The following is a 43,791-nucleotide window of genomic DNA, read 5'->3' as shown; positions in this document are numbered from 1 at the left end:
TTACTACTTCTAAGCCGTTCGGCTTGTGAGCTACAAGCCACCGAATTTATTCGGTGCGTAGTTGACGATTAGGTGGGTGACCTGGGTAATAGTCGTATGCGGGTTGTGAAGCCAGCCCAGGGCAATGGCAAAGAGGGCGCCGAGCCCCAGGGATGGGATGGCCGGAACCCGGGTGATTGCTAGGATGATCATGAACAAAACGGGCAGGAGGGTCACCGGGGAGATCCAAAAGCCGGTCGCTAGTCCCGCCATCATGACGTGGATGGAATGGAGGCTAGCGGTCTTAGCGCTCATCCCAACCGCGGTGAAGATGATGAGCGAGATAAGCCAGGCGGGCAGGTCTGTCCAAACCAAGGAGTGGAGGTGCCGGTAAAGGTCCACCTCCCCGGTTGTGGCGGCTAGGTTGGTCGTCCCGGACAGGGGCGAGACGTTGGAGCCGCAGAAGGCTCCCTTCAGCGAGGCCAAAGGTTGGTTCAACGCGTTCGTCAAATTTTCTCATGATAAAGTCCCCTTAACTGTTATTAATTCGCAAGCGACGGGCTGCAGTCGTTACGAAATAATAGCTTTTACCGCCGTTCGTTGTTGGCATCCTTGCCACCTCCTTAAAAAATAAAACGCCCCCTGCCTGAAAAATCAGACAAGGGACGACTTGCACCGTGGTACCACCCAGCTTTGTGTATTACACCTCGTTTGGCCTATCGCACCGCGCGTGAGTCACCATTGTAAGGGAGTGTAATTCGCGATCACGGTGTGGGTTAACTTTCAGCGCCGTTAACTCTCTGGGCCAGGGAGGGGATCACTACTGGGGCTCCGGTGAATCATTAGAATATTCTAATGTTAAAGGCATTAAAACATGGGCGCCCTTCCTTTGTCAATGAAAAAAGCTGAGAATTTGATTAGTGAAAGGCGCGTTGGAAAAGGGCATTGCAAAACCGCCTGTTCGAATTATAATCAAAGTAATCTTATTATCGTTTTCTCATGAGCGCGCTTCCACTAGGAGGGGGGTTCGATGAACCAAGAACAAGTGTATCAATACCTGGATGACCACGGGATCAACTACGAAGTTATCAACCACCCGGCGGTCTTTGACATGGCAGCCGTGGCCGACTTTCCGATGCCCCACCCCGAGGCCAACGCCAAGAACCTCTTTGTCCGCGACGACAAGCACCGCCACTACTACCTGATCACCGTTAAGGGACAAAAACAAGTCGATCTAAAGGCCCTCCGGGATCAGGAGAAGTTGCGCCGGTTAAGCTTTGCTTCGCCCGCCGACCTGCAGGAATACCTGGGCTTGACGCCGGGCGCGGTGACACCGCTGGGGGCCTTAAACGACCCGGCGGCCCGGGTGGAGGTCTTGATCGATCAGGAACTGGCGGATGGCCTGGTGGCCGCCCACCCCAACGTGAACACGGCGACGGTTTGGCTGCGGACCAGCGACTTAGTGAAGCTGTTAGAAGACCACGGCAACGCCGTCCGGCTGATTAAGATTCCGGAACGTTAATCTATAAAAGGAGAAGGACGATGCAAATCATCATTAACGTTTTTGCCACCCTGGTGGCGTTAGAATTTTTGTACATCATGTACCTCGAAACCTTTCAAACCACATCCAAGCAGACCGCGCGGGTCTTTGACATGACACAGGCGGAGCTGGCCCGGCCGAGTGTCAACACGCTCTTCAAGAACCAGGGCGTCTACAACGGGTTGATCGGGGTCCTATTGCTGGTGGGGCTGTACCTGGTTCCCAGCCGGATAATGGTGGTCAGCCTCTTGATCTTCATTGTCTTGGTGGCCGCTTACGGCAGTTTAACCAGCAACAAAACCATCATTTGGCGTCAGGGGGGCCTGGCGATCATTACCCTGGGATTAATTGGCGGCGCCCTGTTGTTCTAGCAGAAACGGCGCCGATCATGTTACCTAAAAAGTCGCACCTTTAAGAGGCAAGTGGTATGATGAACCTAAGCTAAGAGAGAGGAGTAGGACAGTAAGAAAGGAGGGAACACTATCGCCAACACCCGCGTCAGTGACTTGTTACAGATCCTTGTTTACCTAAAGGTTCACCAGGGGGAGCGGATCTCAAGTCAGCGCTTGGCAGCCAGTTTGAAGACCAACCCGAGCAGGATCCGCAAGATGATTACCCAGCTCCGGGCGGCCAACATCCTGGCTGATCGCAAAAACGGCAGTTACGATAATTTTACCAGGGACTTCAGCGCCGTCACGGTACGGGACGTTTACCGGGCCACCACACCGAAGAACCCCTTCCTCGTTCCAGATCGGGAGACGTCGGTAAGCTGTAGTGTGGGGGTAGCCTTCCCAACAGTTATCACCAAGTACTTTGAGGAGGTTCAAAAGGGGATCGAAAACCGGTTGGCCGAGATCACGGTTCAGCAACTGGTTGATGAAACGATCGCCAGCATTGAAGAACGCGAACGGCCGCAGGGTCACGAGTGACGCTTAGTATTTCCCGGGAAATGGAGCCAATAACTAAAGGGATCAGCAGTCGTTTGGACCGCTGATCCCTTTAGTTTCCGCCGAAGATGTATAGTGCCGCGCCAACCAGGACAGCGCCGGTCACGATTAGGGCCGGGCGCATCGAGGCCTTGATTTTCAAGCGTGAAAGGCGGCGGGTGAGCCGGTTGCCACCGGTGGACTGTTCAATCACCTTGGCGAAGATACCGAGGTAGACCACGATGATGCCGGCGATCAAGAGGAGCGTGGCGATCAGTAGGTTAGCGGTTTGCAAAGTAATTCCTCCTCGTTAAGTAAATAGGGTAATAAAGGATGAGGCAATATTTAAAAGGGCGTGGATTCCCCAGCTGGCGTAAATAGAACCCCCGGAACGGCGTTCATTGATCCAGCCCAGGCAGTAGCCGATTACAACCACCGCCAGGGTAATAATGATCGCCACCAGCCAATTGCCAATCCGGAAAAATAAGAGACCATGAATCGCCCCGAAGCCGATCGCCTGAATTGTGTTGGCGACCACGAAGCCGAAGTGTCTTTGCAGGCGCTTGAGTAAGAAGCCCCGGAAGAAGATTTCTTCGGGAAGCGAGGTCCCGAGCACCGCATAGACCAGGGCGGCCGGGATGCCAGCCGCTCCTCGCTGGGCGAAAACGGATGTTGCTAGGTCCCCGTGGTTAATGATCAGGGGAAGGGGAATCGCCAGCAGAAGGGTGATGAGGACAACGATTACGGTCGTCAACCAGCTGCGCTGAGCCGGGGGCCGGTAGAAGCCCAGCCAGTGGGCGAAGTGTTCCTGGCGTCGGACCGAACAAAGCCACCACAAAAATGGGAGCACCAGCGCAATGGCGAGCTCGATAAGACCGTTAACTAATTGTTGGGTGAATAATAACACGTGGGGAAGCCCTCCTATCATTGCTTTGATTATAAGGTGGATAAAGGAGGGGCGCCCCTCCTTTATTTAGGAAAATTAAGCCGATCCGGCGTAGCCATGTGATGCCCCTCAAGCCTGAGCAGGGCGGCCTTGCGATCAAGTCCGCCCCCGTAGCCGGTTAAGCTGCCGTGGGTGCCGACCACCCGGTGGCAGGGGATAAACAGGGAGAGGTGGTTCTTGCCGACCGCATTGCCGACGGCTTGGGCGGCCATCTTCGCCTGGTGCCGCTGATCGGCAACTTGCTTGGCCAGCTGACCATAGGTGATCACCTGGCCATAGGGGATCTTCAAGAGCTGGTCCCACACGACCCGTTGAAAGGCGGTTCCCTGGATGTGGAGGGGTGGGCGCCAGGTGGGCGCCTGGCCGGCAAAGTATTCGTCAAGCCACTGCCGGGCAAGTGCTAGGGTAGCACGATCTCCCGGCTTGGCGTCTGGCCCGACGGTATCGGCGTAGTAACGACCCCCGTCAAACCAGAGGCCGCAAAGCCCCCCTTCGTCGGCGACCAGCAGGATTTGCCCCAGCGGGGACTGGTAATAACAGGTTGTTTGCATGGGTGCACCTCCGTTACCATCATTATACCCGAAAGCGCTTCATGAATCATAACGGATTTAGTATCATAAGGGCGCACGGGGTCAATTGGTGATTAATAGTAAGCCAGGAACTTACGGATTTATTAAAATCTAGGGGGTAAATTGACCTCCCCCCTTAGCTCTGATAAAGTAAAAAACGTTAGAAAATTGTTATATCACTGTTGAGGTAATGTGAAGTATGAACGAAGAAAATGAAACACGTGCTGGGTACCGGCAGCGAGTGGCAGGTAGCGCCGGGACGGGTGGCAACAATAAGAATCCGCACCCGCCGTATTACCGGGGCGGCAAAAGGTGGTTCAAGTGGGTGAAGCGAACGATCCTCTTGATCCTTTTGCTAATTATTGGGGGCGGTGCTTACGAGTACCACCAAGTCAATAATACCGCTAAGAACGTCTTCTCAAATGGGAACGGGAAGATTTCGGCTAAGTTACGGGCCGGCAAGCCGATTTCCATCTTGGCCATGGGGACCGACGTTGGGGCCCTGGACCGGGGGAACACCGGTGGGAACACCGATACCCTGGAACTGATCACGATTAACCCTAAGAAGAAGACGATTTCCATGACGTCAATCCCGCGGGACACCCTGGTGAAGATTAACACCAGCGAGGGGGCGGATTACGTTAAGATTAACGCCGCCTACCAGATCGGGGGCGCTAAGCAAACCGTCAAGCAGGTTAAGGAATTGCTGGGCATACCAGTTGATTACTATGCGGTGATCAACATGGGTGTTTTGGAAAAGGTGGTTAACGCCGTTGGCGGGGTCACCGTTGATAACCCGTTCTCCTTCACTTATGAAGGTCACCACTTCAAGAAGGGGAAGCAGCACTTAAATGGGGCCAACGCCCTCAAGTACTCCCGGATGCGTTACGAAGATCCAAACGGGGATTACGGGCGTCAAAAGCGTCAGCAACAGGTGATGGAATCCGTAATCAAGACCTTTAAGGAATCCGGTAGCATCACGGCGGCCAACGACATCCTGAAGGCCGTAGGGGATGGGGTAAAGACCAACGTGCCAATTGACAACGTGGCGGCCCTTTACACCAACTACCACGTGGCAATGAAGAACGTTAAGACCTACCACATGCAAGGCATGGACGCCACGATCGAAGGGGTTTCCTTCCAAATTGCGTCGCCAAAGGAAATTAACCGGATTTCCAAGCTGATTCGCAACCAATTGGGCTTATCGGCCAAGAAAGTTACCAACGCTGAAACCGCCATGTACAATCAACAAACGACTTACGATGGCTACAACAACGTTAACTTCGTCTTGCCAAATGGGGCTTCTTACAACAGTCCAGGCAGCGGCACGAGCTCATCCACGTCTACTTCGACGACGCTGGACTCGACCACGACGGGGGCCTTTGGTAACACCAGTTCAGCGTACGGATATTAGAATAATTAAACCAGGAGCGCCCTTACGTTCCTGGTTTTTTTGTACTAGGCAAAGTAGTTCATAAATTTACTGTTTGGTCTAACCGTCGTAAAGCTTGCCCGGAGTCGTTGCTTTATGCTAAATTGGTGAGAGCAAAAATTTAGAAAACACGAGGAAATTGCACGTGATTACCATTACTGACCTGAGCCTGAACCTGTCAGGCCGGACCTTGTACCGCGACGTTAACCTTAAGTTCACTCCCGGCAACTGTTACGGTGTGATTGGGGCCAACGGGGCCGGCAAGTCCACCTTCTTGAAGCTGCTGGAGGGGAAGATGACCCCAACGACCGGGACGATTTCGATTGGCCCGAACGAACGGATGACCTCCTTGAATCAGGATCACTTCGCCTTTGACGAATGCACGGTTATGGATACGGTGATCCAAGGACACGCCAAGCTATACCAGATTATGCAGGAAAAGGACGCCCTTTACGCCAAGCCGGACTTCTCCGATGAAGACGGGGTTAAGGTGGCGGAATTAGAGGCTGAATTTGCCGAAATGGACGGCTGGAACGCCGAAGCCAACGCCTCCCAACTCCTTCAGTCGCTGGGGATTCCGGAAAGCATGCACGGCACCCTGATGGGGGAACTGGCCGAAAGCGACAAGGTGAAGGTGCTCTTGGCCCAGGCTCTCTTTGATTCCCCGGACATCCTCTTATTGGACGAACCGACCAACGGGCTGGACATTCAAACCATTGCCTGGCTGGAAGAATTCCTGGCTAGCTATGACAAGATCGTGATCGTCGTTTCCCACGACCGGCACTTTTTAAACCAAGTCTGCACCCAGATGTGCGACGTTGACTTCCAAAAGATTAAGCTCTACGTTGGGAATTACGATTTCTGGTATGAATCCAGTCAGCTGGCTGCCCAGTTGGCCGCTAACCAAAACGCCAAGAAGGAAGAAAAGATTAAGGAACTCCAGGAGTTCATTGCACGTTTCTCGGCCAACGCCTCCAAGCATAAGCAGGCCACTTCCCGTAAGAAGCAGTTGGAAAAAATCACCTTGGAAGACATCCAGCCGTCGATGCGAAAGTATCCCTACATTAAGTTCGAACAGGATCGCCCGCTGGGAAATGACCTTCTGAAGGTGGAACACATTTCCCACACCATTGACGGGGAAAAGATCTTAAACGACGTCTCCTTCTTGATTCGGCCGGGTGAAAAGGTTGCCTTCCTGTCCCGCAACGACATGGCGACCACCGTTTTAATGCAAATTATTGCCGGGGAAATAACACCGGACGAAGGGACCGTTACCTGGGGCCAAACGACCTCTAGAAACTACATGTCCCGGGACCTGAACGCCGCCTTTGATAACGACGAGCTGACGATCATTGACTGGTTACGCCAGTTCGCAACCAAGGAAGAAAATGACAACACCTTCTTGCGGGGCTTCTTAGGTAAGATGCTCTTCACCGGGGAAGAAATTGAAAAACAAATTAAGGTTCTTTCCGGGGGAGAAAAGGTTCGGTGCCTTTTATCCAAGATGATGCTTCAGCACGCTAACGTCCTGCTGATGGATGACCCGACCAACCACTTGGATCTGGAATCAATCACGGCCTTAAACGACGCCATGGAAAGCTTTCCGGGTTCGATCCTCTTCACCAGTCACGACCACGAATTCATTCAAACGATTGCTGACCACTTGATCGAAGTTGGGCCAAACGGCTTTGTTAGCCGGGCGGACACCACTTACGACGACTTCTTGGCCCACCCAACGGTCCAAGAACAAGTGGCCGCTCTGTACAAATAGAAAAAACGGCCCCCGGAAACATGGTGTTTTCGGGGGTCGTTGGTTGGTTAGTAGAATTTTTGATCAAACAACGAACGCCCTTACGGTTCCTTCTTGGAGGAGTGGGCGTGGGTGTCTAGCTTGGAGCCATCGTTAGGGGCGTAGTGGTAAACCGGGCCGTCAATTGACTTGTCGTAGCCAACCTGAACGTCGAGGCCCTCGAAGAACCAGTCTTCAGCCTCTTCAATGTAGTAGTGAATCCCGTCAACGACCTGGTCGACAATGGGGCGGGTGGGGTGATCGTGCCGGCTCATCCCGGTTGAAAAGCCATCGTGGGCGTTGGTTTCACCGTAAACCCGGCCAAAGAAATGTACGCCCCCGCCTTCGGGGATGCCCATGCTTTCACGGAACCACTTGCTTGCTTCCGGGGAGACGCTAATTTTGGTAACTGCCATATCGAAAACTCCTTTGGATGTATTCGGTTTCAAATTAACCATAGAATAGCATATTTGCTACCGAGCGCCAACTCTGAAGAACTCAATTTATGGCGACCACGTTTGATCAAGAAGCGTTGGCAGATAAAGGCTGGCGTTAGTGATGATAACGTCAGATCCATGAAAACGGTGTCGGGTGTGAAAAACAAGTGCTATAATAAATTCCTTGAGAAAATATTAATTGAGAAGGGCTCCTGGCTGGGCCTTGTGAGGTGACAATGATGGATAGATGTGCAGCAATGCGACAAGCAATGCATGAGCCAAAACTAAGGGCGAGGTTATTTGCGGGGAGCTTTGGACTGCGAATGCAAACCCACCGGGTATTAACTGATGGAAGGGCAAGCCGTTATGCTTATCCAAGCCAGTTGGGATCACGGGTGAAGAACCCCTACCTGACCAGTGGAATTTCCGATAACATGATGGAATTCAACGCCGTGATTGTTAAAAGCAGCGAGGCCGCCGTTCGTCAGTTGCAGATCCTTCAGCAGATCGTTGACCGCCAACTGGAACCCCAGGAACGCCTGTGGCCGCTAACGATGCCCCCTGCCCTGGCCTACAAAAAGGACCTCGACTTCTTGGGGACCAACTGCTCCCGTCCCGACCAAAAGGACTTTAACCGCTACCTGATTAACAAGTACGGCCTAAAGCCGCTGTTGATGGGGGGCGTTCATGTCGGATACGGCCTGGATAAGCAGCTACTTGAGGAAATCTACCAGCGCTTTTACAAGGATAAGTACCAGCGCCAGGCTGACTTCCAAAACCACCTGTACTTCAAGTTAGCCCAGGGCTTTTACCGCTGGCAGTGGCTGTTTACCTACTTGTTTGGGGCCAGTCCAATTGCCACCGGGGTCAAGGAGATCGTTGCCCCGGATTTAACACACCAAGTGCGCTCACTACGCAACTCCAAGTACGGCTACACCAACCTGCCGGGTGAACAGGTTGATTACAGCTCGCTGGAAAGTTACATCAATAGTCTAGCTGACTACCTGGAAAAGGGGACCTACCAGAATTTCCACGAGTACTTTGGCCCGGTTTGTTTGCACGGGCGAACCAACAACCTGGAGAAGACGATCAACGACGGGGTCCAATACATCTCAATGCGCGGCTTTGACATTGACCCATTCTCCAAGGCTGGTATTTCAGAAGATACCCTCAACTTCCTGGAACTGGTCATGATTTACAACCTGCTAACCGCAACTCCGGATGACACCGCCGAAAAAGTCCAGCTGGCGGCCGAGCGCAACGAACAAGTTGCCCTGCAGGAGCCAACGGACCAAGAAGACTGGATGAAGGAAGAGGGGCTGGCCTTTGTCGACCAGTTACTGGCCTTTTGTGAGGAATACGATGCCCCCCGGAAGTACAGCCTGGCCATCAAATTCGTGCAGCGGCGCCTAGAGGATCCAACCTTGACGATCGCCGAGCAGATAACGGAGAAGATGGAAAACGGCACCATGCTCTCCTTTGGCCTTAAGGTGGCCAACGACCGTTACTTAGAGCTGATGCAGTCCGGCCAGCCGCTAACCGTGATTGCCAAGGGGTACTCGGTTACCGTTCAGGAGCTGATCCGTGCCGCCATTGTCTTGGGAATCCAAGTCTGGCTTGACCGCGGGGTGCGCTTCAACGTTGGCAGCCACGAGGAGGTTATCGAACCCACCGCCGACTTACCGCTTGAAGAAGGGGCGCAACAATATTTAATCAACCTCTTCCCAGAAATAAAGGAATAACCAAAGAAGGGCCTGGTATCTTGCCAGGCCCTTTGCAATAAGGAGGACATAATGCGAACGATTGGAATCATTGGTTTACAACAGCTCGGGACGACCCTGGCGCATCTATTGGTGGCGACTAACCGTGTCGACCGCCTGATCCTCTTGGATGAAGATGATCAACTGGCGCTGGGCTTGGCTGATGATCTGACCGCCAGTCCGGGATTCAGTGGTCAGGTGGTGGTTCAGGATTCGGCCGCCTTAAAAGCCGCCGATGTGTTAGTGGTGGCCTTTGATCACCGCTGCCCAAGTCAAGGCGCTGGTTTTAAGCAGGTGGATGAAATCGTTGGCGCCGTTACCAAGTGGGCCCAAGCGGTCAAGGAGAGCGGCTTTGGCGGGGTAGTATTAAACCTGGCGGCCCCGAATGAGGCGCTGACCGGCTTCTTGCAACAGGAGTGGCAGTTGCCAGTCCAACGGGTGCTGGGAACCGGGACGATTACCGATACGGCGTACCTAAAGCAGGCGGTGGCCGCCACCGTCGAGCAGCCGGCCAGCGCGGTGAGCGGCTACGTGCTTGGCCAGCACGGTGGCAACCTGGTGCCAATCTGGTCGAGTATCCGGGTCAATGGCCGCTCGATTGAAGAGCCGATTAACGGTCACCATGTCGACACCGCTAAGCTCTTGGTTAACGCTCAAAAGCAGGCATACCTGGTGACGACAACGGTGGGTCAGGGGAGCTACACCCTTTGTTCATGGGCGCTGGCGATCATTGACGTTCTGTTAAAAGACGGGGGCGCCGTTATACCGGTGGCTGTCTTTCAACCGCAGTACCAGTGTTACATGTCCTTTCCGGTCCAGCTGACCCGGCAGGGAGTGGGGAACTTCTGGCTTCCCAAGTTCTACGCGCTAGAAGAGGCCCAACTAAAAGTGGCCGCCGCCGCGATTAAGACGCAGCTGACGGCCATGCAGGGCTGATTAATTTATCGATAGGTTCGAATGTGAGGAGCCTGATAGTGGTTCATGAAGTGGTAGACCTCATCGAAGTTGGTAGCAAACTTGATCGCATTGATGAAGGAGTGTTCGGTAAAGCCAGTCGTTTCCATCTGGTGTAAGAGGTCTTTTAGGGGCTGGTAGAAGCCATGGTAGTTATACAAGGCCACGGGCTTGGCGTTGTCGCCCAACACCGTCCAGGAAAAGGCTTCGCTGACCTCTTCTAAAGTTCCCAGGCCCCCGGGAAGGGCCAGGAGTCCGTCAGCTAGTTCCATCATCCGGTTCTTACGGATGTCCATGTTATCAACGATTTCCAGGCTGGTAAGGCCCGGGTGACCGGCACCGCGGTCGGCCAATTCTTCGGTAATGACCCCGCAAACTTCCCCGCCGGCCTCTAAAACGGCGTTGGCGACGGTTCCCATCAGGCCAAAGCGGCCCCCGCCATAGACCAGGCTGACCCCGTGTTCAGCCATTTGGTGACCGAAGTCGGTGGCCATACTAGTGTAAGAAGGGTCCAGGTCGGCGCGGGCACCGCAATAAACTGCCAATCGTTGTAACATCGTAGTCGTTCCTTTCTTCAAATGAGATGCCCTCATTATAACAGCCAGTGTCAATAAACGAACACAACGACGGCCCAGCCGAGCCGTCGTTGTTAGTTAAGGGGTTCAATTTTGTATTCTTGGTCGTCAGCTTCATCGATCAGTTGAATGGGTTGTTGCTCGTTAGCCTTGATCGTGATGTGGTAACCAAATTTATCGAGGTAGACAAGTTGATCAGTGCTAACGTGTTGAACGTTGGCCGGGATTGCCTGATTATCGATCCCCAATTTGAGTTCAGGTGAGATGGTAATGACGTGGGTCCGATCCCGTTCCTGATCGTAGTAACGCCAGGTGCCAGCGTAGAAGATGGGTAAGGAGGATGAGTGTTCATTTTTCTTTTTAGAATGGCTGAAACCAAGTGAGCTTGTGATTCCAGCCATTAGTCCCGCGCCGAATAGTAGCATTCCCTTTTTTTGCATAATTATACTCCTCACATTAGTAAACTTGCCTTATCATTCGATAGCATTTGCTTTGGTCGATACATATTATATATATTATACACAGAATATTTGAGGCGAAAGATTTCATTTCTGTTAAAAACAGGTAGATATTGTTAAAATGGAAGTAATATAAGAATAAAGGAGCGTTCATTGATGCTAAAGCTTGGAATTATTGGAACGAATATTATTACCGATCAGATGCTAGACGCCGCTAAAACGACTGGTCAATACCAATTGACGGCCGTTTACTCCCGGACTATGGCCCGTGCCGAGGAATTTGGTAAGCCTTACGGGGCCACTCAATTCTTCGATTCCTTGGAAGACTTCTTTGACGAAGGGGACTTCGAAGTTGTTTACATCGCTTCGCCTAACAGCAAGCACTACGAACAGGCTCGCCTAGCGATTGAAAACGACAAGTTTGTCATCGTAGAAAAGCCGGCCTTCGTTAACCCGGAGGAATTCAGCCGCATTGAATCACTGCTAGCTGCCCACCCGAAGGCTCGCCTGGTTGAAGCCGCTCGTCACATTCACACCGGCCTTTTCCACGCCGGGGAAGAACAGCTTAAGAAGATGGACACCATTCAAGGGGCCAACATCACGGTCATGAAGTACTCTTCACGCTACGACAAGGTCTTAGCGGGTCAAAAGCCGTACCCGAATATCTTCACGCCGGAATTTGCCGGTGGTGCCTTGATGGACCTCGGGGTTTACGCCGTTTATGGGGCCGTAACCTTATTTGGGGTTCCGGGTAGCGTGGTTTACTTCCCAACCATGACCAAGTCGGGCGTTGATGGTAAGGGGACCGCTATTTTGACTTACGACAACTTCGCCGTTACGCTCAATTTTGGTAAGACCGCTAACTCCCACCTGGTTTCCGAAGTTTATGGCCTCAAGGACACCCTGGTCTTTGATTCCATCTTTGACACGACCAAGGTTACTTACTTCAACGAGAAGCAGGAAGCAACGAACCTAACGGCGCCGTACTTTAAAAACTCAATGGTTGATGAATTAAATGACTTCGCCGCTTTGTTTAAGGCGGTGGATGACCCGAAGCAAGTTGAAAACTACAAGCGTTGGCAAACGCTGAGCCGTGAAGTGAACGCCGTGATGTTCAACCTACGTCAATCCGCGGACTTCTATTTCCCGGCCGACAATAACCGCTAAAGGATGATGGCATTGATTGAACAGTTTCAAAAACACTTTGAAGAGCGCGGTTTCAAGCAACTAACCGCCATTCAAGAGGCGGTGCAGGCGCCACTGGCGGCGGATAAGACCGTCTTTGGGATTGCCCCTACTGGCTCGGGCAAGACGCTGGCCTTTACCTGGCCGCTGTTGCCGAAGGTTATGAAGGGGGAGGGGGCTCAGATTTTGGTGTTAGAACCCTCCCAGGAGCTGGCCTTACAGACCACCCGGGTAATGCGAGAATGGGCGGCCTTGCTGGGCTTAAAGGTTCACTCCGCCACCGGGGGTGCCAACCTTCGCCGGCAAACGGAACGGTTGAAAAAGGAGCGCCCTGAAGTGGTTGTCGGTACGCCGGGGCGGGTACTTCACTTACTGGAAACCCGGAGCCTAAAGCTCAACCACCTTGTCACCCTGGTGATCGATGAAGCTGATGACCTCTTGCGTGATGATACCCAAGCGGTGGTTGAAGATATTGAACGGGCAACGCCCTTAGAAACTCAGCTGGCTTTCTTTTCGGCTACTCAATCCGACACCCTTGACCAGCTGGACGTCCTGTTTGGCCGCGACCTAGTGAAGATCGATGTCCGCGCCGAAGACAAGTCCCGGGGACCGGTCAAGCACGGTCTGGTGGCTGCTCGGACGATGAGCGACAAGGCCGTTATGTTAAAGCGGCTCAGCCAAACCAAGAACTTCAGGGCGCTGGTCTTTTTCACCAGTATTAAGACCCTTCACTACACGGCTAGCCGCCTACGCCACGATGGCATCTCGTCGGCTACATTGGGCGGACGCCAGCGTCAGACCGAGCGAGAAACTGTGATGCGGAAGTTCCGTAAGCACCAGATTAAGCTTTTGTTAACTACCGACGTGGCCGCCCGGGGGCTGGACATTCCCAAACTTCCGGCCGTGGTCAACTTTGAACTACCCACGACTGCCGATGGCTATGTTCACCGGACGGGCCGAACTGGCCGGCAGGGAGAACCAGGGTTGGTGATTAACCTCGGGGATGATCACGACTTCCGGGACCTCAAGAAGCTTCTGGCCGCCACCGACTACAAGCTGGAGCCGATGACGATCGATAAGCGCCAGCTGGTGACTAACGATGCCGACAAGCCGGGCCGCTCGGTAGCAAAGGCAAACGTTAAGGCGATTCAAAAGCGCCAGCGCGATTCTAACCGTGGCCCCAGAAAAGAGGTCGTCCGGACGCTGGATGATTCGCTTAGTCAATCTAGGCCGAAGCGCAAGAAGAAAAACCGTAAGAACAAGGGGATTCGCCTGAAGCACCGGCGGAAGAACGAAGAAAAACAGCAGTAATTATGCATAAGCAAATGATCACACCTTTACAAGTGCCGTAAAGAATGCGATAATTTTGCTTGTGCTGGTCCCATAGTATAATTGGATAGTACGTCCGCCTCCTAAGCGATTGATCCCGGTTCGATTCCGGGTGGGACCATTAAAAAAGAGCAGTACCAGAAAGCTGGTGCTGCTCTTTTTTAGCGTTTGGCAATTTTCTCGTTGTCTTTGAAAATCAGCCAGCGTGAGAAAATGTAGTTGGCGATCACAACAAAGACGTTATCCACGGTCTTAACAATCAATTGTTGGATGGGAGTGTTCAGCTTCATCAGAGTGACCCCGACAAACATGAAGGCAACGTCGATTAAGAGGGTTAATCCCCGGTAGAAGAAGAACTGGGTAATCTCAATCCAAAAAGCTTTCCAGGTGGTGTAATGGGAGTTAAAAACCCAGACCTTATTGGTAAGGTAAGCAACCAGAACGGATAGGAACCAAGCCGTGACGTTGGCGACCTGGTAGTTCCAGTGAACGCCCGAGGAAAGGAACTGGAAGGAAACAATATTAACTAACGTGGTGACGACGCCCCAGAAAAGGTAGGCGATAATCTGACCGTACTTATTCCAAAGTTCTTTCATCAGAACCTCCTAGTCAACCTTTTCAACCAGGTCCTTAGCGAAGGCGGTTAAACGCTCCTCGTCTTCAGCATCTGGGGTTAAGTTAACGTGGACGTTAGCACTACCCTTTGTAGCCCCAGCCTGGTCGAAAGCTTCGCCAAATTCGTCCACGGCCTTGCAGTAATCATCGCCGTAGAAGGTATCGCCTGAACCGGCAACTCCGTATACCTTACCAGTCAAATCGGCTTCCTTGAGGTCATCGAAGAAGTCCAGCCCTTCGTCGGGTAAAGCTCCTTCATCGTAAGTGTACGGGCAGACAACGCAGATGTCGACGTCATCAAAGTCAGCCACGTCGGCCATCGTCATCTCGGTCATTTCAACGTCAACCCCGAGGTCCTCTAGGGCCCCGGTGACCATGTCGGCGACGTCTTCGTTATTTCCGGTAATCGTGGCGTAAACCACCAGTGCTTTTGCCATTCTTATCCCTCCAAAATATTGTGAACGATTATTAATTTTTAAACCTTGGATAGTATAGCACATTCAAAGAGTGCTATACTGGTAAGAGTTTATAAAGTGTAAGGAGAAGTGCAAATGATTAGCTTAAAATCACCACGAGAAATTCGGGCCATGGAAAAGTCGGGCGCTGTTTTAGCCGGGATGCACCTTGGCATTCAAAAGATTATCCGGCCCGGGATTTCTAGTTGGGTCATTGAAGAATTTGCGCGCGATTACTTCAAGCAGGCTAAGGCAATTGCGGCCCAAATTGGTTTTGAAGGATACGAATACGCTACCTGTGTAAGCGTTAATGATGAAATTTGCCACGGTTTTCCCCGTAAGAAGCTGATCTTAAAGGATGGCGACCTGGTTAAGGTTGACACGGTGGTTAACCTGGATGGAGCCTATTCAGACTCGTGCTGGTCGTATGCAGTGGGCACACCGTCACCGGAAATCGCCAAACTGATGGAAGTAACCAAGAAGTCATTGTACATGGGAATTGACCAGTGTATCCCGGGTAACCGGATCGGAGACATTGGGGCGGTAATTCAACACTACACCGAAGATGAAAACGGCTATGGTGATGTGAAGGAATTTGTTGGCCACGGAATTGGCCCAACAATGCACGAAGACCCAATGGTGCCGCACTACGGGGAAGCCGGTCACGGCCTACGCCTGCGTAAGGGGATGACGATTACCGTTGAACCGATGATTAACACGGGGACTTGGCAGGCCGATACCTCAGATCCATCCGGGTGGCTGGCCAAGACGGCCGATGGTGGCTGGTCGTGCCAATACGAACACACCCTAGTGATCACCGATGAAGGGCCAAAGATTTTGACCTCTCAGGATCCGGAAGCGGATGCTAAGTACCTTTACGATGATGATTACGCAAAGGAACTGGCTCACTACGGTGAAATAGCCCGTAAAGTGGCCAAGAAGTATGAGGAATAGGATGCGGGGCTGTGACAAAACTGTCATGGCCTCACTTTTTATAAATGGGGTACTCTATGAAAAAAACGATATCAAAAACTAGTTGGTACTTGGCCCTTTTTCTGACAATAATGAACCTTTGGATGTGGGATAGCCAACTGCCATTTAGTGCCTATTCAGAAAATAACTTCAAGATGGCCATTCTCCAACTATTTCACGTGATTTTAATCGTGGCTGAGTTATGGCTCTTGATGCAGGTGGGACGAACCTTTAAACGCCACCAGCTAGGGCGGACCCGGGTGATCACTAGCTGGCTAGTCGTAGTTGCCTATGCATTAGGGGCGCTTCTTTTACGACTACTTTGGAAGAATGAATTTTCCTTTAGCGAATTGCTTAATGCTGTTTTCCCGTTGATGCGAAACCTCATCCCCTTGGCGACGGCCTACCTGATCGCCATGCTTACCTTCCCACGGGTTAACGAGTATTCGGAAGCTCACCGCCGTTTTATCGGCAAGGTCCTGGTGGGGATGTTTCTGGTTGCGACCGTTTTTTACGATGATCTGTGGGGGATTAAAGACAGTCAAAATGCGCTCTTTTACCTGATGGTAATGTTAATTGGGGCGACTTTTGATGGAATTGATTTGCCCAGTCATTGGCGTAAGCAGATTAAGCGTGGCGGCGTAGGTCTGTTCATCGTCACCGCTATTTTAGCGATGCTAATGCCGACGATTTCAGTGACGATTCACTTTGATATGTCAACGGCCAGTCGGTTCGCTAGCCTGTCTGATGGCCTGTTAGTTCTAGTCGCACTGGCAATCTTTTTGTTAAAGGGTAAGACGACAACTGGCGAACGAGAGCTCCTAAACGGTAATGCATATAGTGCCTTACTTTTGGCGGGGCTCCCCTTCTTAGTTAGTCGGTACGTCTCCTTTACCGCGGCTCACGTTAGTAACCTTAGCCTAAAGATCATCCTAGTTGGGGCTCTTTCGGCGGTAATCATTTTTGTGGGGACTGTGATTAATTTGAGCTTGCAAAAGCTCTTTAGTCACTTACCAATTACTAAGCGCTATGAAGCTTGGGTGGCGACCTTACCCCATCATCTAATGGAGTGGCCAGCCTGGGTGAAACAATTTTGTCGCCGCCATTGGCCAGCGATTACCGCCTTATTAGTGGCCTATGGGTTAGCCGTAATTTCCAACCTTTTAATGTTTACCAGTTGGAAGGTAAGCCCAGCCTATTCAATGACTTTTGACAACTACATCTATCTATTGACTGCCAGGCAAGGGAACCTCTTATTTACTGCCTTCCTAATCTGGCTGATCTTTAAAATGATTCAGTCGATCGTTGGGCGCTACTGGCTTTCAATGGGGATTGTGGCCCCTCTGGCTATTATTTGGGCAATTGCCAACCGGATTAAACTGGGGATGCGAGAAGAGCCGATCTTGCCATCGGATATGATGATGTACCAGGCTTACGGGAACATATTAAAAAACTTAGTAAGTGCCTGGATCCCAATTACGGCTGTGATTGTCTTTCTGCTTGTCATTAGTCTAGGAATCTATTTAGATCACCGCTTTCCCGTTCCAAGTCCTAGCTTGAAGCGACGGGGAATTTGGTTGGTCTTAACGGTCTTTTTCTTTGGGAGTAGTAGCGTTTGGAACCATACCGACTCAAGGATTAGCACTTTTATAAGCGGGATGGGAAATTCACCATTCTTCTTTAACCAAGTCACTGGAGTTCGAAATAACGGGCCGATTATTCAATTCATGAATAATATCGATGTTACTGTAATGAAGCAGCCGACGGGCTATTCCGAGGCTCGGATGGCTAAGATTGCCAAAGAATATAAGGAAATGGCTAAGCAGATTAATCGACATCGGGAAAATTCTCTATCCGATCAATCAATCATTTTTAACCTGAGTGAAAGTTTTTCTAATCCTAAGCGGGTTCCGGGGTTGCAACTCAAGGGAAACCCCATTCCGACCATTCTCTCATTAAAGAAGCACAATACCAGCGGCTTAATGATCTCTTCCGGTTACGGTGGAGGGACGGCAAATATTGAGTACATGACTTTAACGGGATTAGCAACCGCGAACTTCTCCTCAACGATGCAAACGCCGTACACTCAGCTGGTTCCACGGTTAACTAAAAATTGGACTTTTAATCAACTCTTTAAATATGCAGTGGGGATTCACCCATATCAGGGGGTCTTTTACAGTCGGGTTATAGATTACGCAAAGTTTGGCTTCAATCGCTTCTATTACCTAGGCAGCAAGTATAAGATTGTTGACAAAAAGAAGATTGGCAAGAATCCGTTCTTATCGGATACAACCGCTTATGCGAATACTCTCAAGCAGTTGAAGGCTGACCCGAATGGAACGTTCATTAACTTGGTCACGATCCAAAACCATATGCCTTACGATACTAAGTACTACTCGGGTTATACTAAGTGGTTACCATCAAAGGTTAGTGAGGGGACGGATAAAAATACCGTGGCTGCTTACACAACGGGACTTACCTACACGGATAAAGCAGTCAAGAAATTCATTAAAGAGATCAATAAGATTCAAAAACCGATCACGGTGGTCTTTTATGGTGACCACTTACCGGGAATCTACAATAACAGCATGGCCAAGGATGGGACAAAGCTCCACCAAACGGATTACTTTATCTACTCCAATACCTATGCGCAAAAGCACGGCGCCCGGACTTTAACGGATCATACCAAGGTAGTTAGTCCAAACGATTTTATTGCAATGGTGGCTGAACAAACCAATTCTAAGGTTACACCATACCTGGCTCTGTTAACGGCGGTCTATCAGGACCTGCCGGCAGTTTCCGTTAACACCGGACAGGGAAATACCAACGCAACGGTGCAATTTACCAATGATAAGGGTCAAATTGTTAAGGAAAATCAGTTAACCAAGAAGCAAAAACAATTATGGCAAGACTACAAGCTGGTTCAATACGATTTGACGGCCGGCAAGCAGTACCTTTATAAATTCAAGATGATGAAATAAGCAAGGGGGCGCGGGATTAACCGGGCCCCTTTGTTTTCGAAGTCAGAAACTGATAAAATGGGCGTATTGACGTGTTGAGGAGGCCCAGATGAAACGAGTTGGGGAAAGGTTAAAGCGCTTTGTGACGGTTTTTTTCCGGCACTTTCAAATGGCACAGGTCACCACGGCGGCAGCCGTTTTGGCGTACTACACCCTTTTGTCGATCTTTCCGGCAGTTTTAGTGGTCGGAAACCTCTTACCGATGCTGGGGCTGGACGCGAAAACGGTGCTTCCTTATCTCCAGTCAGCGATCCCTAGTTCGGTGTATCAGTCTATCCAACCGATCATCTACGATTTTTTACGTCACGGTAATGGGGGGATCTTGACCACTGGGGCCTTAGTCGCCTTGTGGTCAACCAGTCAGGGAATCGCGGCCTTTCAGCGGTCGGTAAATGGTGCCTACGGGGTGGCTAAGAATCAAAATCCGATCATTAACCGGGTGGTATCCTTTGTTTGGATGATCATTGTTATCATTATTATCTTTACCCTCATGATTATGTATGGGCTAGGGGAACAAGTCTTAGAGTGGCTTCAGCCAATTTTCCATTTCTCCATGGATTATGTGATGATCTTTAGCTCCCTGCGCTGGCCGGTGACTTTTCTGGGATTGTTTATCCTCTTAACCTTACTCTACTACTTTGTGCCTAGCGCCCGGGTACGCTGGCGTTATGTGGTGATTGGTGCGCTTGTGGTGGCCTTGCTTTGGATGGGGTTATCACGGATTTTTTCCTACTACACCGTATTCTTTTTCCGGCGGGTGGACTCCTACAAGACGATCGGGGCCTTCATTTTAATGATGGTCTGGCTTGATTTCTCGGGGATTATAGTTATGATCGGAGCCATCATCAATGCCACTTGTCAGGTACTGGTAGAAGGATCAGTTAGCCAACGCCAATACATTTGGCAACTTATGCACTGGCATATAACGGACTGGCTAAAGAAAAAGGAGCCTAAGTAGGCTCCTTAGTGGTTAGAAATTAAGAAAAGAGGACGTCTTCGTTCGTGTTAACGACCTTGGCAGAGACAGGCGTGACGTAGAGGTCTTCATCGTCCTTCTTAAACAGTTTGAGGTCGGCGATTTGCGTCATTGCTTGGCGGACGGATACTTCGTCGAGTTGGCCGTTGGCGTAGTTGATCTTCAAAATGTGGGTCTTACCAAGGCTGCCCTTGTAGGTGAGGTTTAAGGTCTTCATATATAGTATCCTTTCTTTTAAAAACTACGGGAAAGATTATTCGTTGGCTAGGGTCGTGGCGGTTGTTAACGTTGCTTCTTTAACTTGTCCGCCAGTTAAGCTTCCCAGGATGGTTTGAAAGCTGGTGATCTGTTCGTCGCTTGGTTGGGCAACCAGATTATTAAAGGTCCGGCTTAAACCTTTGGGGTGATCACCATCGATCGAGGTAACTTGAAGCTTAGTTGACTTAACATTGCGAATCATATTAAAACACTCCTTTAAAATTAGTTGGGTTAGTAAGTTGTGATCACTGCTTACACCCTATACATAGAAATTACGCGTGAATTTGTCAGGGTGGATGATGAAAAAAGAAAAGCAACAACAAGAAATAACCGCCATTGTGGCGCAAAAACGTCCCGGGCGCTTTAACGTCTTTTTAAACGGTAGGTACGCCTTTCCGGTGGCAGAAAGCGTCTTAATTAAGTACCGACTGTACAAGGGGATGGAAGTTGATAAGGAACTCCTTGAGCAGATTTCAAATGATGATCAGGTTGCCCAAGCATATTCCAAGATGCTGGACTACCTGTCGCACCAACTACGAACGGAGCACGAGGTGAAGCAAAAGCTTACCGAGTTAGCGGTTCCGCCGGAAATTGTACCCGTGGTGATGGCCAAGCTAAGGGAAAACCGGCTGCTAGATGACCAAGAGTACGCGGCTGCCTTTGTTCGAACTGAAATGAATACAACCTTGAAGGGACCCGGCGTAATTCGTCAAAAACTCCGCCAAAAACGGGTGGGAGAACTTTTGATTGACCGTGCCCTTGAGCAGTTCAACATCGAACAGCAACAGGTAAACGCCACAAAGCTGGTTAAGAAGTTGGCTAAACGTTATGCTAACCAACCAGTGCGCCGCCAAGAAGAGAAGGTCCGTCAAGGTGTAATCACGCAGGGATATAGTGGTGACGTGTACCAATTGGTTAAGGAGACGGGTTTCCCCACGTCAGACCAGGAGGGCCAAGAAGAACTCCTAACTCGTGAGGCCCAAAAAGCATGGCGCCGGTACCAACGGTATCAGGGGTATGAACGGGAGCTCAAGGTCAAGCAAGCCCTTTACCGTAAGGGGTTTGAGCTGGATGAAATTGATCACTGGTTAGCCGATCAAGAAAATCTTAATAATTGATGAAAGGGATTCCAGACGAAAAATCCTTTTTTACACCCCGATTTATTGGTATGATAGGGGAAGTATTGATAAGTTCAGTGGCTATCAATTAGCTACAATTATCAATTGTGAAGTGAAAAATAATGGGCATAAAGAGAGCCTAAGTTAATTTTGAAATTGAGAGAAACGCTAATGGTTGAAAATAAGATCCACATTGATGTGGAACGATTAAATCATCAGTATATCTACCGGGCCGTCAAGCGTCTATTTGACGTCGTTGCGTCGGCGGTCGGCGTGGTGGTAATTAGCCCACTCCTATTGGTGATTGCAATCTGCATTAAAGTTGATGATCCCCATGGGCCAGTGTTTTACACTCAGACCCGGGTGGGGAAGGACGGAAAAGAGTTTAAAATCATTAAGTTCCGTTCGATGGTTAGTAACGCGGATGAACTCCTCAGTAAGTTAAAGGATCAAAATGAGGTTAACGGGGCCATGTTTAAGATGAAGGATGACCCCCGGATTACCCGGGTGGGACGGGTAATTCGTAAGTACAGTCTTGATGAGTTACCGCAGTTGATCAACGTGGTAACGGGATCAATGAGTATCGTTGGCCCGCGGCCACCACTGACTTCTGAAGTGGCCCAGTACACGGATTATGATAGACAGCGTCTGCTGGTTACCCCAGGAGCCACCGGAATGTGGCAAGTAGGGGGACGAAATGACGTTGATTTTGATGAAATGGTCCACCTTGATTTAACTTACATTCAAAATCGCTCGGTTTGGCTGGATTTAAAGATCATGTTTGAAACGGTTAAAGTGATGATCAAGCCAAACGGAGCCTATTAAAGGAGAACATTGTGCGAGTAAAAGTATTAGTTGCGGCCCACAAAAACTATGCTATGCCGACAGATCCAATGTATCTGCCGGTTTTTGTGGGTAAAGAGCTTCACCCGGACGTTAACCAAACCTTTCAGGGGGATAATACGGGTGATAATATTTCCAAAAAAAACCCGACTTATAATGAACTAACGGCTATCTACTGGGGGTGGAAGAACCTCGATGTGGATGCCATGGGGTTGGTTCACTACCGGCGGTACCTGAGTTTGCGCCACCAAAAGTCGTTAGCGACGGTACTGTCGGAAAAAGAGACCCAAGAACTCTTGGAAGACTACGATATTATTTTGCCATCCAAGCGAAACTACTATATTGAAACTAATGAATCACACTATCTGCATGCCCACCATCATGAACCGTTTGAGATCATGCACCAAGTGATTCAAGAGCAGTATCCAGAGTATGCACCAGCCTTTGAGACGGTGATGAAGCGTACGTGGGCCCACATGTTTAACATGTTTATCATGAAAAAGCAGCCCCTCAATGAATATTGCACGTGGATGTATGAGGTCTTAGCCAAGGTAGAGGCACAAACGGATATTTCCACATATTCAACCTATGAACAGCGTGTCTACGGCTTTTTAAGCGAGTTATTGCTGGACGTTTGGTTGGAAGTCCATCCTGAATATAAGGTGAAGGAAGTGAACTACGTGTTCATGGAGCACACTAATTGGTTGAAAAAGGGTGGTAAGTTCTTGCAACGTAAAATTACGGGACACGCTTAGGAGATAAACAATGAGTAAATCATATAGTATTGATGACATTTCAAAAATTATTTTAAAAAACATCATCTTGATTTTGGTGCTGGCTGTTCTTGGGATGGGTTGCCTAGGTTTCTATGCGAAGCATAAGCAAACGACAACTTATACTGCTAGTCGAGAAATTTTAATCGGCCATAATTTAGACACGGTGAGTTATAAGAATTCACAGGCAATGGCAGATATGAGCATGATGCAAACTTACTCAGAATTAGTTCAGGATCGGCTGGTTTTATCGAAAGCTAGAAAAGAATTACCGAAGAAACTTCAAAAGAAGTACTCGGTTTCTGATTTGGAATCAGCAGTAGATGCAAAACCAAGGGCCGGTGAGATAATCTTAGACATTCATGCTAAGGTTGGTAGTGCAAAAGATGCGGCGTTGATTGTAAATGCTGTGACGGATGCTACTAAGCAGGAATTACCGAAGATTAAGGCTGGAATTGGACAAATCCAACCACTTTCAAAGGCGTACGCTTCTGATGTAAAAAGCCAAACCTCACCATCGGCGAAGAAATATGCCATTCTTGGATTTGCATTAGGAGCCCTTGCCGGTATGGTCATTGCTTTTGTAAGGACAACCTTTAAGCATTTGGTAAAATAGGATGTAGTAATTATGACAATGTATGTAATATCACATAAAATGTTTGATTACGACTTACCAAACGGATATCAGCCACTACTCGTGGGAGCTGATTTTAATTCTAATCCACGTGGTTATTTAGCTGATAATACAGGTGATAATATTTCACGACAGAATAAAGAGTTTAATGAGCTAACAGGACTCTACTGGATGTGGAAAAATACAACAGACCCCTTTGTAGGACTGAGTCACTATCGCCGTTACTTTTCTCCGCATTCATTTGGTAAAAGGATAGGCGGACGGAATGCAATGTATCTTTGGCTACTTGCTTTTGGACGAACTCATCCGGTTTCCGAGGAAGAGCTTCAAGCAATGCTTAAAGAATATGATTGGGTTGTGGCTTATCCTGAGGATGACTCTAAAGGGAAAGAAACCCTTAGGGAACAGTATATCCGTGGTCATTATGAGGTTGATCTCGACCACACACGGGAAGCAATCGTTAAACTCTATCCAGAGTTCACGAACTCCTTCGATGAAGTTATGAACGGACCAGCGGTAATGGCACCGTATAACATGTTCTATACTCGGCGTGAATTAATGAATGACTATTGTAAATGGTTATTTGATATTCTGTTTGAAGTTCAGAGCCACACCGATATGACTGGGTACGATACCTACCAGCGTCGGTTGTATGGATTCCTTTCAGAGCGGTTGTTAAATGTTTATTTACATCAGCAAAGGAATGTAAAAGTAAAATATCTTACGGTATTTAATACCGGTGATTTAAAGAGGAAGGCAGTTATTCGCCACTTAACCAATCGGATGGGAATTACTGAAAAGAATTAATTAAGGAGCACGGTTAACAAGTTGATTAGTTAACCGTGCTATTCTTATAGGAGTAATGATGAGAAGCTATGTAAAAAGACTTATAAACGCACCAATTACAGGAGAACAAGTTTATCTTGTTGCATTTTCCTTTATGTTGTTCATCTCATTTTTGATGACCACAACGTTTACGGACTATTTTCATACTCGCCCACTTCAACTAATTTCATATGCAGGAGTGGGATTATTAGTTCTTAAGATTTATTTATTTGATCATCATGATGCGACAAAATTGATTGTCATTACACTTCTACTTGGAGTAGCCTTTTTATCGTGGAGAAAATCCCAATCATATTTAATTTTAGATATGATGGCGCTCATTTTGGGAGCAAAAGGAGTTCACTTTAGGAAGATAATCAAGTGGTATTATCAAATTGGATTGATAATGCTAATTGCTGTGATCCTATATTCACTTATGGGTGTAATTACTAATTTGGCGTATGTTGTACAAGATCGAGGAATTAGATACGCCCTTGGTATTGTTTATCCAACTGATCTAGCATCGCACGTATTATATCTAATGGCGGCTAAAAGTTACCTTGACTTTAAAAAGCTCTGTTGGAAACATTATGTATTCTTTTTGGTCATGGCCCTTTTGATGTGGCAAGTGGCAAATGCACGGCTTAGCACGATCACGGCGATTATCTTAGTAGTTTGCTTAATAATTGCCAAAAAAGCTCAGAACGGCAATAGATTTGCGCAACAGACAGCGTCTCTTTACTGGGTAGTTACTCCGATCTTAATTTTTGTGGACATTATGGCCACCTTAAACTATGATCCGATGAACCAATTATTTATTAAAGCGAATAGTATTTTTTCAAACAGATTAGCACTATCATCAGAGGCGCTTCAAAAATATGGGGTTAATTTGTGGGGGAATCACGTTATTGAGCACGGTTGGGGAGGAGCCAAAGGATTAAAGATGGCCGATAGTAATGCCTTCAAGTATTTCTACATTGATTCTTCGTACATTAGGCTACTAATCATTTATGGGGTGGTTGCCCTAATTTTAATAACAGTGATTATGATGTATATCTCATTAAGAGCTACAGTAGAACATGATTACGCTTTGGTTACTGTTATGTTGGTCGTAACGCTCAGTTGTCTTGTTGAGCAACACTTGTTGGACATCTCATTTAATCCATTCTTATTAGCTGCTTTTGCAATTACTTGGCCAAGGAAAAAGGAAAGTTTAAATGCGTAGAGTTTTAGTGACTGTTTTTTATAATAAAGATAACAATGCCGGACCAAAGGCCCAAATGGACATGATTAAGTTCTTAGAGGACCAAGGATATGAAAATTGGATCCTTCCATTCAATGTTCGGTCCAAGTTTGGGAAGTTCAAGTACGCGTACATTGACTTGCCACGTTTATTTAAGGGACAAGAAATTGATGAGGTGATCTTCCAATATCCGATCTATTCCTACTACCTAGTTGATCAAATTATCCAGGCGGTACGTAAGTACACAAAGGCGAAGCTCTTCTTCATTACGCATGATATTGATACCTTACGGGCGGAAACCCCCGATAAAGAGCTTGAACAACTGGAAGTGGCTCAGTTAAATAAGGTCGATGGTTTAATTACGCATAACCAACACATGGTAGATTGGTTAGTTCAAAGGGGCGTCCGGGTGCCGATGTCAACGTTAGGAATCTTTGACTATGATAACCCACAACCGATGGGGGAGGATTACCTGTACGACCGCTCCGTTTGCTTTGCTGGAAACCTTGAAAAGGCACCCTTCCTGGAGAAGATTAAACTGACCGAAGCTAAATTAACGATTTTTGGGGCCAATCCGGCGGAATCGTATCAAGAGGGCGTCAAGTATGCGGGGCAGTACACGCCGGATGAACTTCTTGAACATATGACGCAAAACTTTGGTTTGGTGTGGGATGGAACTAGTTTAGACGGGTGCAATGGCCGGTACGGTGAGTACCTGAAGTTCAATAATCCACATAAGACGTCGCTTTATCTGAGCTGTGGTCTGCCGGTAATTATTTGGAAACAAGCAGCGTTAGCCGATTTTATTGAACAACATCAAGTTGGTTTAACTGTAGACTCACTTTCTGACTTGGATGATGTTTTAGCATCGATTACGGCGGATCAGTACGCGGTAATGAAGGCTAATACCGTAAAACTGGCTGAGGGACTTCGGCAGGGAAAACATATTCAAGCAGCAATCGCAGATTTAGAAGAAAAGAGTGGTGTCCGTGGCTAAAAAAAGAATTCTCTGGATCGATGTTGTTCGAGCTTGGGGGATGCTTTTTATCATTTGGGGCCATACTTTAAAGGTTTGGGGATCCTTTCAGGGAGCATTTTTCTTTACGGTAAACGTACCGATATTTTTTACTTTGTCTGGTTATCTTTATCATCCCCAAAAGTTTATTAAGCAGATTTACAAATTAATCTGTAATTTATTGTTACCATATGTCTTTACTGCTTCAGTAATGGTTATTGGTTCCATCCTTCTTAATCATATCCCGCATTGGGGAGCTTTAAAAAGTATGGGATCTGGTAAAGAGTTAGTAAAGGCAGCTGTTTTTGGAATGGGAGGAAGTACCCCATTAATCGGGGTCGGGACAAAAATTATCATGCCAGAAATTGGAGCAATTTGGTTTTTGATAGCACTCTTTTGGGCATCAATTGTTTTTAATGCTCTGATGAAGGCTTTGGATTCTAAAAAGAATGGATTCTGGTTGGTTGGAGTTATTACATTAATCGTATGTTATGTAGGTTTTTGGATGACACCGTACCATAATGGTATTAAAACTAATGGAGAGTTACCGTGGTCTTTAAATGCGGCCATGATTGGGCTCTTTTTTCTCTGGTTTGGGCAGTTATTAAAACGAGTTCCAGTTTTATGGAGATCAAAACGAATTGGGGGGATGATAATCCTGGTTGCGACCATGATTTATCTACTGGTTTGTTACTATGATCGGTTTAATCACTTTGGTATGGCAACAGCTTTTGCTAGCAATTGGACAGTCTCACTCATTGGTGCTCTAAGTGGTTGTGTAGTGATGATGCTATTCGCCTACTGGGTAGAAAAATTAGTTACGGGCACAAAGTTGATAAAGGTTTTGACGTCGTTAGCACACTATGGTCAAGCATCTCTCGTTGTTTTATGTTTCCATATTATGGAGCTTAGTTTAGTCAACCCGGAGGTCTTTATTGGCCACGTAACTCATTTTCCGGCGGCAGCGGATACTTTTACCAACGTACTTTACAGAATCATAGTTTCGTTAATTGCCATTTGGTTTGTTAAACGGATTCCATTTCTCCGCAAGGTATTTTTTAACCGTCAGAACCAATTTAAATTTCAATCACGAATCAAATTCGCAAATAGTTAGGGGAATTTACGATGCAAGCAATCCTAATCTTGGCTCATAAAGACGAAGAGCAGCTTTTGAAGCTGGTAGACCGCCTCGATGATTGTTTTGAAGTGTATATTCACATTGACAAGAAGATGAGTCTTAGCGATCGCGTTAAGAAATCATTATCATCAAACCCGCGGGCTCACTATGTTTCCTTGTATGATGTTAAGTGGGGGAGTTTCAGTATTGTTGAGGCAACCGTAGCCTTGATGAAATTAGCTCTTGAAAATAAGGAGATTACGTACGTACACCTAATCTCTGGTGAAGACTGGCCATTGCAGGATCCACAAAAGATCTATGACTTCTTTGAGGATAATAATCAAATCTACATGGACTTTTACCGGGTGGGTAATGCTCAAAAGAGCGGGGAGCCACTCCTTTGGTGGATGAAATTTTATTACAATTATGATCAGGTTAATCGGCGGTCAACCTTTGGTAAAATTTACCATCGGTTATTAATCTTGACCCAACGGTTACTCCATGTTAATCGCTTAAAGAAGTACGGTTTTCAAGACCGCGACATTTTCTCCGGCCAAGAATGGGTAGATGTTCCAAGGGATGCATTACAGTATGCAATTAAAACTTGGGATACCGATCTTCGCTACCAGAAACTGTTCAGCCATAGTTTTTGTTCAGATGAATTTTGGCTTCAGACAATCCTGGGTGATACAACATATTCTCAACGAATTGATCGAAACATGCACCGCTACATTAATTGGGAACGGGAAAATGGTAAAACACCGGCAATTCTCGATGAACGAGATTATGAAACGATTGTGAAAGGTAATTATTTTTTTGGCCGTAAAGTTAAGTTATCAACGTCTAAGGGACTGTTAGAGAAACTTAACCAGTCGGAGAAGAAATGAATCTTAATAGTAGGAATTGGGAATGGTTTATGAAGCCATTCCTTTTCTTATTGGCGATAGTTGTTGTTTTCGCGGAATTGAGATATGATATTTTAGACTAATCGTTATTAGACGGAAGGAAATAACCATGGAAAAATATGATTACTTAGTAGTGGGGGCCGGTTTATTTGGGGCCACCTTTGCATATGAAGCAGCTCAGCGCGGGAAGCGGGTTAAGGTGATCGAAAAGCGGGATCACATTGCCGGAAACATCTATACCAAAGAAGTGGCGGGAATTCAGGTCCACCAATACGGGGCCCACATTTTCCACACTTCCAATAAGGCCATTTGGGACTACGTCAACCAGTTTGCCACCTTTAACCGTTACACCAACAGTCCGGTGGCAAACTACAAGGGGACGATGTACAACTTACCCTTTAACATGAACACCTTTAACAAGATGTGGGGCGTTCGGACCCCCCAAGAAGCCCTGGCAAAGATTAACGAACAACGCCAAGAAATGGCGGGGAAGACGCCGCAAAACCTGGAAGAACAGGCGATCTCCTTAATTGGGCGGGACATTTACGAAAAGCTGGTTAAGGGTTATACCGAAAAGCAATGGGGACAAAAGGCAACCGACTTGCCTGCCTTCATTATCCGGCGCCTGCCAGTACGGTTAACTTACGACAACAACTACTTTAACGACGACTACCAGGGAATTCCGGTAGGGGGGTACACTCAAATCGTTGAAAAGATGTTAGCTTCGGAATTGATTGACGTGGAAACCGGGGTGGACTTCTTTGCTAAGCGGGAAGAATACCTGGCGAACTACCCTAAGGTGGTCTTCACCGGGATGATCGACCAATTCTTTGACTACCAACTTGGGGAACTCCAATACCGGAGCCTGCGGTTTGAAACCGAAACCATGGCTGTTGATAACTACCAGGGGAATGCCGTAATCAACTACACCGATGCTGAAACGCCTTATACTCGTATCATTGAGCACAAGCACTTTGAATTTGGTAAGGGTGATCAAAACAAGACGATTGTGACCCGGGAATACCCGGCCGACTGGCACCGGGGGGACGAACCATACTACCCGGTTAACAACCAGCAAAACAATGAATTGTACAAGCAATATGCTCAATTAGCCCAGACTAAGGAAGCCAACGTAATTTTCGGGGGCCGGCTGGGACAATACCGCTACTATGACATGGACCAAGTTCTCCACGCGGCCCTCGTGTGCGTAGAAAAGGAGTTCGATTAGTAAGAATGAAAGTGATTAGAAACTATCTGTATAATGCGGGGTACCAGGTTCTTCTGATGTTCGCACCGTTAATTACGACCCCGTATATTTCACGGGTTCTTGGTGCGCATGAAAATGGGATCAACACTTATACGAATGGTTGGGTCACTTTCTTTTATTTAATGGGTCAAATGGGGATTACCCTATATGGGAACCGAGAAGTTGCCTACCACCGCGATGATAAGTACCATCGCTCCCGGACCTTTTGGGGGATCGAAGCACTTCAATTGTGTACGATTACCATTGCCTTGATAGCTTATTTAGCGGCAGTTTTCTTATTCTCGACCACCTTTAGGACCTACTACTTAATCCAGACTCTGTGGATTATCGCAACGGGATTGGATGTTTCCTGGTACTTCATGGGGATGGAGGACTTCAAGAAGACGGTTGTACGAAATACAATTGTTAAAATTGTGTCCATCGTTTTAATCTTTACTTTGGTTAAGAATAAGGGAGATCTAGGGAAATACATCTTCTTGCTGGGGATTGCCCAAGTGGGGGGGAATATTACCCTATGGCCGTACCTGAAGGAAAGCATCCAATGGGTGTCGCCAAAGGAATGGCACCCGTTTCAACACTTCTATCCATCACTACTCCTCTTTATCCCAACCATCACAACTCAGATTTACTTAGTCGTTAACAAGCTGATGCTTGGGAAGATCGGTCAGCCAACGGCACTGGGGCAGTTTGATTTTTCAGATAAAATTGTTAAGTTGGTCTTGGCAATTGTAACGGCGACGGGGACGGTCATGCTTCCTCACGTTGCAAATAAATTTGCTAGTGGGGATTATAAAGGAGTACGTGAGAGCCTCTATAAATCCTTCGACTTCGTTACCTCAATGTCAGTCCCAATGATGTTTGGGTTGATGGCGATCTCAGCTAAGTTTGCCCCCTGGTTCTTAGGGAAGGGCTATGAACAGGCTGGTGGAATTATCTTCTTTGAAGCGCCAGTAATTCTTTTCATCGCCTGGAGTAACGTCACGGGAACCCAGTACCTAATGCCAGTTAATCGGGTGAAGGAATTTACAGCCTCGGTGTCAGTCGGGGCGGTTGTTAATATTGTTGCCAACTTCTTCTTGATCCCGGCCTATTCAGCGAATGGGGCAGCGATGGCAACTGTTATATCAGAACTTTGTGTTACAGCGGTGCAACTGTATTGCGTTCGGACGACGATTCGCCGGCGGATGCTTTTCTCTGGTTTGTGGCGGTACTTACTGAGTGGTCTAATTATGTATGTGGTAGTACTACGCTTAGATCAGATGATGGCGATGAACATCGTTAACCTGGCGTTCCAGGTAGCCGTGGGAATTGTAGTTTACGCGGCCTGCCTAGTCATCTTCCGGGCGCCAATTATTAGTCAAGCAAAAGAACTTCTAGGGAAGGGAGCAAAGGAATGAAACTAACCTTTGTTTGTCCCGAGTTATCGGGAAACGGGGGGACTGAAACAGTCATTGATAAGGCCTTGAATCACCTTGTGAAAAAGCATCAGGTGCGCCTTATTGTCACTAGTGTACCAGTGAATCGGCGTTGGCTAGAAGTTTTAGACCCGCAAATCGAAGTTCTTCAAGTGGCCACATCTAGTAAGTTTAGTAAACTAGCACTACTGATGAAGGCCTTTTGGCAGGCTCAAAATGATGAGACACTTGTTATTTTGGGGGTTAACATCATCAAGCTAGCCGCTAGGGTTCGTCAAATACGTCACCGGCATTGGCGGTTGATTTCATGGATTCATTTCTCATTGATCAATCAAGACATCTTTGACCCCCAAAACATTACTTATGCGGATGAGCACTGGGCCATTAGCACCCCAATTGCACACCAATTAGAGGATTTGGGAATTGAGAAGGAACGGATTCACCTTTTGTTAAACCCAGTAAGCCCATATGAAGGGATTCTGAACGAGCCAGCAACTGATATGCCGATCCGCTTAGTGTACGTTGGCCAGATTATGCTTCATGGTCAAAAGAATCTTCAAGAGCTCCTTGATGGGATTAAGCGGTATGGCAAAGGGGTTCACTTAGATCTATTTGGTGCTAAGAAAGATGACAACTTAGTGGAGAAGTACGCTAAAGAGATCGGAATATTAGGGCAGTGTACTTTCCACGGGTGGACAGCAGATCTTTGGAAAACCGTGCTAGACGAGGTTCACCCGAATGCTTTAGTCCTGACATCAAAGTATGAAGGGTTACCAATGGTAATGATTGAAGCAATGGCACACGGGATTCCGTGCCTAACGGCGGATTTTAGTGGATACGAAGACGTTACGGTTCCAAAAGAGAATGGTTTAGTTTACCATTTGGGAGATCTGGCGGACTTTGTTGAGAAGCTGAGCTTGTTAAGAAGTTGGCAACCTAAGCCAAGGGATGTTCAACAAAGTGTAAAAAGGTTTAATGATAATCAGTACTTCCAAGTACTCGATAAAATAACAAGTAAGTAACAAATGAAAGAAAGGGCCCTTTCACGGGGTCCTTTTTTACGAAGAGATGTCAAAGATGATAATTTGTTGACATTCAAATGAAGCTTCGGGAAAGAACCATAATTCGTGGTAGTATAGATCCTGTTGAATGAAATGATGAAATAAAAGTTTAAATTTAAATATTAATCAAAAAAGGGTAGGATTTAACTAATGGAAGTAAGTAAACACTTCAAAATGTATAAAAAAGGTAAAAAATGGTGTACGATGGCGCTTGCAACAGCAGCCGTTACATTAGGGACAACGATGGTTACGGCCCATGCCGATGAAACGGCACCTTCTGCTTCATCAGCAACTGTTACCTCAACTGCTGCAGCCACGGCAACTAGTGCATCAAGTGTAACCTTAACCGCTAGTTCTTCATCTGCCTCAACGAATGCAGCTGTAAGCGAGGCTAGTTCTGCCTCAACTACTAATGCGGTAAGTGCTAATTCTGTTAGTGTGGCCTCTGCTGAAACTACTAGTGCAGATAGTAGTGTTAGCTCACAGGCAGCATCTGTTTCAACAAGCTCAGCAAGTGGTGACAAGTCTAAGGCTACTGCTACTGCTACCTCAGCAGAGGCTAACATAAATAGTAGTACGGTTGCTACCCAAGCTAATGCGGACAGTAGTGCAACTTCTGAAGCGGTTAGTGCTTCAAGTGATGTTAATTCTGACACGGTTTCAGCCGCTAGTGAGGCAGATAGTAGCGCAAGTTCTGATGCAGCTACTTCTTCCGCAAGCGCAGTTCGTGAAGTAGCTGCAGCTGTTTCCGCGGTTAAGAATGGTTGGGTAACGGAAAATGGTTCCACCTACTACTACATTAATGGCGTTAAGAAGACGGATTTCTTCTTAGAGCAAGATGGTAAAGTTTATTACTTTGGCGATGATGGTAAGGAGTACAAGAATCAGTTCTATCACAACTGGGGCAACATGTATTACTTCGGCGCTGACGGTGCCCGCTACACTGACCAGTTCTATTACAACTGGGGCCGGATGTACTACTTCGGTGATGGTGGTGTCCGCTACACTAACCAGTTCTACAGTAACTGGGGTCGGATGTACTACTTCGGCGCTGACGGTGCCCGCTACACCAACCAGTTCTACAGTAACTGGGGCCGGATGTACTACTTCGGCGCTGATGGTGCCCGCTACACCAACCAGTTCTACAGCAACTGGGGTCGGATGTACTACTTCGGTGATGACGGTGCTCGTTACACCAACCAGTTCTACAGTAACTGGGGCCGGACGTACTACTTCGGTAACGACGGGGCCCGATGGACGAACCAGTTTATGAGTGCATGGGGAAACATTTATTACTTCGGTTCTGATGGCGCTCGGGCAACTAATACGACAATCAACCTAGGATACGGGGACCTTACATTTGACAATAAGGGGATCCTCACAAGCTCAAACTCTTTTATTGGAGGAATTGTTAATGGGGCGATTGAAGGTTGGTTAGACTATGGGGTTCTACCTTCATTAACCATTGCGCAAGCAATTTTAGAAAGTGGTTGGGGAAACTCGGTATTAGCTTATAAGTACCACAACCTCTTTGGGATTAAGGGTAGCTACAATGGGAATTCTGTAGCACTTCCAACCTACGAGGTATACAACGGGGTGACATATTACATTACCGATCACTTCCGTGTATATCCAAGTAATAATGCTAGTATACATGACCATGCCCTCTTTTTCGTTGAGAACAGTCGTTATGCAAATCTTTTGGGCAATAGAAGTGCGTCAGCAGTTACCACATTAGTTCGACAGGATGGTTATGCAACGGATCCGTCATACTCAACTAGTTTAATGTCATTAATTAATAATTATGGGCTCACTAGGTATGACCAAATTGCATTTAGCGCAAAAGCAAAGTAAAGCAAGTTAAACAAAGACGATGGTCTAATTTTTAAAGACCATCGTCTTTTTATATTTCTTTAATATTACAAACATTTTGCTGGCGTTACTTTTGATTAACAAAGCTCCGGAAGGGCTAGTCATTTACAGAAATTATGATAAAGTTAGAAACTGTGAAAGATAAATAAAAACAATTTAGTAAAAGTTAGAAAAGTAATCTTAGTAAATATCAGAAGGGGAACTCAACCTATGGAAGTCAGCAAACACTTCAAAATGTACAAAAAGGGTAAGAACTGGTGCACGATGGCGCTTGCAACCGCTGCAGTTGCACTTGGTACTACGGTTGTAACTGCTAAGCCTGCTAACGCTGATGCAACTAGTGACGTTGTTACCCAGAGCGCAGTTTCTGCTAGTGCTGCTTCCAGTGCTAGCGCTTCATCAGTTGTCTTGTCAGCTGCTAGCGCTAACGAAAACACTTCTTCAACGAGCACTTCTGATGTTGCTAGCTCAGAAGTTTCTTCAGCTACTTCCGCTTCAGCTGTATCTGCTAGCGTAAGTTCTGCTAGCTTGGCAGATTCAGCAAGTGCTTCAGCTTCAGTAGTTGCTGAAACATCGGCAAGTACTAAAACGGTTTCGGCACCGTCCGCTAGTGAAACGGCTTCTGCGTCAGCTTCAAGTGATGCTAGTGTTGCCTCTGAAGCTGCTGTTAGTGCTTCAAGTGATGTTAATTCTGACACGGTTTCAGCCGCTAGTGAGGCAGATAGTAGCGCAAGTTCTGATGCAGCTGCTTCTTCCGCAAACGCAGTTCGACAGGTGGCAGCAGCTGTTTCCGTGGTTAAGAATGGTCGAGTAACGGAAAATGGTTCCACCTATTACTACATTAACGGCACTAAAAAGACGAATTTCTTCTTAGAGCAAAATGATAAAGTTTACTACTTTGGTGCTGATGGTAAGGAATACAGGAACCAGTTCTATCACAACTGGGGTCGGATGTACTACTTCGGCGCTGACGGTGCCCGCTATACCAACCAGTTCTACAGTAACTGGGGTCGGATGTACTACTTCGGCGCTGACGGTGCTCGCTACACTAACCAATTCTATAGTAACTGGGGTCGGATGTACTACTTCGGTGATGATGGTGCCCGCTACACCAACCAGTTCTACAGTAATTGGGGTCGGATGTACTACTTCGGTGATGATGGTGCCCGCTACACCAACCAGTTCTACAGTAACTGGGGCCGGACGTACTACTTCGGTAACGATGGTGCTCGTTACACTAACCAAGAGTACAGTAACTGGGGCCGGAACTATTACTTTGGTAACGATGGTGCTTTAGCCACTAATACTGATGTAACACTTAATGGGGTGACTTACACAGCTGATAGCAAAGGCGTTTTGACAGTTAAGAACGACGTTAACGCTAAGGTTAATAAGGCGTTAAGTCAAATCGGTGTTGCCTACACTTGGGGTGGTAATTCACCAGCAACTGGATTTGACTGCTCAGGTTTAGTTCAGTGGGCATACGGTCTTAGTTCTAGTTACCGAACTACTTATCAACAACAGGCCTTAGGAACGCACATCTACTCAAACGTGGCTAGTGCCCCAAAGGGAGCCCTGCTCTTCTTTGGTAGCGATTCTGCTCCTTACCACGTTGCAATTTCTCTTGGGAATGGTTCATATGTTCACGCCCCAACGGTTGGTGAAAATGTTAAGATTGGCTACCAAGCATACTTCAAGCCAAGCTACTACATTGTTATAAGTTAATCAAGCTAGGAGAAGCCTTAGGTGAAAATCCTGAGGCTTTTTCAAAATATTGAGAAATTGTGAAGTTATGACTAATCATCGAGTAAAGACTTTGTTATAATGTGATTAAAGATCTTAGTTCGAGATAATGAGAGGATAAATTTATGAAAGCTAAAAAGCTATTAACTTCGATTGTTGCTGGGGCAATGCTATTATCATTGGCTGCCTGTGGAAGTAAATCTGCAAGTGAAGGTGATACTACGAGTAGTGTAAGTACGAGCAGTAAAGCTACGAAGAAGAACTCCTCTAGCAAGAAGCAGCAGGTTAAAACGGTGTCTGAAGATACTAGTTCCTCAACTTCTAATTCTTCAGCTAATACTAATACCTCCTCTGCTTCTTCAAGCAACAATGGGTCTCGGTCTGCTACGTCTTCAACGGCTTCAGTTTCAAGTTCATCGAACGGTGGCAGTTCATCATCATCTTCTGCTACATCAACTGCTACGTTAACGCAAACCCAGGCACGGGATCTCTTAAAGGAACGCTTGGGGGCTAACTTAAACAATGCCGGGACAGCTGGTCAGTCGATGCCAGTTCAACCAACGGCAACAGATGTTGATTCCTTTACCGCAACCCAGACGGGAACAAACAACTATCAATTCACGGGGACGGTTAATGGTAAGACGTACACATATAACGTTTCACCAACCTCCATTACTGAAGGATAGTTAGTTCTAAGGCGAAATAGTGTATAATGAAAACCGGTACTGCTTTGTGGTGCCGGTTTTTTCAATTATAAAAATAAGAGGACCAAAGATGCCAAAATTATCGATTGTGGTGCCCTGTTATAATGAGCAGGAAGCCCTTCCGCTGTTCTATCCAGCGGTGGAAGAAGTCGTTCAGAAAATTAGTAATTTAGAAATAGAATACTGGTTGGTTGATGATGGGTCAGCCGATCAAACATTAGAAGAAATGCGAAAACTGCATGCGATGGATCCGGAACGGGTGCACTACTTGACCTTTTCAAGAAACTTTGGAAAGGAGAGCGCCCTATATGCGGGACTTGAAGCAACGACGGGCGATTATGTGGTGGTAATGGATGCTGATTTACAAGATCCGCCGTCGTTTTTACCGAAAATGTATTCAATTATTCAAACGGGTGAGTACGATTGCGTGGGGACCCGGCGAATAGATCGGACCGGTGAGGCTAAGTTTAAGTCCTTTCTCAGTAATCAGTTTTATTCTGTGATTAACCGTGTCTCACAGACTAATATTGTTCCTGGAGCCCGTGATTACCGAATGATGACCCGTCAAATGGTCGATGCGGTCCTTTCGATGAAAGAATACAGCCGCTTCTCAAAGGGAATTTTCTCATGGGTCGGTTTTAAGACAAAGTACCTAGAGTATAAGAATGTTGAACGGGTGGCCGGGACAACGGACTGGTCAACCTGGAAGCTCTTTAAGTATGCAATGGATGGAATTGCGGACTTTTCGCAAGCCCCATTGTCACTAGCGGTATGGTTAGGGACGACGTCATTTGTTTTATCAATTATTGGCTTAATTTTTGTTGTAATTCGCCACTTTATTGAGCCGGCAAGCAGTGCCTTTGGATGGTCATCCATGATTTGCATCATCTTATTGTTAGGTGGGTTGCAGCTCTTATGTATCGGGATTGTTGGAAAGTACATTGGCCGGATCTACATGCAGGTTAAGAACCGGCCAATCTATATCATAAAGGAAAAGAAATAATGTCAAAAAGTTATCAAAATGCACTTTTCTGGTCGCTGGAATTATTAATCATTGCGGCATTAATCTGGGTTTGTAACCAGATTAATTTTGTGTTTACCCCATTATTAATTTTCGTTTCGGTTGTCATTACTCCGTTAATAATCTCACTTTTTTTGTACTACATGTTAAGCCCAATCTTTCGCTTACTAATGAAGGTAAAGATCCACAAGTGGAAAATGACACGGGGAATTGCAAGTTTAATCGTTGTTTTAGCAATGATCTTAATTGTGGTGGGGGGCGTCTCAGCCCTGATTCCATCCGTTATGAATGAGCTAAACCAGGTTATTCACTGGCTCCCTCAGGCGGCCAAAGAGAGTCAGAAAATGATTCAAGAGATTTCAGAACACCCGTGGGTTAGAAAACTTCACCTCTCAACCTACTACAGTCAGATTAACGATCAAGTTTCAAAATATACGCAGCACATCATTACGGGGATTACCGCTAGTGCGGGAACAATTATTGGAACGATAACGAGTACTATTATTGTAGCGATTACGGTACCGGTAATGCTATTTTACATGTTTAAGGATGGTAATCGTCTTGTACCAAGTGTACAGAAACTCTTCCCAAAGAGTAGCCAGGCTGAAGTCGGCGAGTTACTGCAGAAAATGAGCAAAACATTATCGGCGTATATTTCGGGGCAAGCAATTGAGTGCCTATTTGTGGCGGTAGCAACCTCAATCGGCTATTTGATTATTGGACAGCCATTGGCGGTCGTATTGGGTGTGGTTGCTGGGATGGCTAATATGATTCCGTACGTAGGACCATACATTGGGATTACACCATCTTTAATGGTCTCAATTGCGGTTGCACCAGAAAAGATACTGTGGGTTATTATTGTGGTAGTGATTGTTCAACAAATTGATGGGAACATTATCTATCCTAATATTATTGGAAAGACACTACAGATTCATCCGCTTACGATCATCATGCTCTTGTTAGCAGCCGGGAACATTGCTGGGATCCCAGGGATGATTTTATGTATACCTTGTTATGCGGTTGTCAAAACGGTTGTAACATATTTAATCAGTATTTACCATCTGAGAAAAAATAGAGTTAGTAATGAATAAGTATGGTAGAGGTTAGTTTGATCGATAAAATGTAAAGACGTGATGGTTTTTTGAGTAATGGTAAGGTTTTTGATTGGTTAAGGTTAAGGGGAGGTAGTCATATCCTTAATTTAAAATATAGGGAATTTTCATGGGGCTAGAATTTTAGAAATTCGGTAAGTATTTTTTTGAATTATCAAATACCGAAGCGGTTAAAATTTAGTGCCTTTTTCAAATTGCTTATATTAGGCTAGAAATTAATAATAAATTTTGATAACCCCAATACCCCTACAATTTTTGCCCTCGCTAATGTAATTTAACGATAGAGGTGTTGTGGTTATTTATATTGAAATGACTATAAGGATAGAGAAACTATGAAAATATTTGGAAATAGGATAGCGAATGTCTTTTTATACCCAATGTTGGTACTAACATTAATTGGTATTATTACAAGATTTCAAAATAATTTATTAGATATATCAAAGATATCAATGGTGATGTTATTGATGATAATCGCTATTTTTGCGGTTTTATGGACTTGTAAAAATAATTTTAAGATTAAGTTGTCACGAAATTTTTGCCGTTCATTGGTAATCATCGGGATTATCTTAACAGTTACTTGGCAAGTAATTTTAATTATAGAATTATCAGGGATAACTTGGTGGGATCCAAGTATCATCCAAACAGCTGCAATGGGAAAGCCTAATTGGCTTGGTAAGAACTACTTCTCATATTATCCTAATACGTTTATGATGTGTGCTTTTGAAACGCATATTTATGAATGGGTAAAAAGCATTGGGATGCAAGGCTTTATTAAGCTACTAAATTCACTAAATATAGTGCTATTAGATGTAAGTTGGGGGTTAATTATATATTCAACTAATAGTTTTTTTCATAAAAAGAAAGTTACAGTTAATGTCTCATGGTTATCTTGGGCGATGATAATAGTATCTCCCTATGTAGCAATTTTTTATAGTGATATTCCTGCATTCTTTATTGGGAGTTCTATGCTGGCGTTGTTATCCCTTTTAAAGGATACTAATAATAAAAAAATAAGAACGCTAGTGTGTGTGCTTATAGGTGTTATATCAGCACTAGGTTACTTTATAAAGCCTAGTACAGTTATTGTGGATATGGCTTTAGGATTGGTTATAGTTATTTATCTTGCTACTAATAAAAACAAAAAGTATCTGAAACATGTGTTGATTGGTGGTGGGATTGTTGTACTACTTAGTTTTGGAGGAGTATATCTTGGTGCTAAGTATTACGAGTCTCATAATTCGATTAATGTGATTGACGCTAAAAAAGCAATGCCGATGACAGAATTCATGGCTATGGGATTGTCTGGTAATGGAGGATACAACCCTGTAGATGTTGGACAGAATATTACCAAGTCAACACCAGCTGAAAGAAATAAATTGAATATTAGCCTGATAAAGCAACGCCTAAAGGGATACGGCATCAGTGGGTATATAAGATTTTTAATGAAAAAGCAAATACTAAATACTAATGATGGTACGTTTGGTTGGCAGGCTGAATCTGGAAAAAAAGGATTCCTTATTCCATTTAAAATTCATACTGGAATTAGAGGCTATATTCAACGTATGTTTACCGGGAATTCAGCTAATCAGAATTGGAAAGGTAATGCCCTATGGGTTCAGTTTATATGGGGATTAGTTGTTTTGGGGATGTTATTAGCATTAAGTAGTCAGGAATATACCATCCTGATTTTAAAATATACGGTTTTAGGTGGCATGATCTTCCTACTATTATTTGAGGGTGGAAGAACTAGGTACTTAATTCAATTTCTACCATATATTTTGATATTATCTGCATATGGATGGGGATCAATTGATTTTAAAAATCTTTATTCGTGTTTCCGATCAAATAAATTGGATTGCCTTCCGCATAACCGCTAATCTGTAAAGAGAATAGAAGATAATCGCATATAATAACGATAAGAGACACTCTGTAGAAACGCTTAAAAATTAGGCATAACTTTGCGTATAAAAGGATAAATCAAACTGAGAAAAATTAATTCCATTAGTCAAAGTATAGAAGTGAGGATAAAACGAGGGGAGTAATTAAGTAGTTTTAGTATATAGCTAGTTTAAAGTTCATGCGTAACGATTGGACATGGACCTTGAATGGACTCAGAGTATACGGATTGCCAAAATGAAGTGGTAAGGAAAACTATTAAAATCTCAGTGACGATTTTATGCATTATACTTATCATACGAGTGTGGCGATTTTTTAAGGAAACGCAAATAACATTTACAAGGATTAATGTATGGAAAAAATAAATAAAGCTAAATGGTTAGAAGTATTGGTATATATACTCCTATCATTTATGGTTTCGTATGTCGCAATAAATGGATTAACACCTTTTAGGATTCCTGCGGATGGACAAATACACCTAGCTCGTTATGAACAGGTTTTTCAATCCTTGCATCACGCAAGTATACCTTCAGAAATTTCTTTTATTGGACCAGGTCATAACTTGAATGCAGTGGTTAGTTGCTATCCGTGGTTAGGTGGACTAATCTTTATTCTTCCTAGGTTCATCTTTTTCAAACATATTATGCTAGCAATTCTTGGTGGTTTTTGGTTAATCAATTTATTAACTGCTTTAGCTATGTATTATCTGGTTAGAACACTTGGATGTAATAGTAGGGTACTGAGGGTTTGCTTAGTGTCATACTGGTTGTTTAATTCTTACCATTTAAACCTTCTGTATTTTCGTATGGCCTTTGGTGAATTTTTAGCTTATGCCTATTTACCACTAGTAGTGGCTGGGTTGCTTAAAATTTATCGGAAAGAACGATCAGGGATTATTCCGCTGGTTATAGGAATGAGTGGAATTGCGAACAGTCATTTATTAAGCTTATTAATTGTTACAATTGGAATATCAATTTGTGAGCTGTTTAGAATTATTTTGAAAAAAATATCAAAATTCGAATTTGTAGCACTACTAATATCGGCAGTATGTTCCTTATTTCTATCAGCATATTCCTTATGGGGAGTATTCTATATTCAAGCCAATAATTCGGTGATTGCTCCCTTTAAAAACCTAATTAATTTAAGTATTAAAGATAGCTTACGGACACAATTAAGCGGGATAATTACTCAGAATCCTTCAATGTGGGGAATTGGATTAATAGGACTAGTGTTACTTTTAGTATTCTTATTATTATCGATAAAGATCAAATCAATCAGGCCTTATATGCTATTATGTGTCTTAATCTTAATAATCACGTATGTTCCGTTCACTAATCATTCAGAATTAATCCAATCTTTTGGAGTGATCCAATTTACTGGCAGGCTACTAACATATGTTGTGCTCTTTCAAGTTATTGCGATGGCACTTTATTTTAAACAAGCAGATGGTTTATTTATTCGATTAATATCAGTAGTTACCATGTGCTTATTGGTTTGTTTGGGTTCAGTATCAGTAGTTAAACATGAGATGGGAAAAGTTCAAGAGGATGATAGCTTAGCTTCTTATGTATATTCTATAAACTCTTCTAATTATCAAAAAGAAATTCAGGCTCCTAACTATAATAATTTTAACGATTATCTTCCAGGAAATGGTGTGATTGGTACTGGAAAGATATATCCTTACAATGATTCTTGGATCAGTTTAACTCAGATACATGGGACATATAACCAGGCCGTATTTAGAATTATTTCTAGTAAAGCTGGTATGAGTTCGCTTGCGTTAGCTAAATATAAAGGAATATCGTATAGTGTAAAATTAAATGAAAAACCAATTTCTATTGCGAATACCAATGGCTATTTTAAGTTAGCTTTACCTAAAGGCGTATCGTATTTAAAAGTATCTAGTAATCCGACGATAGTTACGAAGATTCTATTTATATTAAGTTGTTTAAGCTATGGAGTATTTGGTGCATATTTAATAAAGTATATGAAAAAGAAAATGGTGTAATATGGAAGATATTTTAACAATTGTTGTACCTTGCTATAACGAGGAAGAAGTTCTTCCTGAAACAGTTAAAGAATTAGGCGTAATCCTAAATGACTTAGTGAGGCAAGAAAAGATAAGCGAACGGAGCAAGATCCTATTCGTTAATGATGGTAGTAAGGATAGAACGTGGGAATTAATCAGTGAATATAGTGAAAAGTATCCATATGTAACTGGTTTAAAGTTTACACGTAATTACGGACACCAGAATGCACTACTTGCTGGAATGAAAACAGCAGTTAAGTTTTCTGATATGATCATCACAATTGATGCCGACCTTCAGGATGATGTGAATGCAATTTATCAAATGGTTGATCAGTACTTAGACGGTGTAGACGTGGTGTATGGGGTCCGTAACAGTCGAGACACCGATACATTCTTCAAGAAGCGAACGGCGTTAGCTTACTATGGCTTAATGAAAAAATTAGGGGTTAATTTGGTCCCGGATTCGGCCGACTATCGACTGTTGAGTAAGCGGGCGACGGAGGCACTGCTACAATACCAGGAACGGAATCTATTTCTTCGTGGGATGGTCCCATTAGTGGGCTATCGTTCGGCAAAGGTATACTATCCTCGTAAGGAACGTTTTGCAGGAAAGTCCAAGTATCCGTTAGGTAAGATGTTACACTTTGCTTTGGATGGGATCACATCATTCTCAATTGCACCAATTCAGCTAATTCTAATTTTGGGAATTATTACAACAACAATTAGTATCTTAATGATGGTATATGTGTTAATCGAAAAGATATTAGGGCATGTTATTAGCGGTTGGTCATCACTTATGATTTCAATTTGGCTTCTTGGCGGGATTCAATTGATCTCAGTGAGTGTAATTGGGGAGTACGTAGGTAAAATATTCACCGAGGTTAAACATCGTCCTAGATATAACATTGAGGATGAGAATTATTCGATGAAGATGGAAAAGGATTAAAACCTCTATTCCCCTAATTCAAGAATTTAAATACACATTTTCAACCTCAGATACCATTCATATTGGCAATAAGTGGT

General features: G+C 45.6%; 42 protein-coding genes, 1 tRNA gene and 1 pseudogene. 33 read left to right on the top strand and 11 right to left on the bottom strand.

Features of this window, described 5'->3' with window-relative positions:
- Positions 1 to 45: 45 nt before the first annotated feature.
- Positions 46 to 462, bottom strand: a pseudogene (locus AOQ57_RS00515) (Na+/H+ antiporter NhaC family protein); the annotation flags it as partial.
- Positions 463 to 1,009: 547 nt separating this feature from the next.
- Here AOQ57_RS00515 and AOQ57_RS00510 point away from each other — a divergent pair.
- The 3 genes from AOQ57_RS00510 (at position 1,010) to AOQ57_RS00500 (ending at position 2,448) form a co-directional block, all read left to right on the top strand.
- The gene (locus tag AOQ57_RS00510; protein WP_093624148.1) at positions 1,010 to 1,501 is read left to right on the top strand and encodes a prolyl-tRNA synthetase associated domain-containing protein; all 492 of its coding nucleotides are present in this window, start codon (positions 1,010 to 1,012) and stop codon (positions 1,499 to 1,501) included.
- 20 nt (positions 1,502 to 1,521) lie between these two features.
- Positions 1,522 to 1,890 carry a DUF1304 domain-containing protein gene (locus AOQ57_RS00505; RefSeq protein ID WP_093624146.1) on the top strand — a complete coding sequence of 123 codons (369 nt, stop codon included), beginning with the start codon at positions 1,522 to 1,524 and terminating at the stop codon, positions 1,888 to 1,890.
- 111 nt (positions 1,891 to 2,001) lie between these two features.
- Positions 2,002 to 2,448 carry an Rrf2 family transcriptional regulator gene (locus AOQ57_RS00500; RefSeq protein ID WP_093624144.1) on the top strand — a complete coding sequence of 149 codons (447 nt, stop codon included), beginning with the start codon at positions 2,002 to 2,004 and terminating at the stop codon, positions 2,446 to 2,448.
- Between the two features lie 70 nt (positions 2,449 to 2,518).
- Here AOQ57_RS00500 and AOQ57_RS00495 read toward each other — a convergent pair whose 3' ends face one another.
- From AOQ57_RS00495 to AOQ57_RS00485, 3 genes are all read right to left on the bottom strand, one after another.
- On the bottom strand, positions 2,519 to 2,740 hold the full coding sequence (locus AOQ57_RS00495) for a hypothetical protein (RefSeq protein WP_093624142.1): 222 nt from the start codon (positions 2,738 to 2,740) through the stop codon (positions 2,519 to 2,521).
- A 15-nt stretch (positions 2,741 to 2,755) separates the two neighbouring features.
- Positions 2,756 to 3,352 (bottom strand): CPBP family intramembrane glutamic endopeptidase, encoded by a 597-nt coding sequence (locus AOQ57_RS00490; RefSeq protein WP_235788975.1) that lies wholly within the window; start codon positions 3,350 to 3,352, stop codon positions 2,756 to 2,758.
- A gap of 62 nt (positions 3,353 to 3,414) precedes the next feature.
- Positions 3,415 to 3,942 carry a methylated-DNA--[protein]-cysteine S-methyltransferase gene (locus AOQ57_RS00485; RefSeq protein WP_093624138.1) on the bottom strand — a complete coding sequence of 176 codons (528 nt, stop codon included), beginning with the start codon at positions 3,940 to 3,942 and terminating at the stop codon, positions 3,415 to 3,417.
- 217 nt (positions 3,943 to 4,159) lie between these two features.
- Between AOQ57_RS00485 and AOQ57_RS00480 the strand changes: the two genes are divergently transcribed.
- Both AOQ57_RS00480 and AOQ57_RS00475 read left to right on the top strand, forming a co-directional pair.
- Positions 4,160 to 5,374 (top strand): LCP family protein, encoded by a 1,215-nt coding sequence (locus tag AOQ57_RS00480; RefSeq protein ID WP_093624136.1) that lies wholly within the window; start codon positions 4,160 to 4,162, stop codon positions 5,372 to 5,374.
- A gap of 163 nt (positions 5,375 to 5,537) precedes the next feature.
- Positions 5,538 to 7,163 (top strand): ABC-F family ATP-binding cassette domain-containing protein, encoded by a 1,626-nt coding sequence (locus tag AOQ57_RS00475; RefSeq protein ID WP_093624134.1) that lies wholly within the window; start codon positions 5,538 to 5,540, stop codon positions 7,161 to 7,163.
- Between the two features lie 80 nt (positions 7,164 to 7,243).
- Here the strand turns inward: AOQ57_RS00475 and AOQ57_RS00470 are convergent, their stop codons facing one another.
- Positions 7,244 to 7,597 carry a HesB/YadR/YfhF family protein gene (locus AOQ57_RS00470; protein WP_093624132.1) on the bottom strand — a complete coding sequence of 118 codons (354 nt, stop codon included), beginning with the start codon at positions 7,595 to 7,597 and terminating at the stop codon, positions 7,244 to 7,246.
- Between the two features lie 257 nt (positions 7,598 to 7,854).
- Here AOQ57_RS00470 and AOQ57_RS00460 point away from each other — a divergent pair, with 257 nt between their 5' ends.
- Entirely contained in the window at positions 7,855 to 9,360 is a 1,506-nt protein-coding gene (locus tag AOQ57_RS00460; protein ID WP_093624128.1) for a glutamate--cysteine ligase, read from the top strand.
- 51 nt (positions 9,361 to 9,411) lie between these two features.
- Positions 9,412 to 10,314 (top strand): Rossmann-fold NAD(P)-binding domain-containing protein, encoded by a 903-nt coding sequence (locus AOQ57_RS00455; RefSeq protein WP_093624126.1) that lies wholly within the window; start codon positions 9,412 to 9,414, stop codon positions 10,312 to 10,314.
- 5 nt (positions 10,315 to 10,319) lie between these two features.
- On the opposite strand, the gene AOQ57_RS00450 is transcribed toward AOQ57_RS00455, so the two are convergent.
- Both AOQ57_RS00450 and AOQ57_RS00445 read right to left on the bottom strand, forming a co-directional pair.
- The gene (locus AOQ57_RS00450) at positions 10,320 to 10,889 is read right to left on the bottom strand and encodes an LOG family protein (protein WP_093624124.1); all 570 of its coding nucleotides are present in this window, start codon (positions 10,887 to 10,889) and stop codon (positions 10,320 to 10,322) included.
- A 92-nt stretch (positions 10,890 to 10,981) separates the two neighbouring features.
- Positions 10,982 to 11,347: a DUF4828 domain-containing protein gene (locus AOQ57_RS00445; RefSeq protein ID WP_093624122.1), complete on the bottom strand. Its 366-nt coding sequence runs from the start codon at positions 11,345 to 11,347 to the stop codon at positions 10,982 to 10,984.
- Positions 11,348 to 11,521: 174 nt separating this feature from the next.
- Between AOQ57_RS00445 and AOQ57_RS00440 the strand changes: the two genes are divergently transcribed.
- The 3 genes from AOQ57_RS00440 to AOQ57_RS00430 all read left to right on the top strand — a co-directional run bounded on the left by AOQ57_RS00440 (position 11,522) and on the right by AOQ57_RS00430 (position 14,000).
- Complete coding sequence (locus AOQ57_RS00440) at positions 11,522 to 12,532, top strand: Gfo/Idh/MocA family protein (protein ID WP_093624120.1); 1,011 nt, start codon at positions 11,522 to 11,524, stop codon at positions 12,530 to 12,532.
- Between the two features lie 12 nt (positions 12,533 to 12,544).
- On the top strand, positions 12,545 to 13,861 hold the full coding sequence (locus AOQ57_RS00435; protein ID WP_167336618.1) for a DEAD/DEAH box helicase: 1,317 nt from the start codon (positions 12,545 to 12,547) through the stop codon (positions 13,859 to 13,861).
- 66 nt (positions 13,862 to 13,927) lie between these two features.
- Positions 13,928 to 14,000, top strand: a tRNA-Arg gene (locus tag AOQ57_RS00430).
- Positions 14,001 to 14,040: 40 nt separating this feature from the next.
- Here AOQ57_RS00430 and AOQ57_RS00425 read toward each other — a convergent pair.
- Positions 14,041 to 14,475: a GtrA family protein gene (locus tag AOQ57_RS00425; RefSeq protein WP_093624116.1), complete on the bottom strand. Its 435-nt coding sequence runs from the start codon at positions 14,473 to 14,475 to the stop codon at positions 14,041 to 14,043.
- Positions 14,476 to 14,484: 9 nt separating this feature from the next.
- Positions 14,485 to 14,931 carry a flavodoxin gene (locus AOQ57_RS00420; RefSeq protein ID WP_093624114.1) on the bottom strand — a complete coding sequence of 149 codons (447 nt, stop codon included), beginning with the start codon at positions 14,929 to 14,931 and terminating at the stop codon, positions 14,485 to 14,487.
- A 114-nt stretch (positions 14,932 to 15,045) separates the two neighbouring features.
- Here AOQ57_RS00420 and map point away from each other — a divergent pair, with 114 nt between their 5' ends.
- From map to AOQ57_RS00405, 3 genes are all read left to right on the top strand, one after another.
- Positions 15,046 to 15,903 (top strand): type I methionyl aminopeptidase, encoded by an 858-nt coding sequence (gene map, locus AOQ57_RS00415; RefSeq protein WP_093624112.1) that lies wholly within the window; start codon positions 15,046 to 15,048, stop codon positions 15,901 to 15,903.
- A gap of 56 nt (positions 15,904 to 15,959) precedes the next feature.
- Positions 15,960 to 18,902, top strand: coding sequence for an LTA synthase family protein (locus tag AOQ57_RS00410; protein ID WP_093624110.1), 2,943 nt, complete (start codon positions 15,960 to 15,962; stop codon positions 18,900 to 18,902).
- 88 nt (positions 18,903 to 18,990) lie between these two features.
- Entirely contained in the window at positions 18,991 to 19,899 is a 909-nt protein-coding gene (locus tag AOQ57_RS00405; protein WP_093624108.1) for a YihY/virulence factor BrkB family protein, read from the top strand.
- A gap of 19 nt (positions 19,900 to 19,918) precedes the next feature.
- Here the strand turns inward: AOQ57_RS00405 and AOQ57_RS00400 are convergent, their stop codons facing one another.
- Together AOQ57_RS00400 and AOQ57_RS00395 are read right to left on the bottom strand one after the other, a co-directional pair.
- Positions 19,919 to 20,134: a DUF2922 domain-containing protein gene (locus tag AOQ57_RS00400; RefSeq protein WP_093624106.1), complete on the bottom strand. Its 216-nt coding sequence runs from the start codon at positions 20,132 to 20,134 to the stop codon at positions 19,919 to 19,921.
- 36 nt (positions 20,135 to 20,170) lie between these two features.
- A complete protein-coding gene (locus tag AOQ57_RS00395) occupies positions 20,171 to 20,377 on the bottom strand; it encodes a DUF1659 domain-containing protein (protein ID WP_093624104.1) in 207 nt (68 codons plus the stop codon).
- Positions 20,378 to 20,474: 97 nt separating this feature from the next.
- Between AOQ57_RS00395 and recX the strand changes: the two genes are divergently transcribed.
- The 20 genes from recX (at position 20,475) to AOQ57_RS00295 (ending at position 43,714) form a co-directional block, all read left to right on the top strand.
- Positions 20,475 to 21,293, top strand: coding sequence for a recombination regulator RecX (gene recX, locus AOQ57_RS00390; protein ID WP_093624102.1), 819 nt, complete (start codon positions 20,475 to 20,477; stop codon positions 21,291 to 21,293).
- 171 nt (positions 21,294 to 21,464) lie between these two features.
- Positions 21,465 to 22,118 (top strand): sugar transferase, encoded by a 654-nt coding sequence (locus tag AOQ57_RS00385; RefSeq protein ID WP_093624100.1) that lies wholly within the window; start codon positions 21,465 to 21,467, stop codon positions 22,116 to 22,118.
- Between the two features lie 11 nt (positions 22,119 to 22,129).
- Positions 22,130 to 22,891 (top strand): DUF4422 domain-containing protein, encoded by a 762-nt coding sequence (locus AOQ57_RS00380; RefSeq protein WP_093624098.1) that lies wholly within the window; start codon positions 22,130 to 22,132, stop codon positions 22,889 to 22,891.
- Between the two features lie 10 nt (positions 22,892 to 22,901).
- Complete coding sequence (locus AOQ57_RS00375; RefSeq protein WP_093624096.1) at positions 22,902 to 23,525, top strand: YveK family protein; 624 nt, start codon at positions 22,902 to 22,904, stop codon at positions 23,523 to 23,525.
- 12 nt (positions 23,526 to 23,537) lie between these two features.
- Complete coding sequence (locus tag AOQ57_RS00370; protein ID WP_093624094.1) at positions 23,538 to 24,350, top strand: DUF4422 domain-containing protein; 813 nt, start codon at positions 23,538 to 23,540, stop codon at positions 24,348 to 24,350.
- Between the two features lie 58 nt (positions 24,351 to 24,408).
- Complete coding sequence (locus tag AOQ57_RS00365; RefSeq protein WP_093624092.1) at positions 24,409 to 25,593, top strand: polymerase; 1,185 nt, start codon at positions 24,409 to 24,411, stop codon at positions 25,591 to 25,593.
- Positions 25,586 to 26,608, top strand: coding sequence for a glycosyltransferase (locus tag AOQ57_RS00360; protein WP_093624090.1), 1,023 nt, complete (start codon positions 25,586 to 25,588; stop codon positions 26,606 to 26,608). The genes AOQ57_RS00365 and AOQ57_RS00360 overlap by 8 nt, the downstream gene beginning before the upstream one ends.
- Entirely contained in the window at positions 26,601 to 27,740 is a 1,140-nt protein-coding gene (locus AOQ57_RS00355; RefSeq protein WP_157686473.1) for an acyltransferase family protein, read from the top strand. Before AOQ57_RS00360 ends, AOQ57_RS00355 begins: the two co-directional genes overlap by 8 nt.
- 11 nt (positions 27,741 to 27,751) lie before the next feature.
- Positions 27,752 to 28,630 carry a beta-1,6-N-acetylglucosaminyltransferase gene (locus AOQ57_RS00350; RefSeq protein WP_093624086.1) on the top strand — a complete coding sequence of 293 codons (879 nt, stop codon included), beginning with the start codon at positions 27,752 to 27,754 and terminating at the stop codon, positions 28,628 to 28,630.
- A gap of 127 nt (positions 28,631 to 28,757) precedes the next feature.
- Positions 28,758 to 29,876: a UDP-galactopyranose mutase gene (glf, locus tag AOQ57_RS00345; protein WP_015639322.1), complete on the top strand. Its 1,119-nt coding sequence runs from the start codon at positions 28,758 to 28,760 to the stop codon at positions 29,874 to 29,876.
- 5 nt (positions 29,877 to 29,881) lie between these two features.
- On the top strand, positions 29,882 to 31,312 hold the full coding sequence (locus AOQ57_RS00340; protein WP_093624084.1) for a flippase: 1,431 nt from the start codon (positions 29,882 to 29,884) through the stop codon (positions 31,310 to 31,312).
- Positions 31,309 to 32,352, top strand: coding sequence for a glycosyltransferase (locus AOQ57_RS00335; RefSeq protein WP_093624082.1), 1,044 nt, complete (start codon positions 31,309 to 31,311; stop codon positions 32,350 to 32,352). Before AOQ57_RS00340 ends, AOQ57_RS00335 begins: the two co-directional genes overlap by 4 nt.
- 189 nt (positions 32,353 to 32,541) lie before the next feature.
- Positions 32,542 to 34,245, top strand: coding sequence for a glucosaminidase domain-containing protein (locus AOQ57_RS00330; RefSeq protein WP_093624080.1), 1,704 nt, complete (start codon positions 32,542 to 32,544; stop codon positions 34,243 to 34,245).
- 228 nt (positions 34,246 to 34,473) lie between these two features.
- A complete protein-coding gene (locus AOQ57_RS00325; RefSeq protein WP_093624078.1) occupies positions 34,474 to 35,988 on the top strand; it encodes an NlpC/P60 family protein in 1,515 nt (504 codons plus the stop codon).
- 143 nt (positions 35,989 to 36,131) lie between these two features.
- Complete coding sequence (locus AOQ57_RS00320; protein WP_093624076.1) at positions 36,132 to 36,692, top strand: hypothetical protein; 561 nt, start codon at positions 36,132 to 36,134, stop codon at positions 36,690 to 36,692.
- A gap of 88 nt (positions 36,693 to 36,780) precedes the next feature.
- Complete coding sequence (locus tag AOQ57_RS00315; protein ID WP_093624074.1) at positions 36,781 to 37,713, top strand: glycosyltransferase family 2 protein; 933 nt, start codon at positions 36,781 to 36,783, stop codon at positions 37,711 to 37,713.
- Positions 37,713 to 38,822 carry an AI-2E family transporter gene (locus AOQ57_RS00310; RefSeq protein WP_093624072.1) on the top strand — a complete coding sequence of 370 codons (1,110 nt, stop codon included), beginning with the start codon at positions 37,713 to 37,715 and terminating at the stop codon, positions 38,820 to 38,822. The genes AOQ57_RS00315 and AOQ57_RS00310 overlap by 1 nt, the downstream gene beginning before the upstream one ends.
- A 353-nt stretch (positions 38,823 to 39,175) precedes the next feature.
- Positions 39,176 to 40,720 (top strand): glycosyltransferase-like membrane protein, encoded by a 1,545-nt coding sequence (locus AOQ57_RS00305; RefSeq protein ID WP_093624070.1) that lies wholly within the window; start codon positions 39,176 to 39,178, stop codon positions 40,718 to 40,720.
- Between the two features lie 371 nt (positions 40,721 to 41,091).
- Positions 41,092 to 42,747: a putative glycosyltransferase family protein gene (locus AOQ57_RS00300; protein WP_093624068.1), complete on the top strand. Its 1,656-nt coding sequence runs from the start codon at positions 41,092 to 41,094 to the stop codon at positions 42,745 to 42,747.
- A gap of 1 nt (position 42,748) precedes the next feature.
- The gene (locus tag AOQ57_RS00295; protein ID WP_093624066.1) at positions 42,749 to 43,714 is read left to right on the top strand and encodes a glycosyltransferase family 2 protein; all 966 of its coding nucleotides are present in this window, start codon (positions 42,749 to 42,751) and stop codon (positions 43,712 to 43,714) included.
- Positions 43,715 to 43,791: the final 77 nt, after the last annotated feature.

The organism is Limosilactobacillus gorillae (genome assembly GCF_001293735.1).
Classification (GTDB): Bacteria; Bacillota; Bacilli; order Lactobacillales; family Lactobacillaceae; genus Limosilactobacillus; species Limosilactobacillus gorillae.
The sequence above is the reverse complement of the archived record's forward strand: the minus strand, read 5'-3'. Positions and strand labels throughout refer to the sequence as shown.

Bases quoted from the DNA above. Each gene is read 5' to 3' on its own strand.
- AOQ57_RS00510 (WP_093624148.1), top strand. From the start codon at position 1,010: ATGAACCAAGAACAAGTGTATCAATACCTGGATGACCACGGGATCAAC.
- AOQ57_RS00505 (WP_093624146.1), top strand. From the start codon at position 1,522: ATGCAAATCATCATTAACGTTTTTGCCACCCTGGTGGCGTTAGAATTT.
- AOQ57_RS00485 (WP_093624138.1), bottom strand. From the start codon at position 3,942: ATGCAAACAACCTGTTATTACCAGTCCCCGCTGGGGCAAATCCTGCTG.
- AOQ57_RS00480 (WP_093624136.1), top strand. From the start codon at position 4,160: ATGAACGAAGAAAATGAAACACGTGCTGGGTACCGGCAGCGAGTGGCA.
- AOQ57_RS00470 (WP_093624132.1), bottom strand. From the start codon at position 7,597: ATGGCAGTTACCAAAATTAGCGTCTCCCCGGAAGCAAGCAAGTGGTTC.
- AOQ57_RS00460 (WP_093624128.1), top strand. From the start codon at position 7,855: ATGATGGATAGATGTGCAGCAATGCGACAAGCAATGCATGAGCCAAAA.
- AOQ57_RS00455 (WP_093624126.1), top strand. From the start codon at position 9,412: ATGCGAACGATTGGAATCATTGGTTTACAACAGCTCGGGACGACCCTG.
- AOQ57_RS00450 (WP_093624124.1), bottom strand. From the start codon at position 10,889: ATGTTACAACGATTGGCAGTTTATTGCGGTGCCCGCGCCGACCTGGAC.
- AOQ57_RS00445 (WP_093624122.1), bottom strand. From the start codon at position 11,347: ATGCAAAAAAAGGGAATGCTACTATTCGGCGCGGGACTAATGGCTGGA.
- AOQ57_RS00440 (WP_093624120.1), top strand. From the start codon at position 11,522: ATGCTAAAGCTTGGAATTATTGGAACGAATATTATTACCGATCAGATG.
- AOQ57_RS00425 (WP_093624116.1), bottom strand. From the start codon at position 14,475: ATGAAAGAACTTTGGAATAAGTACGGTCAGATTATCGCCTACCTTTTC.
- AOQ57_RS00420 (WP_093624114.1), bottom strand. From the start codon at position 14,931: ATGGCAAAAGCACTGGTGGTTTACGCCACGATTACCGGAAATAACGAA.
- map (WP_093624112.1), top strand. From the start codon at position 15,046: ATGATTAGCTTAAAATCACCACGAGAAATTCGGGCCATGGAAAAGTCG.
- AOQ57_RS00410 (WP_093624110.1), top strand. From the start codon at position 15,960: ATGAAAAAAACGATATCAAAAACTAGTTGGTACTTGGCCCTTTTTCTG.
- AOQ57_RS00405 (WP_093624108.1), top strand. From the start codon at position 18,991: ATGAAACGAGTTGGGGAAAGGTTAAAGCGCTTTGTGACGGTTTTTTTC.
- AOQ57_RS00400 (WP_093624106.1), bottom strand. From the start codon at position 20,134: ATGAAGACCTTAAACCTCACCTACAAGGGCAGCCTTGGTAAGACCCAC.
- AOQ57_RS00395 (WP_093624104.1), bottom strand. From the start codon at position 20,377: ATGATTCGCAATGTTAAGTCAACTAAGCTTCAAGTTACCTCGATCGAT.
- recX (WP_093624102.1), top strand. From the start codon at position 20,475: ATGAAAAAAGAAAAGCAACAACAAGAAATAACCGCCATTGTGGCGCAA.
- AOQ57_RS00385 (WP_093624100.1), top strand. From the start codon at position 21,465: ATGGTTGAAAATAAGATCCACATTGATGTGGAACGATTAAATCATCAG.
- AOQ57_RS00375 (WP_093624096.1), top strand. From the start codon at position 22,902: ATGAGTAAATCATATAGTATTGATGACATTTCAAAAATTATTTTAAAA.
- AOQ57_RS00370 (WP_093624094.1), top strand. From the start codon at position 23,538: ATGACAATGTATGTAATATCACATAAAATGTTTGATTACGACTTACCA.
- AOQ57_RS00365 (WP_093624092.1), top strand. From the start codon at position 24,409: ATGAGAAGCTATGTAAAAAGACTTATAAACGCACCAATTACAGGAGAA.
- AOQ57_RS00360 (WP_093624090.1), top strand. From the start codon at position 25,586: ATGCGTAGAGTTTTAGTGACTGTTTTTTATAATAAAGATAACAATGCC.
- AOQ57_RS00350 (WP_093624086.1), top strand. From the start codon at position 27,752: ATGCAAGCAATCCTAATCTTGGCTCATAAAGACGAAGAGCAGCTTTTG.
- glf (WP_015639322.1), top strand. From the start codon at position 28,758: ATGGAAAAATATGATTACTTAGTAGTGGGGGCCGGTTTATTTGGGGCC.
- AOQ57_RS00340 (WP_093624084.1), top strand. From the start codon at position 29,882: ATGAAAGTGATTAGAAACTATCTGTATAATGCGGGGTACCAGGTTCTT.
- AOQ57_RS00335 (WP_093624082.1), top strand. From the start codon at position 31,309: ATGAAACTAACCTTTGTTTGTCCCGAGTTATCGGGAAACGGGGGGACT.
- AOQ57_RS00330 (WP_093624080.1), top strand. From the start codon at position 32,542: ATGGAAGTAAGTAAACACTTCAAAATGTATAAAAAAGGTAAAAAATGG.
- AOQ57_RS00325 (WP_093624078.1), top strand. From the start codon at position 34,474: ATGGAAGTCAGCAAACACTTCAAAATGTACAAAAAGGGTAAGAACTGG.
- AOQ57_RS00320 (WP_093624076.1), top strand. From the start codon at position 36,132: ATGAAAGCTAAAAAGCTATTAACTTCGATTGTTGCTGGGGCAATGCTA.
- AOQ57_RS00315 (WP_093624074.1), top strand. From the start codon at position 36,781: ATGCCAAAATTATCGATTGTGGTGCCCTGTTATAATGAGCAGGAAGCC.
- AOQ57_RS00310 (WP_093624072.1), top strand. From the start codon at position 37,713: ATGTCAAAAAGTTATCAAAATGCACTTTTCTGGTCGCTGGAATTATTA.
- AOQ57_RS00305 (WP_093624070.1), top strand. From the start codon at position 39,176: ATGAAAATATTTGGAAATAGGATAGCGAATGTCTTTTTATACCCAATG.
- AOQ57_RS00300 (WP_093624068.1), top strand. From the start codon at position 41,092: ATGGAAAAAATAAATAAAGCTAAATGGTTAGAAGTATTGGTATATATA.
- AOQ57_RS00295 (WP_093624066.1), top strand. From the start codon at position 42,749: ATGGAAGATATTTTAACAATTGTTGTACCTTGCTATAACGAGGAAGAA.